At 68.4% G+C, this 53627-nt stretch carries 60 protein-coding genes and 2 pseudogenes (1 of these 62 running past the window's edge); 33 read left to right on the top strand and 29 right to left on the bottom strand.

The features are described 5' to 3' along the window. From dprE2 to ric, 6 genes are all read left to right on the top strand, one after another. Positions 1–211, top strand: the final stretch of a protein-coding gene (gene dprE2, locus KIH27_RS15695) for a decaprenylphospho-beta-D-erythro-pentofuranosid-2-ulose 2-reductase (protein WP_214093891.1). The gene continues 539 nt to the left of window position 1, outside the view; the window shows 211 of its 750 coding nt (coding positions 540–750); the start codon falls outside the window, past its left edge; the stop codon is at positions 209–211. A gap of 211 nt (positions 212–422) precedes the next feature. Next, complete coding sequence (locus tag KIH27_RS15690) at positions 423–2987, top strand: helix-turn-helix domain-containing protein (RefSeq protein ID WP_214093890.1); 2565 nt, start codon at positions 423–425, stop codon at positions 2985–2987. Positions 2988–3187: 200 nt separating this feature from the next. After that, positions 3188–3505: a hypothetical protein gene (locus KIH27_RS15685; RefSeq protein ID WP_214093889.1), complete on the top strand. Its 318-nt coding sequence runs from the start codon at positions 3188–3190 to the stop codon at positions 3503–3505. Between the two features lie 5 nt (positions 3506–3510). Beyond that, the gene (locus KIH27_RS15680; RefSeq protein WP_214093888.1) at positions 3511–4260 is read left to right on the top strand and encodes a hypothetical protein; all 750 of its coding nucleotides are present in this window, start codon (positions 3511–3513) and stop codon (positions 4258–4260) included. Between the two features lie 36 nt (positions 4261–4296). After that, positions 4297–4680, top strand: a complete 384-nt coding sequence (locus KIH27_RS15675) for a PPOX class F420-dependent oxidoreductase (RefSeq protein WP_214093887.1) — start codon at positions 4297–4299, stop codon at positions 4678–4680. A 112-nt stretch (positions 4681–4792) separates the two neighbouring features. Next, the gene (gene ric, locus KIH27_RS15670) at positions 4793–5491 is read left to right on the top strand and encodes an iron-sulfur cluster repair di-iron protein (protein ID WP_214093886.1); all 699 of its coding nucleotides are present in this window, start codon (positions 4793–4795) and stop codon (positions 5489–5491) included. 152 nt (positions 5492–5643) lie between these two features. On the opposite strand, the gene KIH27_RS15665 is transcribed toward ric, so the two are convergent. The 6 genes from KIH27_RS15665 to KIH27_RS15640 all read right to left on the bottom strand — a co-directional run bounded on the left by KIH27_RS15665 (position 5644) and on the right by KIH27_RS15640 (position 9931). Next, positions 5644–5940: a hypothetical protein gene (locus tag KIH27_RS15665; RefSeq protein WP_307856899.1), complete on the bottom strand. Its 297-nt coding sequence runs from the start codon at positions 5938–5940 to the stop codon at positions 5644–5646. 611 nt (positions 5941–6551) lie between these two features. Beyond that, positions 6552–7058, bottom strand: coding sequence for a hypothetical protein (locus KIH27_RS15660; protein ID WP_214093885.1), 507 nt, complete (start codon positions 7056–7058; stop codon positions 6552–6554). A gap of 51 nt (positions 7059–7109) precedes the next feature. Further along, positions 7110–8465, bottom strand: a complete 1356-nt coding sequence (locus KIH27_RS15655; protein ID WP_214093884.1) for a hypothetical protein — start codon at positions 8463–8465, stop codon at positions 7110–7112. Beyond that, positions 8462–8656 (bottom strand): hypothetical protein, encoded by a 195-nt coding sequence (locus tag KIH27_RS15650; RefSeq protein ID WP_214093883.1) that lies wholly within the window; start codon positions 8654–8656, stop codon positions 8462–8464. The genes KIH27_RS15655 and KIH27_RS15650 overlap by 4 nt, the downstream gene beginning before the upstream one ends. Positions 8657–8662: 6 nt before the next feature. Continuing rightward, positions 8663–9058 (bottom strand): hypothetical protein, encoded by a 396-nt coding sequence (locus KIH27_RS15645; protein ID WP_214093882.1) that lies wholly within the window; start codon positions 9056–9058, stop codon positions 8663–8665. 171 nt (positions 9059–9229) lie between these two features. After that, positions 9230–9931 carry a dienelactone hydrolase family protein gene (locus KIH27_RS15640; protein ID WP_214093881.1) on the bottom strand — a complete coding sequence of 234 codons (702 nt, stop codon included), beginning with the start codon at positions 9929–9931 and terminating at the stop codon, positions 9230–9232. Positions 9932–9996: 65 nt separating this feature from the next. On the opposite strand from KIH27_RS15640, the gene KIH27_RS15635 reads away from it, so the two are divergent. The 4 genes from KIH27_RS15635 to KIH27_RS15620 all read left to right on the top strand — a co-directional run bounded on the left by KIH27_RS15635 (position 9997) and on the right by KIH27_RS15620 (position 14556). Beyond that, the gene (locus tag KIH27_RS15635) at positions 9997–10512 is read left to right on the top strand and encodes an FxsA family protein (protein ID WP_214093880.1); all 516 of its coding nucleotides are present in this window, start codon (positions 9997–9999) and stop codon (positions 10510–10512) included. Positions 10513–10605: 93 nt separating this feature from the next. Further along, positions 10606–12135, top strand: coding sequence for an amidohydrolase (locus KIH27_RS15630; protein ID WP_250150225.1), 1530 nt, complete (start codon positions 10606–10608; stop codon positions 12133–12135). Beyond that, positions 12128–13807: an apolipoprotein N-acyltransferase gene (lnt, locus tag KIH27_RS15625; protein ID WP_214093879.1), complete on the top strand. Its 1680-nt coding sequence runs from the start codon at positions 12128–12130 to the stop codon at positions 13805–13807. The genes KIH27_RS15630 and lnt overlap by 8 nt, the downstream gene beginning before the upstream one ends. Further along, the gene (locus KIH27_RS15620) at positions 13804–14556 is read left to right on the top strand and encodes a polyprenol monophosphomannose synthase (protein WP_214093878.1); all 753 of its coding nucleotides are present in this window, start codon (positions 13804–13806) and stop codon (positions 14554–14556) included. Before lnt ends, KIH27_RS15620 begins: the two co-directional genes overlap by 4 nt. Before the next feature lie 54 nt (positions 14557–14610). Here KIH27_RS15620 and KIH27_RS15615 read toward each other — a convergent pair whose 3' ends face one another. Continuing rightward, the gene (locus tag KIH27_RS15615) at positions 14611–14946 is read right to left on the bottom strand and encodes an RNA polymerase-binding protein RbpA (protein ID WP_214093877.1); all 336 of its coding nucleotides are present in this window, start codon (positions 14944–14946) and stop codon (positions 14611–14613) included. Between the two features lie 111 nt (positions 14947–15057). Between KIH27_RS15615 and KIH27_RS15610 the strand changes: the two genes are divergently transcribed. After that, on the top strand, positions 15058–15432 hold the full coding sequence (locus KIH27_RS15610) for a hypothetical protein (protein WP_214093876.1): 375 nt from the start codon (positions 15058–15060) through the stop codon (positions 15430–15432). Between the two features lie 3 nt (positions 15433–15435). Here KIH27_RS15610 and KIH27_RS15605 read toward each other — a convergent pair whose 3' ends face one another. Continuing rightward, positions 15436–16146, bottom strand: a complete 711-nt coding sequence (locus tag KIH27_RS15605) for a hypothetical protein (protein WP_214093875.1) — start codon at positions 16144–16146, stop codon at positions 15436–15438. A gap of 316 nt (positions 16147–16462) precedes the next feature. On the opposite strand from KIH27_RS15605, the gene KIH27_RS15600 reads away from it, so the two are divergent. Next, complete coding sequence (locus KIH27_RS15600; protein WP_214093874.1) at positions 16463–17971, top strand: carboxylesterase/lipase family protein; 1509 nt, start codon at positions 16463–16465, stop codon at positions 17969–17971. Positions 17972–17979: 8 nt separating this feature from the next. On the opposite strand, the gene KIH27_RS15595 is transcribed toward KIH27_RS15600, so the two are convergent. Next, complete coding sequence (locus KIH27_RS15595) at positions 17980–18447, bottom strand: RDD family protein (RefSeq protein ID WP_214093873.1); 468 nt, start codon at positions 18445–18447, stop codon at positions 17980–17982. Between the two features lie 90 nt (positions 18448–18537). Between KIH27_RS15595 and KIH27_RS15590 the strand changes: the two genes are divergently transcribed. The 11 genes from KIH27_RS15590 to KIH27_RS15540 all read left to right on the top strand — a co-directional run bounded on the left by KIH27_RS15590 (position 18538) and on the right by KIH27_RS15540 (position 28428). After that, the gene (locus tag KIH27_RS15590; RefSeq protein ID WP_214093872.1) at positions 18538–18930 is read left to right on the top strand and encodes a DUF2784 domain-containing protein; all 393 of its coding nucleotides are present in this window, start codon (positions 18538–18540) and stop codon (positions 18928–18930) included. Beyond that, positions 18908–19471 (top strand): isochorismatase family protein, encoded by a 564-nt coding sequence (locus tag KIH27_RS15585; protein ID WP_214093871.1) that lies wholly within the window; start codon positions 18908–18910, stop codon positions 19469–19471. Before KIH27_RS15590 ends, KIH27_RS15585 begins: the two co-directional genes overlap by 23 nt. Continuing rightward, positions 19468–20268, top strand: a complete 801-nt coding sequence (locus tag KIH27_RS15580; protein ID WP_214093870.1) for a nuclear transport factor 2 family protein — start codon at positions 19468–19470, stop codon at positions 20266–20268. Before KIH27_RS15585 ends, KIH27_RS15580 begins: the two co-directional genes overlap by 4 nt. A gap of 41 nt (positions 20269–20309) precedes the next feature. Further along, positions 20310–20753 carry a TOBE domain-containing protein gene (locus KIH27_RS15575; RefSeq protein WP_214093869.1) on the top strand — a complete coding sequence of 148 codons (444 nt, stop codon included), beginning with the start codon at positions 20310–20312 and terminating at the stop codon, positions 20751–20753. 108 nt (positions 20754–20861) lie between these two features. Then, complete coding sequence (locus KIH27_RS15570; protein WP_307856898.1) at positions 20862–21584, top strand: ATP-binding cassette domain-containing protein; 723 nt, start codon at positions 20862–20864, stop codon at positions 21582–21584. A gap of 2 nt (positions 21585–21586) precedes the next feature. Further along, positions 21587–23500, top strand: a complete 1914-nt coding sequence (locus KIH27_RS15565; protein ID WP_214093868.1) for a YhgE/Pip domain-containing protein — start codon at positions 21587–21589, stop codon at positions 23498–23500. Then, positions 23500–24810, top strand: coding sequence for an ABC transporter substrate-binding protein (locus KIH27_RS15560; protein WP_214093867.1), 1311 nt, complete (start codon positions 23500–23502; stop codon positions 24808–24810). Before KIH27_RS15565 ends, KIH27_RS15560 begins: the two co-directional genes overlap by 1 nt. Next, a complete protein-coding gene (locus KIH27_RS15555; protein ID WP_214093866.1) occupies positions 24807–25691 on the top strand; it encodes a carbohydrate ABC transporter permease in 885 nt (294 codons plus the stop codon). The genes KIH27_RS15560 and KIH27_RS15555 overlap by 4 nt, the downstream gene beginning before the upstream one ends. Next, on the top strand, positions 25691–26530 hold the full coding sequence (locus KIH27_RS15550) for a carbohydrate ABC transporter permease (protein WP_214093865.1): 840 nt from the start codon (positions 25691–25693) through the stop codon (positions 26528–26530). The genes KIH27_RS15555 and KIH27_RS15550 overlap by 1 nt, the downstream gene beginning before the upstream one ends. 9 nt (positions 26531–26539) lie before the next feature. After that, positions 26540–27610, top strand: coding sequence for an ABC transporter ATP-binding protein (locus tag KIH27_RS15545; protein ID WP_214093864.1), 1071 nt, complete (start codon positions 26540–26542; stop codon positions 27608–27610). Positions 27611–27621: 11 nt separating this feature from the next. Further along, positions 27622–28428: a hypothetical protein gene (locus KIH27_RS15540; RefSeq protein WP_214093863.1), complete on the top strand. Its 807-nt coding sequence runs from the start codon at positions 27622–27624 to the stop codon at positions 28426–28428. Between the two features lie 4 nt (positions 28429–28432). Here KIH27_RS15540 and KIH27_RS15535 read toward each other — a convergent pair whose 3' ends face one another. The 7 genes from KIH27_RS15535 to KIH27_RS15505 all read right to left on the bottom strand — a co-directional run bounded on the left by KIH27_RS15535 (position 28433) and on the right by KIH27_RS15505 (position 35503). Further along, positions 28433–29494: a tellurite resistance/C4-dicarboxylate transporter family protein gene (locus KIH27_RS15535; protein ID WP_214093862.1), complete on the bottom strand. Its 1062-nt coding sequence runs from the start codon at positions 29492–29494 to the stop codon at positions 28433–28435. Between the two features lie 46 nt (positions 29495–29540). Continuing rightward, on the bottom strand, positions 29541–29999 hold the full coding sequence (locus tag KIH27_RS15530; RefSeq protein WP_214093861.1) for a carboxymuconolactone decarboxylase family protein: 459 nt from the start codon (positions 29997–29999) through the stop codon (positions 29541–29543). After that, positions 29996–30331, bottom strand: a complete 336-nt coding sequence (locus tag KIH27_RS15525) for a carboxymuconolactone decarboxylase family protein (protein WP_214093860.1) — start codon at positions 30329–30331, stop codon at positions 29996–29998. The genes KIH27_RS15530 and KIH27_RS15525 overlap by 4 nt, the downstream gene beginning before the upstream one ends. Positions 30332–30364: 33 nt before the next feature. Next, positions 30365–33175: an aconitate hydratase gene (locus KIH27_RS15520; RefSeq protein WP_214093859.1), complete on the bottom strand. Its 2811-nt coding sequence runs from the start codon at positions 33173–33175 to the stop codon at positions 30365–30367. Positions 33176–33260: 85 nt separating this feature from the next. Then, on the bottom strand, positions 33261–33923 hold the full coding sequence (locus KIH27_RS15515; protein WP_307856897.1) for a class I SAM-dependent methyltransferase: 663 nt from the start codon (positions 33921–33923) through the stop codon (positions 33261–33263). A 44-nt stretch (positions 33924–33967) separates the two neighbouring features. Beyond that, on the bottom strand, positions 33968–34948 hold the full coding sequence (locus KIH27_RS15510; RefSeq protein WP_214093857.1) for a pentapeptide repeat-containing protein: 981 nt from the start codon (positions 34946–34948) through the stop codon (positions 33968–33970). Between the two features lie 201 nt (positions 34949–35149). Continuing rightward, on the bottom strand, positions 35150–35503 hold the full coding sequence (locus KIH27_RS15505; RefSeq protein ID WP_214093856.1) for a DUF732 domain-containing protein: 354 nt from the start codon (positions 35501–35503) through the stop codon (positions 35150–35152). A 197-nt stretch (positions 35504–35700) separates the two neighbouring features. On the opposite strand from KIH27_RS15505, the gene KIH27_RS15500 reads away from it, so the two are divergent. Further along, positions 35701–36336, top strand: coding sequence for a VldE C-terminal domain-containing protein (locus KIH27_RS15500; protein ID WP_214093855.1), 636 nt, complete (start codon positions 35701–35703; stop codon positions 36334–36336). Here KIH27_RS15500 and KIH27_RS15495 read toward each other — a convergent pair. From KIH27_RS15495 to mvk, 6 genes are all read right to left on the bottom strand, one after another. Further along, positions 36333–36812, bottom strand: coding sequence for a peroxiredoxin family protein (locus tag KIH27_RS15495; protein WP_214093854.1), 480 nt, complete (start codon positions 36810–36812; stop codon positions 36333–36335). The two genes, KIH27_RS15500 and KIH27_RS15495, sit on opposite strands and share 4 nt — an antisense overlap. Positions 36813–36842: 30 nt before the next feature. Next, positions 36843–37853 carry a hydroxymethylglutaryl-coenzyme A reductase family protein gene (locus tag KIH27_RS15490; RefSeq protein ID WP_214093909.1) on the bottom strand — a complete coding sequence of 337 codons (1011 nt, stop codon included), beginning with the start codon at positions 37851–37853 and terminating at the stop codon, positions 36843–36845. Between the two features lie 63 nt (positions 37854–37916). Further along, positions 37917–38975: a type 2 isopentenyl-diphosphate Delta-isomerase gene (gene fni, locus KIH27_RS15485; protein ID WP_214093853.1), complete on the bottom strand. Its 1059-nt coding sequence runs from the start codon at positions 38973–38975 to the stop codon at positions 37917–37919. Beyond that, positions 38965–40068 carry a phosphomevalonate kinase gene (locus KIH27_RS15480; protein ID WP_214093852.1) on the bottom strand — a complete coding sequence of 368 codons (1104 nt, stop codon included), beginning with the start codon at positions 40066–40068 and terminating at the stop codon, positions 38965–38967. Before KIH27_RS15480 ends, fni begins: the two co-directional genes overlap by 11 nt. After that, the gene (gene mvaD, locus KIH27_RS15475; protein ID WP_214093851.1) at positions 40065–41054 is read right to left on the bottom strand and encodes a diphosphomevalonate decarboxylase; all 990 of its coding nucleotides are present in this window, start codon (positions 41052–41054) and stop codon (positions 40065–40067) included. Before mvaD ends, KIH27_RS15480 begins: the two co-directional genes overlap by 4 nt. Next, complete coding sequence (mvk, locus tag KIH27_RS15470) at positions 41047–41997, bottom strand: mevalonate kinase (protein WP_214093850.1); 951 nt, start codon at positions 41995–41997, stop codon at positions 41047–41049. The genes mvaD and mvk overlap by 8 nt, the downstream gene beginning before the upstream one ends. A gap of 165 nt (positions 41998–42162) precedes the next feature. On the opposite strand from mvk, the gene KIH27_RS15465 reads away from it, so the two are divergent. Beyond that, on the top strand, positions 42163–42471 hold the full coding sequence (locus tag KIH27_RS15465) for a hypothetical protein (protein WP_214093849.1): 309 nt from the start codon (positions 42163–42165) through the stop codon (positions 42469–42471). A 21-nt stretch (positions 42472–42492) separates the two neighbouring features. On the opposite strand, the gene KIH27_RS15460 is transcribed toward KIH27_RS15465, so the two are convergent. Further along, positions 42493–44094, bottom strand: coding sequence for a GMC family oxidoreductase (locus tag KIH27_RS15460; protein WP_214093848.1), 1602 nt, complete (start codon positions 44092–44094; stop codon positions 42493–42495). A 41-nt stretch (positions 44095–44135) separates the two neighbouring features. Beyond that, positions 44136–45155, bottom strand: coding sequence for a zinc-dependent alcohol dehydrogenase (locus tag KIH27_RS15455; RefSeq protein WP_214093847.1), 1020 nt, complete (start codon positions 45153–45155; stop codon positions 44136–44138). Between the two features lie 94 nt (positions 45156–45249). Between KIH27_RS15455 and KIH27_RS15450 the strand changes: the two genes are divergently transcribed. Then, positions 45250–45849 (top strand): TetR/AcrR family transcriptional regulator, encoded by a 600-nt coding sequence (locus KIH27_RS15450; protein WP_214093846.1) that lies wholly within the window; start codon positions 45250–45252, stop codon positions 45847–45849. Here the strand turns inward: KIH27_RS15450 and KIH27_RS15445 are convergent. Then, positions 45842–46132 (bottom strand): YiaA/YiaB family inner membrane protein, encoded by a 291-nt coding sequence (locus tag KIH27_RS15445; RefSeq protein WP_214093845.1) that lies wholly within the window; start codon positions 46130–46132, stop codon positions 45842–45844. The genes KIH27_RS15450 and KIH27_RS15445 overlap by 8 nt on opposite strands. A gap of 215 nt (positions 46133–46347) precedes the next feature. Here KIH27_RS15445 and KIH27_RS15440 point away from each other — a divergent pair, with 215 nt between their 5' ends. The 3 genes and pseudogenes from KIH27_RS15440 to KIH27_RS15430 all read left to right on the top strand — a co-directional run. Then, the gene (locus KIH27_RS15440; protein ID WP_214093844.1) at positions 46348–46872 is read left to right on the top strand and encodes a hypothetical protein; all 525 of its coding nucleotides are present in this window, start codon (positions 46348–46350) and stop codon (positions 46870–46872) included. A gap of 35 nt (positions 46873–46907) precedes the next feature. Continuing rightward, positions 46908–47246 (top strand): helix-turn-helix domain-containing protein, encoded by a 339-nt coding sequence (locus tag KIH27_RS23305; protein WP_214093843.1) that lies wholly within the window; start codon positions 46908–46910, stop codon positions 47244–47246. After that, positions 47218–47370 (top strand): annotated as a pseudogene (locus tag KIH27_RS15430) (type II toxin-antitoxin system VapB family antitoxin); the annotation flags it as partial. The gene KIH27_RS23305 and the pseudogene KIH27_RS15430, both read left to right, overlap by 29 nt. Positions 47371–47392: 22 nt before the next feature. Here the strand turns inward: KIH27_RS15430 and arsB are convergent. Beyond that, a pseudogene (arsB, locus tag KIH27_RS15420) lies at positions 47393–48880 on the bottom strand (ACR3 family arsenite efflux transporter). After that, positions 48877–49662 (bottom strand): arsenite methyltransferase, encoded by a 786-nt coding sequence (gene arsM, locus KIH27_RS15415; protein WP_214093840.1) that lies wholly within the window; start codon positions 49660–49662, stop codon positions 48877–48879. The pseudogene arsB and the gene arsM overlap by 4 nt, the downstream one beginning before the upstream one ends. 90 nt (positions 49663–49752) lie before the next feature. Here arsM and KIH27_RS15410 point away from each other — a divergent pair, with 90 nt between their 5' ends. Next, a complete protein-coding gene (locus KIH27_RS15410; RefSeq protein ID WP_250150215.1) occupies positions 49753–50112 on the top strand; it encodes an ArsR/SmtB family transcription factor in 360 nt (119 codons plus the stop codon). Positions 50113–50133: 21 nt separating this feature from the next. On the opposite strand, the gene KIH27_RS15405 is transcribed toward KIH27_RS15410, so the two are convergent. Then, positions 50134–50466 carry a YnfA family protein gene (locus KIH27_RS15405; protein ID WP_214093907.1) on the bottom strand — a complete coding sequence of 111 codons (333 nt, stop codon included), beginning with the start codon at positions 50464–50466 and terminating at the stop codon, positions 50134–50136. A gap of 740 nt (positions 50467–51206) precedes the next feature. On the opposite strand from KIH27_RS15405, the gene KIH27_RS15400 reads away from it, so the two are divergent. From KIH27_RS15400 to KIH27_RS15390, 3 genes are all read left to right on the top strand, one after another. Then, positions 51207–51674, top strand: a complete 468-nt coding sequence (locus KIH27_RS15400) for an SRPBCC family protein (protein ID WP_214093839.1) — start codon at positions 51207–51209, stop codon at positions 51672–51674. A gap of 80 nt (positions 51675–51754) precedes the next feature. Then, positions 51755–52804 carry a zinc-dependent alcohol dehydrogenase family protein gene (locus KIH27_RS15395; RefSeq protein ID WP_214093838.1) on the top strand — a complete coding sequence of 350 codons (1050 nt, stop codon included), beginning with the start codon at positions 51755–51757 and terminating at the stop codon, positions 52802–52804. A gap of 76 nt (positions 52805–52880) precedes the next feature. Continuing rightward, entirely contained in the window at positions 52881–53261 is a 381-nt protein-coding gene (locus tag KIH27_RS15390; protein WP_214093837.1) for a TfoX/Sxy family protein, read from the top strand. Between the two features lie 120 nt (positions 53262–53381). Here the strand turns inward: KIH27_RS15390 and KIH27_RS15385 are convergent, their stop codons facing one another. Further along, positions 53382–53585 carry a cold-shock protein gene (locus KIH27_RS15385; RefSeq protein ID WP_214093836.1) on the bottom strand — a complete coding sequence of 68 codons (204 nt, stop codon included), beginning with the start codon at positions 53583–53585 and terminating at the stop codon, positions 53382–53384. Positions 53586–53627: the final 42 nt, after the last annotated feature.

Here is a 53627-nt window from a genome sequence, read left to right as displayed (position 1 = left end):
GCTGATCGTGCGGCCGGGTTTCGTCGTCGGCCGGATGACGACCGGCATGACGCCTGCGCCGCTGGCGAGCACTCCGCAGCAGGTCGCCGACGCCACGGCGCGCGCCCTGGCCGCCGGGCGACGAGCGGTGTGGGTGCCGTGGTCGCTGCGGCCGTTGATCGTCGCATTCCGGTTGCTGCCGCAGGCCATCTGGCGTCGGATGCCGAGGTGATGCATGATCGGTGAATTGTTGACAGGGGAAATTGAACTTTCTGCCAGGAAGACTAGAATTTCATCTGCGTGAATGCAGCGCGGAGGTGTGCCTGCCGGTGTCCGGAAACCGTGGATCGTACTGGCCGTTCGTAGCTCGCGACAGTGAGCTCGGACGCGCGTCGGACGCGCTTGCGGCAGTTACCGACGCTTCCGCCCTGCGGGGCGTCGCGATGCTGGGCCAGAGCGGGGTGGGCAAGTCGACACTGGCCCGTGCGCTGGCGGCGGCCGCTGAAACCCGGGGCTGCGCGGTTCGTTTCGCGCTCGGCACCCAAACCGGTCGTGACGTGCCGCTCGGCGCGTTCTCCCGGGTCGTCGGCGTCGACGCCGGACATGCGCCGGCGGCGATGCTGGCCGCGGCCCACCAGAACCTGGAGCGGGAGCGCGACCTCGTCGTCGTCATCGACGACGCCCAGCTGCTGGACCCGCTCTCGGCGACCCTGGTCTACCAGATCGCGGCGGAGCGCACCGCCCGGCTGATCGTCGTCGTCCAATCCGGTGAGCCGGTGCCCGACTCGATCACCGCGCTGCTCAAGGAGCGCTGGCTGGAGAGTGTGCCGGTCGGCCCGTTCACCCCGGAGCAGACCGCTCAACTCGCCCGCGCGGTGCTGGCCGGCGCCGTCGAACCGAGCCTGGTCGACCAGCTGCAGCGCCGCACCGGCGGCAATCCGCTGCTACTGCGCGGACTGCTCAGTCCGGGCCGGGAGAACGGTGTGCTGGTGCAGACCGAATCCGGGTGGCGGCTGCAGGGTGCGCTGCACCCCGACCGTGAACTCCACGACCTGCTGGAGGTCCGGGTGCGGTCGCTGTCCGATGAGGAACGCGATGTGATCGAGATCGTGGCGGTCGCGGAACTGCTCGACTGGCGGATTCTCCGGGGGCTCTGCGCCGTCGACGCGGTCGAGCGGCTGGAACGGCTCGGCATGATCCATCTGGTCGCCGACGGCTCCGAGACGGTGGTGGGGCTGAATCATCCGGTCATCGGTGAGGTGGCAATCGAGCTGGCCGGGGTGGTGCGCACCCGGCGGATCAACGGCGATCTGGCTGAAGCCCATCGACGGGACGATCGGCGAGGTGACCGCGGCGGCGGCGCACCGGACGTGCGCACTCGGATCCGGACCGCCCGGTTCCTGATGCACAGCGACCTGCCGCTCGACCTCGACCTGATCATCGACGCCGCCGAGGGTGCGATGACGGCGGCGCACATCGCCGCCGGCGAGGACCTCGCCCGGTTCGCCCTGGACCACGGCGGCGGCCTGCGTGCGGCGATGATCCTGGCCGACGCGCTGCGCTGGGCGGGCCGCAGCGACGCAGCCGAAGCCGTCCTCAGCGAGTTCGACCCCGACGGCAGCGATCCGCTGCTGACCGTGCGCTGGGCCTGCCTGCGGGCGTCGATCCTGTTCGAGAGCTGCGGCCGGGTGGATGAGGCACGCCGGATACTGGCCGACGTCCGTGGCCGCATCGATGCCCCGTCGGCGCTGAGTCTGGTCACCGCGACCGAGGTATCGTTCGACTTCTTCGCGGGCGATGCGGGCACTGCGGCAGAGGCCGGCCTGGCCCTGTGCGCAGCCGACCCGCATCCGCTGGCGACGGTGTGGGCGGCGGCCCCGGCGGCCTGGGCAGCGGCGTTCGCCGGGTCCTTCGAGGACGTGGCGCGGGTGGCCCGGACGGGACTGGATGCGGCGGCCCGCGGCGGCAGCGGACCGCAGCTCCTGATCATCGGGCTGGCGGAGGCGATGGCACGGGCGTCCGCGGGGGATCTGGCCGACGCCGAGGACGTGGTGGAGCGGTACGCGGCCGTGAGCGCCGGCATCCCCGAAGCCGAAGGCATCGTCGCCGCGGTCCGCGGCTATGTGCTGTTGCTGCGGGGCACCCTGGGGGCGGCGTGCGCGGCGTTGCAGGAATCGATGGCGAAACTGTCGGTCGGATTCCAGCCGGCAGGACTGGTGCTGGCAGCGTCGTGGTGCGCGCAGGCGGAGGCCGGGCGGGGTGACACCGCAGCCGGCGCCGCTGCCGTGCGCTGCGCGGAGCGGGTGCACGGACCGCAGACGGCGGCCTTCGCCCCGGAACTCGAGATCGCCCGCGCCCGGGTGGCGGCGGCCGAGGGGCGGACGACGGCCGCCCTGCAACACGCTGAACGGGCGGCGCAACTCGCCCGGCGGGCCGGGATGTACGCGGTCGAGTCGCGTGCGGTGCACACCGCCGTCCGCTACGGCGACCGCTCACAGGCGGCCCGGGCCGGCGAACTGGCGCGGATGCTGTGGACGCCGCTGTCGGACGTCATGGCGTTGCACGCGCGCGGCGTGGCCAGCCGGGACGGTGGCCGTCTCGACGGAGCCGCCGACCGGTTCGCCGAAATCGGGGTGATGGCGATGGCCGCAGACGCCGCGGCGCAGGCGGCGGCCGAGTACGCCCGCAGCGGCGACCGTGAGCGGGAACTGGAGTCGGCGGGCCGGGCACGCCGCTGGGCGCAGCAGACCGGGTTGGCCTCACCTGCCACGGTCGCAACCGCCCGACCGCTGCCGATCACCGCCCGGGAGCGGGAGATCGCGGCGCTGGCCGCCGCCGGCCTGTCCAACCGGGAGATCGCCGACCGGATCAGCGTCTCGGTGCGGACCGTGGACGGTCACCTGTACCGCATCTTCGGGAAGCTCGACGTCCGCAGCCGCGACCAGCTCGCCCGACTGCTCTCCGGGCACCCCGACGCCCAGGTGTTCGGGATTTCGGTGCGAAATTAGGGTAGGGCGATACCCTAGTCCGGCCCGGTCTCGGTCGGTGATGCTGTCCAGACGCGCAACTCGAAGCGTTCAGACAGCCTGGGGGAGACGTGGTCGGACACACGGCACGATTGCGGTTTTTCGCATCGTCGTACCGAAAAGGCAAATTTCGGCATGGAACGCTGGATTATGGCCGCCTGTCAGGACTAGCGTCTATATACATGGACGATCGTGACAAAGACCCGTCGGTGGTACTGCCCTACTTGGTGGGGCGGCCGCTGCCCGCCACCGAGGTGTATGAGGCCTTCGGGTATCGGAAATCGGCCTACTACAAAGCCGCGCATGAGGGCCGGCTGATCACCGCCGACAACCTGATCAGGGTCGCCAAGCACTTCGGCCTGAACCCGATCGACCTGCAGGTCCGGTACGGGCTGATCACCCCCGAGGCGGTGACCGCCTACGTGGAGACGCTGGACTCGGCCCCCGAGCAGCCGAAGATCGCCGACCTGCATCCCGCCGCCGGCAGACCCCCTTTATAACCGCTATGCAGGTCCTCGTCGCCACCACACTGCTCGCCGTGCTGGGCAGCCTCTGGATCCGCCGCGACACCTGGCGGTCATGGTGGGAGGCCGGTCTCACCGGCAGCATCATGCTGCAGGGTTGCGCGGTGCTGTGCGTGTCCCCGTGGGTTTCGACGGTCGCGGGGCCCACCCTGCACGGTGTCCTGGGGCGCTGGAACGTCGAGCATCTGCTGGGCCACCTCTGCCTGATCGTCGCGGCCGCCGCGATCGTCTACCACTGCCTGACCCGTCTCGCCGACCCGGAGTTGCTGACGGCGATGTTCACCCGCAGTGTGGTCGCACCCCTGAACCTGGGCATCCCGCTGCTGGTGGCGGCATTCCTCCTCGCCGACGAGGAGCCGCACACCGATCTGTTCGCGGCTCCCGTCCGATCGATCTGGTTCGGGGTCTACTGGCTGGTGCTGGGCGTGCTGCTGACCTATCTGCTCGGCTACGCGCGTCGCGTGCTGCTGGCACTGCGGTCGGATCCGCGGTCCCGGGCGACCGCCAACATCTACCTGGCCGGCGCCGGACTCGGGATGGCCGCGTGTGCCGTCCAGGTGGCGACGGCGTGGGTGGGCGTGGACGTCAGCCTGCCGGTCTGGTGCTGCATGTGCCTGGGGGTGATGTGCTTCGCCTACGGCTCCGGACGCTCCTGGCAGGCGCGGGTGGACTGGTTCATCCGCGGCCCGCGCCCGCCCCGGCAGCCCACCCCGCCGCAACCCGCGGCGTGACCCGGTTCGCGCCGGCCTGCGAGTAGATTCACGGCCGTGCCCACGTTCGCCGAACTCGCCCGCTCTGATTACCTGCTGCTGACCACGTTCACCAAGGACGGCCGCCCCAAGCCGACGGCGGTGTGGGCCGCGGCCGACGGTGACCGCCTGCTGGTGATCACCCAGGAGAACTCCTGGAAGGTCAAGCGGATCCGCAACACGCCGCGGGTCACGCTGGCCGCGTGTGACGTGCGCGGACGCGCGAAGGGGGCGGCGATCGAGGCGACCGCGGCGGTGCTGGACAAGAGCCACAACGCCGACGTCTACGACGCGATCGCCCGCCGCTACGGGCTGATCGGCCGGGTGTTCAACTTCTTCAGCAAGCTGCGGGGCGGGATGACGACCAATGTCGGGCTGGAACTGACCGATGCCGCCCGCTGACCGGCCGCCGCCCCGAGGAACTCGTCACATATAGTGGACTTTGCTCATTGATATAAGCATCGTTGGACCCGACCCAGCGCTGACAGACCCTCAACAGAACTAAGGAGTTCGCGTGGCCAGCTTCACCTCCGACATGATCCTCGGCGACATCGTCACCGCCAACCCGTCGACCACCCGGGTCTTCAGCAAGTTCGGGATCGACTTCTGCTGCCACGGGCAGCGTCCGCTCAGCGCGGCCTGCGAGGCCGACGGCGTCGACACGGAGGCCGTGCTGACCGCGCTGAACACCACCGAGCCCACCCAGCGGGCCGACTGGGCCGAGCTCGACGACCCGTCACTGATCGCGCACATCATCAGCACCCACCACCAGTACCTGTGGGAGGAGTTCCCCCGGCTGGCGGAGCTGGTGGACAAGGTCGCCCGGGTGCACGGCCCCCGCCACAGCGAGCTGGCCCAGGTCCAGGAGCTCTTCCACAAGCTGCGTGCCGGCATGGAGCCGCACCTGCGCACCGAGGAGACCATGCTGTTCCCGGAGATCAGCCTGCACGCCGGGCGCCCGGAGCGGGGCCTGTCCGATGAGGTCGTCGCCGAGCTGTCGGAGAACCAGGAGGAGCACGACCGGTCCGGGCACCTGCTCGCCGAACTGCGCCAGCTGACCAACGGCTACGTGATCCCGCCGGACGCCTGCGCCAGCTACACCGCGATGCTCTCCGGGCTGGAAGAGCTGGAGAACGACATCCACATCCACGTGCACAAAGAGAACAACGTGCTGTTCCCGCGGGTGCTCGCCTCCGTCGGGGACTCCGCCTAGCCTTAGCTTCCGGAGTCTGATCCGGGGTTCGATCCGTCGCCTGGGCGCAGGTGCTCGCCGAAGAGTGCGAGCGCCTGCGCTTGGGCAGGCCTGCGAAGACCAATGTGAGATGAAGTGAAGCCCTGCTGTCTCGGGGGCCGACGACCCCGAACTCATTGCGAGGCCAGAAGAGCGTGCCCCTCTTCTTCGCACCCTGCGACGAAGTCCGATGCGGAGTCCACCTTGGCTACGATCCCGCTCTTGAGCACGTTACGCAGCAGTGATTGGCAGTACTGGTTCAGGTCGTCGCTGGGTGTCAGGTGTACGTGGCGGTGAAGAACCTGATCATCGATGGCCTGCTTACCCTGCTCGCAGGAGGCGCATCCAGGTTCAGCTCCCGCACTCGCCGCTAGGGCAATAGCGGCAGCGGCGCCAAACGCTACTAAGTAGCGGCCACTGTGCAAACCCACGGGTTCGAGGTTACGCACGCACCATCGCGACGCCCGCGATTCCAGTGGTGGCGCTCTCCTAGAAAGTCCATGACCCAGAGGGTTGCAGGACGAACCCTCGGTTGAGGATCGGGTCGATGCATGCGGTGAGATGGTCCGCGCCGACGAGGCACGTGGTGTTCCCGACTGTAATTTTCTGGCCGACGTTCAGCACAGGGGAGGTGATGACTGGGCACGTCTCCTTCTTGAAGCCATAGGGGCCGAGGTCCGAGGGTTCAGAACTGGGAGCACCGACGCCCATGCACCCATCATCTGTGGTGGGTGCACCGTTGGGACGAATGCCGGGCAGATGCCCGGTGCAGCCAGGGCTGACATGTGCGTCAGGGCCATCAGCCAGTGATGCCCAACCGCACTGCAAGCCATCTGGAGTGGCGAAGAAAACCCCTCCACCGCCGCGCCCGAAATGAGATGTATACGCAGTCGGGTCGGCCGCTTGGTATGCCCCCACGTCCGGGAACCGTGGCGGCTGCGCCGCCCCTGAAGGTGCACCCCAGGCAGACACAGCGAAGGCTGTGAATGCCGTGAACCATGCCCTGCATAGCGAGGCGCGCCCGTTCAATCTCATCGGCAGATCAGAACGCCCATGTCTTCTCCGGCGAGATGACGAAGCCGTGGTCACCGTTGATGCACGCGGTTCGGTCACCCTGGTCTTGCACGCAGGTCACAGGACCGTAGGTGACCTTCTGCCCAGGACGCAGTTCGTGACCTGGTATATCAATATTGCTGCCCTGATAGGGCATACACTGCTGCATCGCCTCACGAATTATGGAGCCGGAGAGTGCCTTCACCAGCGAACATCCCGCACCGCTCGCGCCTTCTGTGGGAGCATCGGAAGCCCCTGGGATATCTCCTTCGCAGGAGAGGAATCGATTCTGCTCGGTGACACCTACTCCACTGATCAGATAGGAACACGAATAATGCTTGCTCGCAGGGTAGAAAACGATCGAATTCCAGCTTTTGTCCATGTGCATCAGCGTGTTCGGATCGACCGGCGCGTAGCTATCGACGTTGGGAAATTCGGGAGGCGCAGCCTCGGCGGCGCAAGCGCTCGTGATCGCGAGCACCGAGGTTGTTACCACGACTGCGACTGAATTCACGCAGGGTCCAAGGCGTCTCACAATCCGTCCTTTCTAGGGCGTCGGGTGGTTGATCTGCACGTTGTATAGGAACGTCTGCGGAAAATAGTTCTCAAAACCTGCGGGTAGCTCAACACCTGGGGGCGGATCGACCTTGACATAGGAACTCACCCGAACGGTGACGGTTTCGGTGGAGCCGTTGACTACGTCATTGACCACCGTAGCCCCGTAGGCGGGTGAGTAGTTCCAGGTTGATCCAGGTGGCACACCGGCAGGTAGCGGGGGCGACGTGGGGGGTGCGATGTTGTTGGCGATTGGGGCTTCGTTGCGAACGCCTGGGAGGGTTAAACCGTTCGAGTCCGCTGCGGTGAACGCACGCACACCGCCGCCGTTGGTTGCGTCGACGAGCATCACCCCGCCGCCCTTGAGCGGGTAGTACTGATTTTCACGGTCGCCGCCCTGTGGGATCAGCGTGCCCTGGGAGGGAACGCGGTCGATCCAGTTACCGGGGTTGTTGGCGTCAACGGGAACCGTCCACATTTTTCGGGGCGCACCTTCTTGGGCACCGTCGTTGCCGACGATGACCATCTGGCGCTCCTTCTCGTTGTAATACACACTCGCCTGAGACATCGGAAGCGTCCCGATGTGACGTGGGTTCGCAGGATCGCTGTAATCAAGCACCTCAGTGGTGGGCGTCGTGTACTTCTGGTGTTTTCCTGGCAGGTCTTCTTGGGCGTAGCCCGGAGTTCCAAATGTGACTAACGGTTTGCCGTCCGGTCCCACGCCTGATCCGGTCGGCAGTCCGCGTCGCGGACCGTCCGGTCCCGGTGGCAGCGGATAGTTGTTCGGCTTGCCGTCCGTGAGCGGCGGGGAGCTGTGCCCGTCGCCCGTGACCGTGTGATCCCACCCAGGATGGGTGACATCGAGGTCGGTCAGCGTCGGCTTCTGTTCGGGTGCTGGCGTGCCGCCTGGAGTCACACCCACGATTTCAGGTGCGGGCATCGCTGGCTTCACGTCATCGACCAGCACCGCCGTGTTCGGCATCCCGGCCGCACCAGCCCCGCCGTCGCCTTCTTCGGCGGGGAACGCGAAGTTGTCCAGTCCTTGTGTTGCGGTGTCGAGCTGGCGGGACAGGTCATGTTCGCCGGAGACCAGCCGTGCGACCTGGTATTTGATGAACTCCTCGTGCTCAGCGGCGGTGTTCATCTGCGCCATGAGGGCCTCGCTGGACGAGTAATCCGGGGTGGTGGGGGTGACGTGGTAGTCCTCGGCGACGCTGAACCCGGCGTTGCGGACATCCTCCACCGTGCTGACCAATGTTCGCCTGCACGCTTCTTGCTGTTCCCGGCCGCGTTCGGCGATCCCAGCGGCGTCGCGCACCTGTTCGGCTGGGTTGCGTACCAGAATCATGTCGCCATCGGTGAGGGCTTGTGCCGCGTCGGCGGCGTCACCAGTCCACTCGGTGCCCCCGGGTGCATCGACTGATTGCGAACCTCGGTGAACGCCTGCTCCCACTTGTCCGCGAGGCTCCGCCAGTTCGCGGCGCAGGTGGTCAGGTACTCCCAGCTTGCGTTCTCCACCTCAGACAGACCCGGCAGCATCATCAGTTACCTGAACACCGGGATCGCGCCTGCGCCACCATCAGCACCGGCACCAGCGGTGACCGGGACAGACGGTGCAGGTGTGGCACCGCCAGCGCCACCGTCAGCGCCGGCCCTTGGGAACTCGGGTCGTGACAGCTTCTCTGCGCTGTGGTTATCCGCGGCCTCGTAGCCGTTCGCCGCCTGGGAGAACTTGGTGGCGTTGGCGATCAGCCGTCCGTTCATCGTCGCCGTCACCTTGCCGCCACGTGCGCTGAGGGTGTTCGCCGTTGTCCCGCTGGTCTGCCACGGTCCCGCTGCAACAGGCGCTGCCAGGGACGCTACGAGTTGTCCTGCCTGATCGGTGCAGGACTGCGACAACGCACGAAGGCCAGCCACGGTGACCTTCAGGGTGTCGCCCATGCGCGAAATCGTAACGGAGGTCGAGGACTGCAACTGCGCCTCACCTCATGCTGGACCAGGCTCAGCTCCAGCCGCCTCCGCCACGTCGAGGCAGGGCTGGTGGGGGTCGAATCCGCAGGTCGTCATCGTGCTGCCCTTCCAGGTGTCGGCCCCGCGCCGGGCGACTGCGATCTATGGAGTGTCTTTCAAGTGTTCGCCGAAGAAGGCGAACACCCGCGCCCAGGCGTCGACGGTTGCGGCGTCGTTGTAGCCGAATCCGGTGACCCGCAGCAGCGGCTGACCGGGCAGTTTGTTGGCGAAGCTGTGGCCGGCGTGCGGGTAGGCCTTGATGTCGTGCGGGATGTGCTTGTGCTCGACGACCCGGCGCAGCCGGTTCGCCGCGCCGGTGCCCAGCGGGTCGCGGGCTCCGAAGCTGGCCACGATCGGGCAGGCGCCGTCGAGAACCTCGTCGAGGTGGCGTGGCAGGGGAGTCCCGTAGAACGGCGCAGACGCGGCGAAACCCTGCGATGACAGGATTAGCGCGAACTGTCCGCCCATGCAGAAACCGGCGATGCCGACCGGGCCCGCGCACTCCGGCATGGCGCGCAGATGATCGCGGGCCGCCAGGATGTCGTCGAGGGCGCGGCCACGCTGGGTGAGCAGTTCGCGGAACACCCGGGTGATGCACCGCGCCCGGCCGCCCCGGGCGTACAGATTCGGGGTGAGCGCCAAATAGCCGGCCTCGGCGATGTTCTCGTTGACGGCCTCTTTGTCCGCGGCGTAGCCGATCGCGTCGTGGATCACCACCACCCCGGGCCAGGGGCCGGAACCGTCGGGGATGTCCAGCAGCGCGTCGATGTCCCCGGAGGGCGTTCTCATTGCGATGGTTCCCATCGCACCAACGTATTACCCGGCGGCGGCCGGGGGAACCGGAACGACGCCCGAAACGTTGGGCGGACATGGTGAGCGCGGCACTGCGGGTGTTCCTGGCGTACCTGCTGATCGAGGTGGCGGCGACGGCGGCACTGGTGTGGCTGATCGGATTCGGCTGGACGGTGCTGGCGTTGCTCGGCACGTTCGCCGTGGGTCTGGCGCTGGCCGGCTCGCAGGCCCGCCGCCAGGTGGGCCGGTTGCGCCGCGGCGGCCCCCGGCAGGGTGCCCTCGCCGACGGGGCGCTGGTGCTGCTGGGCACCGGTCTGGTGGTGGTTCCCGGCCTGGTCAGCACCGTCGCGGGTCTGCTGCTGCTGACGCCCGCCACGCGGTCCGCCGCCCGTCCCGCCCTGGTGGCCCTGGCCGTTGCGGGCCTGGGTCGGCACACACCGCTGGTGGCCGCGGTGACCGTCGGCCGGCAGTGGTACGAAGCCCGCCGGCCGGCGCAGCCCGGAGATTTCATCGACGCCGAGTTCGTCGACGTCACCGACACGCCGTCGGCCGCGCTGTCGGCCGGAGCCCTCCGCGGCCCCGCGACCCCGTAGTTTTAGCGGGTGAGTGCCGCCGCCGACGAATCCGCCGTGACGCTGCTGCTCGGCGGCCGGATCCACAGTCCCAGCCATCCCGACGCCACCGCCATGGCGGTGCGCGACGGTGTCATCGCCTGGCTCGGCAGCGACGCGGTCGGCCGCGAACGCTTTCCCGGTGCCGAGGTGTTCGACCTCGACGGCCACTTCGTGGCCCCCGGTTTCGTCGACAGCCATGTCCACGTCACCGAGACCGGCCTGACCCGCATCGGCCTGGATCTGCGGCCCGCGACATCGCGGCGGCACTGCCTGACCCTGATCGCGGACTACGTGGCCGCCCACCCCGACGGTCCGGTCTGGGGGCACGGCTGGGACGAATCCGGCTGGCCGGACGGCCCGGCACCGACCACCGCCGAACTCGACGCCGTCGTCGGGGAGCGACCCGTCTACCTGTCCCGCATCGACGTCCACTCGGCGTTGGCGTCGACCGCGTTGCGGCGGCAGGCCGACGCGGCGGAGACCGACCCCGCCCGGCCGTTGGCGGGCGATCCCCACCACCGGGTGCGGGCGGTGGCCCGCGGCCTGCTCACCGCCGGCCAGCGCGCCGCCGCGCGCACCTCCGCGCTGGATGCGGCGGCCGCGGCCGGGATCGTCGCCGTGCACGAGTGCGCCGGCCCGGACATCGGTGGCCTCGACGACTGGCTGGAACTGCGGGAACTGGCCCGGCAGCGGCCCGGTGTGGAGGTCGTCGGCTACTGGGGCCAGCCGGTCACCGCCGCGGCCGAAGCGACCGACCTGATGGCGCGGACCGGTGCCCGCGGCCTGGCCGGCGACCTGTTCGTCGACGGGGCGCTGGGATCGCACACCGCGTGGCTGCACGAACCGTACGCCGACGCACCCGGCTGCACCGGCGAGTGCCACCTCGACGGCGACGCCGTCCGCGCGCACCTGTGGGCCTGCACCGAGGCCGGGGTGACCGCCGGCTTCCACGTCATCGGCGATGCCGCGGTGTCGACGGTGGTCGCCGCACTGGAACAGGTGGTGGAGCACTTCGGGATCGCCGCGGTCGCCCGCTGCGGGCACCGGCTGGAGCACCTGGAGATGGTCAGCCCTGAGCAGGCCACCCGGCTCGGCTCCTTCGGCGTGATCGCCAGCATGCAGCCGTCGTTCGACGCGCTGTGGGGCGGCCCGGACGGTATGTACGCCGAGCGGCTCGGCGTCGAGCGCGCCGCCGGGCTGAATCCGCTGGCGCTGTTAGCGTCCGAAGGCGTGCCCCTCGCGTTCGGCTCCGACACCCCGGTGACCTCGCTGGATCCGTGGCTCACGGTGCGCGCCGCCGCCCGCCACCGCACCCCCGGCAGTGCGATCTCGATGCGGGCGGCGTTCGCCGCTTCGACCCGCGCCGGGTGGCGCGCCGCCGGGGTCGATGACGGGATCAGCGGCACCCTGGTTCCCGGGGCGCCGGCGTCCTACGCGGTATGGGAGGTCGGCCGGCTCGCCGTCGGCGCCCCGCGGGACGCGGTGCAGCGGTGGTCGACGGACCCGCGCTCGCGGGTGCCGGCCCTGCCGGTGCTGGAACCGGGCGATGCGCTGCCGCGGTGCGTTCGCACGGTGCACCGGGGTGCGGTTCTGTATGGCTGAGCGGGTGGAGGCCGTCGCGCCGCCGCGTTGGGAGCGGCTCGCGGCGGCCGCGGCCCAACGCTGGGCGGAACTGGCTGTCGCGATCGGCGCCGGCATGCTGCTGTGCGCCAGTTTCCCGCCGCTGAACTGGTGGTGGGCGGCCGTCCTCGCGTTCGGGCTGCTGGCCTGGGTGCTGACCCGCGCCGAGACCACCCTCGCCGGTGGGTTCGGGTACGGGCTGCTGTGCGGGCTGGCTTTCTATCTGCCGCTGCTGCCGTGGATCAGTGGGCTGGTCGGGGTGGTGCCGTGGCTGGCGCTGACCTTGATGTGCGCGCTGTTCCCGGCGGTGTTCGGGCTGGCCGCGGTGCTGGTGCGCCGGTTGCCGGGCTGGCCGATCTGGTTCGCGCTGCTGTGGACGGCCCAGGAGTGGGCCAAATCGATCTTCCCGTTCGGCGGATTCCCCTGGGGTGTGGTCGGGTTCGGTCAGACGCGCGGCCCGTTCCTACCGCTGGTCCGGCTTGGCGGGGTGCCGTTGCTGTCGCTGGTGATCGTGCTGATCGGTTGTGCCGGAACGGTGTTGACGACCGAGATCGTGCGCTGGGTGCGGCGCGAATACCGGACCGGCCGTCGGGCCGCCGCCGCCCGCCCGCCCGCGGTGCTGCTGCCCGGCGTCTGCATCTGTCTGGCACTGCTGCTGACGGTGCTGGTGTGGCCGGGGGTGCGGCACTCCGGGGTGGGCGCCGGCGACGATCCGGCCATCACAGTGGCCGCCGTGCAGGGCAACGTGCCCCGACTCGGGTTGGACTTCAACGCCCAGCGCCGCGAGGTGCTCGACTACCACGTCCGCGAAACACTGCGACTGGCCGAGGACGTGCAGGCCGGGCGGGCCCCGCAGCCGCGGTTCGTCATCTGGCCGGAGAACGCCTCGGACATCGACCCGCTGACGAATGCCGATGCCGCGCAGCAGATCACCCGTGCCGCGCAGGCGATCGGGGCGCCGATCCTGGTGGGCACCGTCCGCGCCGGTGCCGACTGGACCCGGGACAACCCGGTGGCGATGAACTCGGTGCTGGTCTGGGATCCGGTCACCGGGCCGGGGGACAGCCACGACAAGCGGATCATCCAGCCGTTCGGCGAGTACCTGCCGTGGCGCGGGTTCTTCCGGCATCTGTCGGCCTACGCCGACCGGGCCGGCTACTTCGTGCCGGGCCACGGCGACGGGGTGGTGCACGTGGCCGGTGTGCCGGTGGGCGTGGCCACCTGCTGGGAGGTCATCTTCGACCGCGCGCCGCGCCAGTCGGTGCTGGCGGGGGCACGGCTGCTGACGGTGCCGGCCAATAACGCCACCTTCACCGAGACGATGAGCCAGCAGCAACTGGCTTTCGCGAAGGTGCGGGCGGTCGAGCACGACCGCTACGTCGTCGTCGCCGGCACCACCGGGATCAGCGCGATCGTCGCGCCGGACGGGCGGGATCTGGCCCGCACCGGGTTCTTCGAGCCGGCCTACCTCGACGGGCACGTCCGTCTGAAGGCCGGGTTGACCCCGGCCACGCGGTGGGGGCCGGTGCTGGAGTGGACGCTGGTCGGGACGGCTGTTGCCGGGATTGTGGCCGCGATGCTGCACAATGGACTGCTTGTGCGTCGCCGCAACAGAGCCGGCGCGGAAAGTGATGTGGAGGAGCGGCACCGATGAGTGATCGTCCGAGCCGGCACACCCTGGTGGTCGTACCCACCTACAACGAGCTGGAGAACCTGCCGATCATCGTGGGTCGGCTGCGGCAGGCCTGCCCGGACGTGCACATCCTCGTCGTCGACGACGGCAGCCCCGACGGCACCGGACAGCTGGCTGACGAGCTCGCGGCGGCCGACGGTGAACACATCCACGTCATGCACCGCACCACCAAGGCCGGGCTCGGTGCGGCGTATCTGGCCGGCTTCGCGTGGGGCCTGGACCGGGAGTACGGGGTGCTGGTCGAGATGGACGCCGATGGCAGCCATGCACCGGAGCAGCTGGACCGGCTGCTGGCGGCTATCGATGCCGGCGCTGACCTGGCGATCGGTTCGCGCTACGTCGACGGCGGGTCGGTGCGCAACTGGCCGTGGCGACGCCTGGTGTTGTCCAAGACCGCGAACACCTATGCGCGCCTGATGCTCGGGGTGGGCATCCGCGACGTCACCGCCGGCTACCGGGCGTACCGCCGCACCGTGCTGGAGAAGATCGGCCTGGACGCGGTCGACTCGAAGGGCTACGGCTTCCAGGTCGATCTGACCTGGCGCACCATCACCAACGGGTTCACGATCGTGGAGGTGCCGATCACGTTCACCGAGCGTGAGCTCGGCGTGTCCAAGATGAGCGGCAACGACATGCGCGAGGCGCTGGTGAAGGTCGCGCGCTGGGGTATCGGCGGCCGGGTGAACCGGCTGCGCAGCGCCGGCAAGTAGCACAAACGACAGGACGCGACCGCCGGCAGCGGTCGCGTCCCGATCGTTCGGGGGTCAGCCGCGCCGGCGGGTCTTGATCAGCTCGAGGCGCTCCTTGAGCAGCTCGTCGAGTTCCTCGACCGAGCGGCGCTCCAGCAGCATGTCCCAGTGGGTGCGCGGCGGCTTCACCTTCTTCGGCTCCGGCAGGTCACCGTCGAGCAGGGTGCCCTCCTGGCCGTTCTTGCACATCCAGGTGCCGGGGATCTCCGCGTCGTCGGCGAACGGAACCTCGAATTCCTCGCCGCTCTCGGTGCGGTACCGCGCCACCCGACGCGGCGCCAGGTCGTGGTTGCGGTCGGTCTCGTAGCTAACGGCTCCCAGCCGACTGCCTCGCAGAACACGATCAGCCATCGACCCACTCTCCTTCACAAACGATTACGCAGAAAACATCTCGCAGTTGACAACGCGGATGGAAGCCGGGTGGTTCCCGGCAGACGCGGCGCAACCTCCAATGATACCGGGATGGTGACGAACAGCCGACTAAGGTGGTCAGGCGTGCCCCGCAGTCCCCGTCCGCAGCCGTGCCGCTGGTGCGGACGCGACGTCACCGCCGACGCCGGCATCGGACGGCGCCGGCAGTATTGCCGCCAGTCCTGCCGGCAGCGCGCCTACGAACAGCGCACCCTGATCAGCAGCGGCAAGACCGGGGCCCTGGCACCTGATTCCGTGGTGCTGTCCGCGGCCGAGGCCACCGCGCTGTCCGATCGGATCTACCAGGTGCGCTGTGCTGCCGAGGACGTCGCGACTGCGCTGGCAGAAGGCGCGGCACCGGCGGAACTGCAGCAGTTGTGCGACACCCTGCTCGAAACGGTGCAGACAGCCGACCGCTGGCGCTGAGCCTCAACTGGCGCAGCTGAACAGGTTGCCGGCACCGGCCGGTGTCGGCGCCGGGCGCAGGCAGCCGAACGCCTCGATCCCGGCCGGGCTGAACTTCACCGCGGAGCGGTGCGCGTAATTCACGCAGAACACGTCGGTGCCCTGTGTGCGGCAGCGATAGTCACCGAAGGCCAGCGTGGCGCCGTCGGGCAGCGTCGGCCCGTCACCGCGCAGGAACCGCCCCGGATCGCCGTGCGCTGACCCCACCTGCAGCGTGCTGCCGTTGAAGTCGACCCAGCCGCCCCGCCAGTTGCCGTAGACGTCCGCTGGGCGCGGCGGCGGCGCGATGAGGGCGACGTCGCAGGCCAGCCCGGTGTCGGCGGCACGCGCGTCGGTCATGCAGGTGGTGGCGCGCTGCGCGCCGGCGCCGGCGGTGAACGCGATATCGTCGCCGAGGTCGGTGACCGCCCCGGGCGCGGTGGCGCTGTGATAACCGGCGGGGTCCACCGGCTGTCCGGCCTGAATCCAGGTGATCACCTCGGCGATCGGCGCCCCGGCCGCCGGTGCCGTGGCCGCGGTGGTGCTGGGGCCGGCCGTCGAGGTCGGGGCGGTCGATGACGGGTGCGCCGCCGAGGAGGACGCGCTGCTGGTGACGGTCTGCTCCGGTTCGCGCACAGTCGCGTGGGAGCAACCGGCGAGCAGCAGGTATCCGGCGAGCAGCACGAGCAGACGCATGTCGTTAGGCTAACCGGCGGGTTGGATTCGGCGGTCCCGCGTTGCCTCTGCTCCGTCGAGCCTCGCGAACCGCCGGGTCTGATGCGGCGGTCCAGCTTCACCTCTCCTGCGTCGAGGTTCGCTAACCACCGGTTCAAACGGCGGTCCAGCTTCACCTCTCCTGCGTCGAGGTTCGCTAACCACCGGTTCAAACGGCGGTCCAGCTTCACCTCTCCTGCGTCGAGGTTCGCTAACCACCGGTTCAAACGGCGGTCCAGCTTCACCTCTCCTGCGTCGAGGTTCGCTAACCACCGGGCGATTCGCTACCGTTCGGCTCATGCATAACCAGCCCGTGCAGGCCAGCATCGCCACCGGCATCGTGGAGGGTTTCGCCGCCGACGGGGTGCGCAGGTGGCGGTCGATCCCGTATGCCCGCCCGCCGGTCGGGCCGTTGCGGTTCCGGGCGCCGCAGCCCGCTCAGCCGTGGTCGGGGGTGCGGCACTGCCACGGTTTCACCAATTGCGCCCCGCAAGACCGGCTGTACACCATGCTCAGCCCCGGCAAGTTCCAGCCGATGGGCGAGGACTGCCTGACGCTGAACGTCGTCACCCCGGAGGAGCCCGGGCCCGAACCGCTGCCGGTGATGGTGTTCATTCACGGCGGCGGCTACATCCTCGGCAGTTCGGCCACCCCGATCTATGACGGCGCGGCGCTGGCCCGGCGCGGTTGCGTGTACGTCTCGGTGAACTACCGGCTCGGCGCGCTGGGCTGTCTGGACCTGTCGTCGCTGTCGACGGCGCAGGTCGGCCTGGACAGCAACCTGTACCTGCGGGACCTGGTGCTGGCGCTGCGCTGGGTGAAGGAGAACGTCGCCTCGTTCGGCGGCGACCCGGCCAACGTGACGATCTTCGGGGAGAGCGCCGGCGCGCACATCGTCGCCACCCTGCTGGCGGTGCCGGCCGCCGAGGGCCTGTTCCACCGGGCGATCGCCGAGAGCCCGGCCGCGGGCATGGTGCGCTCGCCCGAGATCGCCGCCGAGTTCGCCGATCGGTTCGCCGCGCTGCTCGGGGTGCGTAAGCCCGACGCGGCCCACGCGCTGCTGCGGGTGTCACCGGATGAACTGGTGACCGCCCAGAATGAGCTGATCGCCGCCGGAACCCGGGAGATGCTGGGCGCCTTCCCGATCGGTCCGACCTTCGGTGACGACGTGCTGCCGCTGGACCCGGTCGAGGCGATGCAGCGCGGGAGCGCGCACCGGGTGCCGTTGATCGTCGGCAGCAACGGCGAGGAGGGCCGGCTGTTCACCCGGTTCCTGAAGATGCTGCCTACCACCGAGTCGATGGTCGAAGGCGTGCTTTCCGGGGCCGCCCCGGGGGTGCGCGATCGGATCGTCGCCGCCTACCCGGACTACCCGGACCGCGCCGCCTGTATCCGCCTCGGCGGTGACTTCGCGTTCACCTCCGCGGTGTGGCAGATCGCCGAGGCGCACGGCGCCCACGCGCCGACCTACGTGTACCGGTACGACTACGCGCCGCGGGTGCTGCGCTGGACCGGACTGGGGGCGACGCACGCGACCGAACTGTTCGCGGTGTTCGACGTCTACCGCAGCGGTGGACTTGGTGTGCTGCTCACCGCCGGTGCGGATCGCCGCACCGCGCTGCGGGTCAGCGGCAAGGTGCAGCGGGCCTGGCGCTCATTCAGCCGGACCGGGGCGCCAGGCGAGGACTGGCCGGCCTACACCCCCGACGAACGTGCGGTGATGGTCTTCGATCGCAGATCCCGGGTCGAACTCGACCCGCATCCGGAGCGCCGGCGTGCCTGGGAGGGCTTCACCCTGGCGCACTGAGCGACCGATCAGCCCCGGATGACTCGGGTTCCGCCGGCCAACTCGTCGTGCTTGCCCTGCTTGGTCGGGCTGGCGCTGATCGTCACCGCGATCACGACGTAGGCAACGAAACCGATCAGGCCGCCCAGATACGGGATCAGCGTGGTCAGCAGGGTGAATGCGTTGCGGATCGCCGACTCCCGCAGCGTCGGCTTCGACACCCCGTCGGGCCCACGGACCGTCAGGCCGAACATGCTCTTGCCCGGGGTGGCGCCGCGGGTCACTTCGAACAGGATGAAATAGCCGAACATCAGCACCCCGGAGAACAGACCGGTCACCAGGAACGGGTAGTCGTCGTCGAACACGAACAGCGACAGCACGAACGCCACGATCGTCACCAGCACGCCGTCGACCAGCCTGGCCCAGAAGCGCCGACCGAGCCCGCCCGGCCGTGCGGTGAACCCGGGGCCGTTCGGGGTGATACCGCCGGTTGTCATCAGCTGCGCTCCTGACCGTTGGATGCCCGCCAATGTACCGTGACGGGCGACGCCCGGAATCGATTCCGCGGACGGCGAAACGGTGGACCGATGGCTGCGATCGTGGTGCTTCTGATCGTCGCACTGCACCTTGCCTTCATCGGATACGTGGCGATCGGGGGCTTTGTCGCGCTGCGCTGGCGCCGCACGATCTGGCTGCACGCGGCGGCGGTGCTGTGGGGGGTCCTGATCGTCACCGCCCACCTGGACTGCCCACTGACCTGGGCCGAGCGCCGGGCGCGGACCGCCGCCGGGATGGCGCCGCTGCCGGATGCCGGGTTCATCGCGCACTACCTCACCGGGGTGCTCTACCCGGCCGGGTGGACGGGCGCCGTCGAAGTGGCGGTGCTGGTGTTGGTGGCGGTGTCGTGGTGGCGGTACGCCCGGCAGGGGCGGCAGCGCAGGCGATACGGTGATCGGCATGCGGACATTGGTCATCGTTGACGTGCAGAACGACTTCTGCGAGGGCGGTGCTCTGGCGGTGTCCGGCGGCGCCGCCGTCGCCGAGGACATCACCCGGTACCTGCACGGCACCGGCGCTTACGACCATGTGGTCGCCACTCAGGACTGGCACGTCGACCCGGGACCGCACTTCTCCGACCGGCCGGACTACGTGTCGTCCTGGCCGCCGCACTGCGTCGCCGGCACCGCCGGCGCGGACTTCCACCCCGAACTGGACACCGCGCTGATCGAGGACGTCTTCCGCAAGGGCGCCCACGGTGCCGGCTACAGCGGGTTCGACGGCGTCGACGAAGCCGGTGTCGCACTGGGGGATTGGCTGCAGCAGCACGACACGGACGCGGTCGACGTGGTCGGCATCGCCACCGACTACTGCGTCCGCCGAACCGCCGAGGACGCCGCGCACGCCGGTTTCACCACCGCGGTGCTGCTGGACCTGACGGCCGGGGTGACGTCGGATTCCACGGCGGCGGCGGTCTCTGCGATGCGCTCCGCCGGCATCATCGTTACCGAGGCCGCCGCATGACCGAGTCGGATCTGCTTGCCGCCGTGGAACTCTCGCCGCGGTTCGTCGGTGCACACGACCGGGCCAACTGGGTGGGGCTGTTCACCGAGGACGGTCAGGTCGAGGACCCGGTCGGCTCCCAGCCGCACCGCGGTCCGGCGCAGATCGCGCGGTTCTACGACACGTTCATCGAACCGCGTGACATCACGTTCCATCGCGACCTCGACATCGTGTGCGGATCGACGGTGATCCGCGACCTCGACCTCGAGGTGGGGATGGGGTCGGCGGTGACCATGCACATCCCGGCGTTCCTGCGCTACGACTTGCGTCAGGTCGGCGGAGAATGGCGACTCACCCGGATGCGGGCCTATTGGGAACTGCCGGCCATGGTGGGCCAATTCCTCCGCCACGGCGCACATGCCCTGCCGGCCAGCGGCCAACTCGTCGGGGCGCTGCTGCGCAACCAGCGGCTCGGCGGCAGCATCGGTTTCGCCGCCGGGTTCCGCCGGGCCGGCGCCCGCCACAAGCGGACGGTCGAAGCGTTCGTCGACGCCCTGGCCGCCGGTGATCTGCGTACGCAGGCCCAGTTCGTCGCCCCGGATGCGGTCCTGACCCGCGGCGCCCACGACGCCGTTGACGACCTCGACGCCGCGACGCTCAGCACCGAACTGACCGGCGTCCGCATCACCAAGATCATCGCCGCCGGCGACACGGTGGTCGCCTCGGTGGCGTCCGGGCCGAGGCGCGGGGTGCTGTTCGCCGACGTCTCCCGCCGCCGGAACGTCATCACCGCGGTCCGGTACTTCCCGGCTCGCTGAACCACCGCAGCCGTCGGCCGGTGGTCGCCTAAGCTCGGGCTGTGCCAAGTTTTCGCATCGCTGAAGTCGCAGAGCTGCTCGGGGTCAGCGATGACACCGTCCGCCGCTGGATCGACTCAGGCCGGCTGTCGGCTACCAGTGGCAGCGGCCCCCGGATGGTGGACGGTGCGGTGCTGGCCCGGTTCGCGCAGGAACGGGCCGCCATCGAACCCGTCTCACGTAACCCGGTGGTCGGCCAGTCTGCCCGCAACCGGCTGGTCGGGCTGGTCACCGGGGTCAAACGCGACACGGTGATGGCGCAGGTGGACATCCAGGCGGGCCCGTTCCGGCTGGTGTCGTTGATCAGCTGCGAGGCCGCCGATGACCTGCAGTTGCAGCCCGGCAGCCTGGTCGTCGCCTCGGTGAAGGCCACCAATGTGGTGGTGGAACTGCCCCGGCGCGCCGGGTCAGCCGGTCAGGCCGATCCGGCCTCCGAATTCGGTTAGCCATCACAGGCCGGATGACATTCCGGCGGTTTTCACACCCTGATCGCACGGCCCGAGCCGGTGCGGCATGTTTGGATTGCCTCGCGGACCGACTGTGAGGGGGCATCCGTGCCGGAAGAGACCACCGACCAGCCTGCGGTGACAGCGCAGGGCATTTCGCTGACCGGGCCGTGGGGCCCGGCCTTCGGGCCGCTCGACCTCGAGATCACCACGGGCGGTGTCACCGCACTGATCGGGCCGGCCGGCTCCGGCCGGGTCGGGCTGCTGATGTGCCTGGCCGGCCGGATGAAACCGTCGGCGGGAACCTTGAGCGTGTTCGGAAAGACCCGCGCCCGCGACATCTTCGTGCAGTCGGCGCTGGCCGGGATCGAGCAACTGGACTCGATCTTCGAATCGGTGACCGTGCGGGATCTGCTCACCGAGCAGAGTCGCTGGGACGCTCGCTGGTACCGGCTGGTCGGGCGCGCCGGCGAAGCTGAACGAGAGGCGGTCTGCCGGCCCGTGTTCGGGGATCTGCCGCTGCCCAGCCTGACCGAATACGTCGAGGAACTCGACGAACTCAACGGCATGCTGTTGCGCATCGCCCTGGCCAACACGGCCCGCCCGCCGCTGCTCGTCGTCGGCAGCATCGATCAGGTGACCAGTGACCGGCAGCGCGAGACGTTGATCCGGCGCTTGGTCGAGTTGGGGGAGCAGCAGACGGTGATCACCACCAGCGCCAACGAGATCGAGTCCGGACTCGGTGTGCGAAGCCAGATCTCGGTGGAGAACCTCGATCGGGCGGAGTTGATCGAGCAGAGCCACGGACGCCACGAGAAGGGGGACGACTGACCATGCTCGCAGGAATGTCGCTGGGCACCGACCTCAAACGCTACTCTCGCGGCACGATGCCGCGGGTGGCGCTGATCACGATCATCGTGCTGCCGCTGCTGTACGGCGCCATGTATCTGTGGGCGTTCTGGAATCCGTTCGCCGAGATCTCCAAGATCCCGGTCGCGCTGGTCAACGAGGACCGCGGCGCCTCGGCGCAGGGCGGACAGTTGCACGCCGGTGACGAGGTGGCCGCGGGGCTGCTGGAGTCCAAGCAGCTCGACCTGCGGCAGACGTCGGCCGCTGAAGCCGCCCAAGGGGTTTCCAGCGGCCGCTACTATTTCTCGATCACACTGCCGGCGGACTTCAGCGCGGCGGTGGCCTCACCGGCCGGGCCGCGGCCGGAGAAGGCGCAGATCGAGTTCCGGTTCAACGACGCCAACAACTACCTGGCGTCGATCATGGGGCAGAACGCCGCCCGCGAGGTGCTCAACCAGGTCAGTGCGAAAGTCGGCGAACAGGTCATCGGCACCGCCCTGACCGGCGCCGCCGACGGGCTCAGCAAGGCCGCGGACGGCGCCCACCAACTCGCAGACGGCACGGTAAGCGCCGACGACGGTGCCCACCAACTCGCCGACGGCTCCGCGAAACTCGCGGCCGGAGCGCATCAGCTCTCCGCGGGGATCACCCAGGCCACCGACCCGCTGCTGAAGATCACCGATGACGTCGCCGGGGCCGGCCTAAACCCGAACGAGGCCGGTGCCGCCGCGACCCGGATGAGTGCCGGGGTCAAGAACGTCAGCGACCGGATCGCGGCGCTCAACGTGAACTATCAGCAGATCTCCGGGATCGTCGACCAGGTGGTGAACGGTCTTCGCACCAACCCGGATCCGGCCGCCCGGAACCTCGGTGAGACCCTGGCCGGCGCCCAGCACCTGCTCAGCGCCAAGGGTATCGACCCCGCAACCGACGACGGTCTCACCCAGCTGCGCACCGATTCCCAGCGACTGCAGACCGACCTGGCCGACCCGAACAGCAACCTGCGCACGTTCATGACCCGACTGCTCGACGGCAGCCTGAAGTCCGACGTGGTGCAACTGCGTGACGGTGCCGCCGCACTCGACACCGGCGCCGGTCAGCTCAACACCGGGCTGGTGCAACTCGCCGACGGCACCGGCAAGCTCAAGGACGGTGCGCAGGAGCTGTCGAGCAAACTCGGTGAGGCCGCCGGCCGCGCATCGGATCTGACCGGCCCACAGCGGCTTCAGATCGCCGAAACGCTGGCCAGCCCGGTCGGTGTGGATCTGGACTTCACCAACCATGCGGCGACGTTCGGCACCGGGTTCGCGCCGTTCTTCCTGCCGCTGGCGCTGTTCATCGGCGCACTGATCGTGTGGATGCTGTTGACGCCGTTGCAGACCCGCGCGATCGTCGGCGGTCTGGGCGCCCTGCGGGTGGTGCTGGCCTCCTACTGGCCGGCCCTGCTGCTGGGCATCGCCCAGGTGGTGCTGATGTATGCGGTGGTGCACTTCGGGGTCGGCCTGCAGGCGCGGTACGCGCTCGGCACGGTCGGCTTCCTGGCGCTGATCGCGGCGTCGTTCCTGGCGCTGATCCAGGCGTTCAACGCGCTGCTCGGCGTGGCGGTGGGCCGCGTCGTGACGCTGGCGTTCCTGATGTTCCAGCTGGTGTCCTCCGGCGGGGTGTACCCGGTGGAGACCACGGCGAGGCCGTTCCAGATCCTGCACCCGTACGACCCGATGACCTACGCGGTCAACGGATTACGGCAGTTAACCGTCGGCGGCATCGACACCAGGATGTGGACGTCGGTGGCGGTGTTGGCCGGGATTCTGGTGGTGTCGCTGGCCGCCAGCGCATGGGCGGCCCGCCGGGACCGGCAGTACACCCTGGAACGGCTGTACCCGCCGATCGAAGTCTGATGCGGTTGCAGCGACGCACCCTGCTGCGCGGCGCCGGTGTCCTCGGCGCCGCGGCGCTGGCCGGCTGCGCTCGCGACGACGACGCCCTGACGTTCTTCTTCGCGGCGAACCCGGAGGAGGCCGACCCCCGGCAGCGGATCATCGACGCCTTCCAGCGGACCCACCCCGGCATCGCGGTGCGACCCATTCTGGCCGGAGGTGATCCCACCCAGCAGATGTCGACGTTCTGCGCCGGCGGCAAATGCCCGGACGTGTTGATGGCGTGGGAGTTCAACTACGCCGGCCTGGCCGACCGAGGGGTATTGCTGGACCTGAACACGCTGCTGGCCCGTGACCGCGCGTTCGCCGAGCAACTGCGAGCCGACAGCATCGACGCGCTCTACGACACGTTCGCATTCTCCGGTGGCCAGTACGCCTTCCCCGAGCAGTGGTCCGGTGCCTTCCTGTTCTACAACCGGGCGCTGTTCGCCGACGCCGGGATCGCACCCCCGCCGGGACGTTGGGATCGGCCCTGGATTTTCGCGGAATTCCTGGATACCGCAACCGCTTTGACCAAGCGCGGCCCCGACGGACGGGTGCGGCAGTGGGGTTTCGTCGACACCTGGTCACCGGCGTACACCGCCGGGCTGTTCGGTATGAACAACGGCACCCCGTGGTCGGTGCCGCGGATGAACCCCGCCCACCTCAATTTCGACGACGACGATTTCCTTGCCGGCGTGCAGTTCTACGCCGACCTGGCCAACGTGCACAAGGTGGCGCCGGCGGTCTCCGACACGCAGTCGATGTCGACGATGGACCTGTTCTCACTCGGCAAGGCGGCGATGGCGCTGGGCGGGCACTGGCGTTACCAGACGTTCGCGCGTGCCGACGGGTTGGACTTCGACATCGGCGTGCTGCCGACCGGACCGGCGGCCGCCGCTCGCGGGCTGGCCGCCCGCTCCGACATCGGCACCACCGGCCTGGCGATCGCCGCGCAGAGCCGGCGCCGGGAGCAGGCGTGGGAGTTCGTGAAATTCGTTGCCGGACCGATCGGGCAGGCGTTGATCGGGGAGTCCGGACTGTTCGTACCGGTGCTGAAATCGGCGATCGCGGCACCCGGTTTCACCGCCGCGCACCGCGGGATCGAGAACCTGGCGGTACTGACCGGTGGACCCGCCCACTCCGAGGGGCTGCCGATCACCCCGGAGTGGTCGAAGGTGCACGCACTGCTGGACCGGGCGTTCGGTCCGGTGCTACGGGGAAAACGCCCGGCCGCATCATTGAAGACCGACCTGGTGCCGCAGGTCGACGAAGTGCTGGCCGCCACATGACCGCCACCAGACGACGCGCACGGGCGGGACGGTGGTTCGTCGCCCCGAACCTGATTGCGGTCGCGGTGTTCATGCTGTTCCCGCTCGGCTTCTCGCTGTACATGAGTTTCCAGCGGTGGGATCTGTTCAGCCCGCCGAAGTTCGTCGGCGCAGCCAACTTTCGGGACCTGTTCACCGCCGACCCACTGTTTGCGATCGCGGCCCGCAACACCACCGTCTTCACCCTGGGCACGTTGGTGCCGACCGTGCTGATCAGCCTGGTGGCTGCAGGGGTATTGAACCGGAAGATCAAGGGGATCGGGATTTTCCGCACGATCGCCTTCCTGCCGCTGGCGGTGTCGGCAGTGGTGATCGCGGTGGTGTGGCGGTTCGTGTTCAACACCGACGCCGGCCTGCTCAACATCGTGCTGGGCTGGATCGGCGTCGGGCCGGTGCCGTGGCTGACCGAGCCGCACTGGGCGATGGTGGCGCTGTGCGTGGTCAGCGTCTGGAAGAGCGTGCCGTTCGCGACGGTGATCCTGCTGGCCGCCATGCAGGGCGTGCCGGAGAGTCTGCACGAGGCCGCCCGGATCGACGGTGCCGGAGAGGTGCGGCGCTTCGTCTCGATCACCGTGCCGATGATCCGCGGCGCGCTGTCGTTCGTGGTGGTGATCTCGATCATCAACGCGTTCCAGGCATTCGACCTGGTGTACGTGCTCACCGGCAGCAACGGCGGGCCGGAGACCGGCACCTACGTGCTGGCGATCATGCTGTTCCAGCACGCCTTCGCGTTCCTGGACTTCGGCTACGCATCTGCGCTGGCCTGGGTGATGTTCGCGGTGCTGCTGGTGCTGACCGTGCTGCAGATGCGGCTGTCCCGCCGAGATGCAGAGGCGGACTGATGACCCGAGTCCACCGGCGGCACCGGATCGCACGGCAGCTCGGCGTGTACGCCGCGCTGGCCGGCATCGTCGCGTCCGCACTATTCCCGATCCTGTGGGCGCTGTCCGGGTCATTGAAGAAGCAGGCGGAGGTGAGCCTGCCGGTCCTGTTGCCGGCCCACCCGCAGTGGACGAACTACGCCGACGTGTTCGCACGAATGCCGTTCTGGCGCATGCTGTTCAACACCGTGCTCTACGCCGGATGCGTGACAGCCGGGCAGGTGTTCTTCTGCTCGCTCGCCGGCTATGCGTTCGCCCGGTTGAAGTTCACCGGCCGCGACACGCTGTTCCTGCTGTATCTGGCGACGCTGATGGTGCCGCTGACGGTGACGGTGATCCCGCAGTTCATCCTGATGCGGGTGTTCGGGTGGACGGACACCATGTGGGCGATGATCATCCCGGGGCTGTTCGGCAGCGCATTCGGCACCTACCTGATGCGACAGTTCTTCGCCACACTGCCAGTCGATCTGGAGGAGGCCGCGGTGCTCGACGGCTGCTCGCCGTGGCAGGTGTACTGGCGAATCCTGCTGCCGCACGCGAAACCGGCGGCGATGGTGCTGGCGGTGCTGACCTGGGTGAACGTGTGGAACGATTTCCTTTGGCCGCTGTTGATGATTCAGCGTAAGGGCATCGCCACCCTTACCCTCGGACTGGTGTGGATGCAGGGCGAATACGTCGCGGACTGGCCGGTGCTGATGGCGGCGTCGGTGCTGATGCTGGTGCCGCTGGTCGTGATCTACGCGCTCGCGCAGCGTGCGTTCGTCAGCGGCATCGCCATCACCGGCTTCGGTGGAAGGTAAGGCGGCACAGTGGCATCGGTGACGTTCGAGCAGACCACCCGGCGCTATCCCGGCAGTGTGCGCCCGGCGCTGGACCGCCTCGATCTGGAAATCGCCGACGGCGAGTTCATGGTGCTGGTCGGGCCGTCCGGCTGCGGCAAGACGACGACGCTGCGGATGCTGGCCGGACTCGAAACCGTCGACGCCGGGCGGATTCTCATCGGGCAGACCGATGTCACGACGCTGGACCCCGGTGCCCGCGACATCGCGATGGTGTTCCAGAACTACGCGCTGTATCCGCACATGACCGTCGCGCAGAACATGGGTTTCGCACTCAAGATCGCCAAGACCCCGAAGGCCGAGATCGCCCGTCGGGTCAGCGAAGCCGCGCAACTCCTCGGTCTGCAGGATCACCTGAACCGCAAACCCAAGAACCTGTCCGGGGGTGAACGGCAACGGGTGGCGATGGGCCGAGCGATCGTGCGCCGCCCGCAGGTGTTCCTGATGGACGAGCCGCTGTCGAACCTGGACGCCAAACTGCGGGTGCAGACCCGCAACCAGATCGCGGAGTTGCAGCGCAGCCTGGGCACCACCACCGTCTACGTCACCCACGACCAGGTGGAGGCGATGACGATGGGCGACCGGGTCGCCGTGCTGTGCGACGGGGTGCTGCAGCAGTGCGCCACACCGCGCGAGTTGTATCGCCGGCCGGCGAACATCTTCGTCGCCGGGTTCATCGGCTCACCGGCGATGAACCTGCTGACGCTGCCGGTTGTCGACGGTGCGGTGATGCTGGGGGACTGGCGGGTGCCGGTGAGCCGGGAGATCGCCGCCGAGCACCCCGAGGTGACGGTCGGGGTGCGTCCCGAGCACCTGCTGCCCGGTGCCGACGGCGTCGACGTCGACGTGGACCTGGTGGAGGAACTCGGCGCCGACACTTATGTCTACGGGCGCATCACCGGTGCGGACGGCTCCGTCGGGCAGGCACTCACCGCCCGGGTCGGCGCCGACGACAGGGTCCGGCGCGGCAGCCGACTGCGGTTGCACCCCGATTCGGAACGCCTCCTTTTTTTCGACATGAATGGCTGTCGGATCATGTAGGGTCGATACCCATGCGACACGCCATGAGGCTCGGCGCGCTGGTGGCTGCACTCGGCGCCGGTGTAGCGATCGCCGCGGCATCCGCCGGCGCAGCCCCGTACAGCTGGCTGCAGCCGGCCGACCTTTCTGTGGGGGCCCCGGACTTGGCTTACCCGGCATCCGACGACTCGCCAGAGCTGAACCTCGCCATCGCGCTGTTCGGCGTCCCGGTGTTCCAGGAGGGCAGCGCCAACGTCTATTCGACGTTCGGGTCGGGCCTGCTCGCGATCGCCTCCGGCGCCGGCAGCGTGGCCACCACCGGGGGCTTCTTGAACACCGCGCTGGCGTTCGGCGACGGCAGCACGGCCAGTGCCAGCGGTGCCGGCATCATGGTGATGGCGGTGGGCGACCATGCCACAGCGGGGTCCGGTGGGCTCCTGCCGCCGATCCCGATCGGCCTGCCCACCGGGGACAGCGCCTTCGCGTTCGGCGATCACAGCATGGCCGGCGTCTTCGGTGGCAGCTACAACAGCGCGGTGGTCGTCGGCAACGACAGCACCGCCACCGCCGGCGGATTGAACAGCTTTTTCAACTCTGCCAGCGTGTTCGGTGACCACAGCACCGCCGCGGCGGGTGGTGACCCCGCCATCGACAACTCGGGATCCTTCGACCTGGCCGCCGTCAATGGCGACAACCTGGACGCGGACGCGACCGGTGGCATCTTCAAGATCGACCTGCAGCCGCTGTTCAGCTCACTGGGCCTGACCTCCGGGACCGCCGACGCGGACGGCTCGTGGCTGGCCGATCTGTTCGACGGCTCCTGGTTGCACTCGCTCTAGGTCGTCAGCGTCGCGCGGTGGCGCGCGGTCCGAGGGTGCGTACCAGGTGGTGCAGCATCGCCACGAACGTCACCGCCCACGCGGCCAGCGCGATCCAGCTCTCCACCGAGCCGATGTAGTAGACGATCGGCAGGTGGTCGACGGTGCCCAGGTACTTGCCGCCGACGCCGTACATGCCGAGCGGGAAGATCACACTCCACAGCGGTGCCTCGTAGCGCAGCGGAATCCGGTGCACCACATGCCGCCACACCCCGGCGGCCAGCAGCGGTGGGATCAGCCAGGTGCCGAACGCCCAGAACACCACCGACGTGCCGGCGATCAGGCTGCGGGTGGCGTCGGCCATCGGCGCGTGCGCCATCTCCGCAATGCGGGCCCCGGCCACAACCGTGATCGCGGTGCCGCCCATCGCCACCCAGTACTGCGGGATCAGATCCTCCGGGCGCAGCGGGTACAGCATCATCCGGGCGGACACGAAGATCCCCGCGGCCGCGTACAGGAATACCCCGACCGCCCAGGACGCCACCGCGAGCAGCGCCAGGATCTGCCGCCACAGGTCGGTCATGTCCGGTTGCAGTACCGCGGCGAGCACCGCCACCGATTCGCTGGCCACCACCCAGACGAACCAGGTGCCGTTGGCCCGCTGCACCACCGGTCGCTCCGTGGTGCTGAGCACCGCCGTCCACGGCACCACGTAACCGAACACCAGCCACAGCAGGGAACTGCCGATCAGCAGCCCGAACGCCACCGTGGTGTGGCCGTCGAGCACCAGTCGGGTGCCCATCACGTTGGTCGCCGAGACGAACGTGAACAGGCCGAATGCCCGGCCCGAGTCGAACAGGTCCGCCCGAAATGCGCTCGGGTACACCGTGATCCGGACCGCGGAGACCACCAGCAGCACCAGGTAGGTCAGCACCGTCAGCCACAGCAGCAGCATCGACAGGCGATAGGCGCCCTGCTGGTGCATGGCGATCGACATGATCCCGGTGGCCATCACCAGCGCGAAGTAGCCCGGGTTGAGCGTCTGAATCGCTTCCCGAACGTGAGCCCATCCCGTGCCGCGCAGCATCGTCGGCGATCTTACGGCCGACACCGCCGTCGCGCGGGCGAAGCGCTCAGTGCGCGACGGGCAGATCCGGCAGCCGCTGATGGGTGGCGACGGCCAGCCGGTTCCACACGTTGATCGTGGCGATCGCCATCAGCAGGTGCACGGTCGCGGTCTCGTCGAAGTGCGCCCGGACCTCGGTCCACACCGCGTCGGGAACCCCGGCCTCGCCGATCCGGGTGACCGCCTCGGTGAGGGCCAGCGCCGCACGCTCGGCCGGGGTGAACAGGTCCGGGGCCTCATGCCAGGCCGACAGCACGTCGAGCCGCCGCTGATCCTCACCCTGGGCGCGGGCGTCCCGGTGATGCATGTCCAGGCAGAACGCGCACGAATTGAGTTGGGAGGCACGGATCTTGACCAACTCGTACAGCGCGGGGTCCAGCCCGGAACTTCGCACGTAGTTCTCCATCGCCAGCACGGCCCGGGTGGCCTTCGGATCGACGGCGTAGACGTTGAGCCGTTCGCTCATCGTTTCTCTTTGCTCAGCACGTCCAGGGCGATGGTGGAGTGCGCGAAGGCGCCGCCGGCGCGCATCTCGGCAGCCACCCAGACCGCTTCGATGATCTCGGCGTCAGTGGCTCCCTTGCGGTGGGCCAGTTTGGTGTGGCCTTCGATGCAGTACGGGCACTGCGTCACGTGCGCGACCGCGACCGCGATCAGCTGCTTGGTCTTCTCCGGCAGCGCACCGTCGGCGAACACCGCCTTGGAGAACGCCTGGAACGCATCATTGACCTGTGGGTTGAGTTCCCGGCGGCGGTCGTAAATCTCCTGCGTCGCTTTCGGGTACAGACCATCGGACATGAGTTGCTCCCTTTCTGGTCGGGGCCGGGCGGGTCAGACGGTGCTGCCGCCCAGCAGTTGACGCAGCACGTACTGCATGATGCCGCCGTGCCGGTAGTAGTCGGCCTCACCGGGGGTGTCGATGCGGACCTTGGCATCGAATTCCACCCCACCCGCCTTGACGTGCACGGTGGCCGGGATCCCGCCGTTCAGCGCGGTCACCCCGGTGATGTCGAACGTCTCCTCGCCGGTCAGTCCCAGTGAGTCGGCGTTCTGGCCGGCCGGGAACTCCAGTGGCAGCACGCCCATCCCGATCAGGTTGGACCGGTGAATCCGCTCGTAGGACACCGCCAGGACGGCCTTCACCCCGAGCAGCACCGTGCCCTTGGCCGCCCAGTCCCGCGACGAACCGGAGCCGTACTCCTTGCCCGCCAGGATCACCAGCGGCGTCCCGGCGGCGATGTAGTTCACCGAGGCGTCGTAGATGGTGGTCACCGATGCGTCCGGCTGGGTGAAGTCGCGGGTGAAGCCGCCCTCGGTGCCGGGTGCCAGTTCGTTCCGCAGTCGCACGTTGGCGAACGTGCCGCGGATCATCACCTCGTGGTTGCCGCGCCGTGATCCGTAGGAGTTGAAGTCCTTGCGGTCGATTCCGTGCTGCTGCAGGTATTTTCCGGCCGGTGAGTCGAACTTGATCGACCCGGCCGGGCTGATGTGGTCGGTGGTGACCGAGTCGCCGAGCTTCGCCAGCGCCCGTGCCCCGGTGATGTCGGTGACCTGCTGCGGTTCGCGGGTCATGCCGTCGAAGTACGGCGGCTGACGCACGTACGTCGAATCCGCGCTCCACTGGAAGGTGTCGCCGGCGGGGATCTTCATCGACCGCCAGTGCTCGTCGCCCTTGTACACGTCGGCGTAGCTCTTGGTGAACATCTCGGCCTGCAGGCTGTCGTCGACCACCGCGGTGATCTCCTCCATGGTCGGCCAGATGTCGGCCAGGTACACCGGCTGCCCGTCGCTGCCGGTGCCCAGCGGCTCACTCACCAGGTTGATCCGCATGGTGCCGGCCAGCGCGTAGGCGACGACCAGCGGCGGCGAGCACAGGAAGTTCATCCGGGTCTCCGGGTGGATGCGGCCCTCGAAGTTGCGGTTGCCGCTCAGCACCGAGCAGATCGTCAGGTCGGCGTCCAGCGCCGCCTTGCTGACCTGCGGGATCAGCGGACCGGAGTTGCCGATGCAGGTGGTGCAGCCATAACCGACCAGGTTGAAGCCCAGCTTGTCCAGGTACGGGGTGAGCCCGGCGCGGTCGTAGTAGTCGGTGACCACCCGGGAGCCCGGCGCCAGCGTCGTCTTCACCCACGGCTTGGTGGACAGCCCCTTCTCGACGGCCTTCTTGGCCAGCAGCGCCGCGCCGATCATCACCGACGGGTTGGAGGTGTTGGTGCAGGAGGTGATCGCCGCGATCACCACCGCGCCGTTGTCGATCTCGAACTCCGGGCCGGTCGGCATCTTGACCTCGGCCGGATGCGACGGCCAGTTGTGCTCGTGACCGTCGCAGCACGGGGTGCGTGGCTTGTCCTCGACCCGATCCCGGCTGAATGCGACCGGGTCACTGGCCGGGAAGGACTCCGCCGAGGCCTCGTCGAGGCCGGCCAGCGCCTCGGCGGTGGTCTTCGCCCCGCCGAGCAGTTCGGCGACCGCGTGCGGGGCCGCGCGCAGCGGGATGCGGTCCTGCGGCCGTTTCGGCCCGGCGATCGACGGCTCGATGGAAGCCAGATCCAACTCGACGACCTGCGAGTAGTCCGGTTCGTGGGCGGCGTCGTGCCACATGCCCTGTTCCTTGGCGTAGGCCTCGACCACCTTGATCTGGTGGTCGGATCGGCCGGTGAGCCGCAGGTAGTCCAGCGTGACCTGGTCGATCGGGAAGATCGCGCAGGTTGCCCCGTACTCGGGGCTCATGTTGCCGATCGTGGCCCGGTTGGCCAACGGGACGTTGGCGACGCCGGGGCCGAACAGTTCGACGAACTTGCCGACGACCCCGGTGCGGCGCAGCAGTTCGGCGACGGTGAGCACCAAGTCGGTGGCGGTGGTGCCGGGCGGCATCTCGCCGCTGAGTTTGAGCCCGACGACGGGGGGGATCAGCATGCTCATCGGCTGGCCGAGCATGGCCGCCTCGGCTTCGATGCCGCCGACGCCCCAGCCGAGCACCCCGAGTCCGTTGACCATCGGGGTGTGCGAGTCGGTGCCGACCAGGGTGTCGGGGTAGGCGAGCGGTCCCTCGGCGCTGTCGCGGGTGAAGACCACCCGGGCCAGGTACTCCAGGTTGACCTGGTGGCAGATGCCGGTGTCCGGCGGCACCACGGCGAAGTCGTCGAATGCCTGCTGAGCCCAGCGCAGCAGCTGGTAGCGCTCGGCGTTGCGCTCGAACTCCAGCTCCGCGTTGATCTTGAACGCCTCACCGCTGCCGAACACGTCGGCGATCACCGAGTGGTCGATCACCAGTTCGGTGGGGCACAGCGGGTTGATCTTCTTGGTGTCCCCGCCCAGGGCGGCGATCGCGTCGCGCATCGCCACCAGGTCCACCACGCACGGCACGCCGGTGAAGTCCTGCATCAGCACCCGCGCCGGGGTGTAGGCGATCTCCCGGCCGTGCGCGGCCGCCGGATCCCAGCCGGCCATCGCGGTGATCTGCTCGGCGGTGACCAGCCGCCCGTCCTCGTTGCGCAGCAGGTTCTCCAGTAGCACCTTGAGGCTGTAAGGCAGGCGTGCCGATCCGTCGATGCGGTCCAGTCGCCGGATCTGGTAGCTCGTGCCGTCGACGACGAGCTGATCCTTGGTTCCGAAACTGTCGAGGTTGGCTGCGGCAGGCATGGTTGACCCTCTCACCGGTCGGATTCAGTTGGATAGCACCAACCCTAGCCCGAATAACAGGCTTGGCGAGGGGGGATTTAGACCCTTACTTGTGCGCGACGAAATGTGTGATCGCACCGGAGGTTTCGAAGGCGTCGACGGTCAGGCCGGCGTCGGCGAGCCAGCGCCGGGCGTCCGCGGCCGTGCCGCTGGGGCCGAAAGTGCCCGACGCCCGCATCAGCACCATGTAGGCATCGGAGCGCCGCACCTCGCCGCGGGTGACGAAATCTCCGATCAGCCGCCCACCGGGTTTGAGCACCCGGGCGATCTCCCGGATCGCCGCCGCCGGGTCGGGCAGGCAGTGCAACCCGTTGAAGCACACGCACAGGTCGAACTCGCCGTCGCCGAACGGGATCGCCTCGATGCTTGCCTCGGCGAACTCGACGATGCGCTGTTGATCGGGGGTGAGGCGCCGGCGGGCGTGGTCGAGCATCCCCGCCGAGATGTCCATCGCCACGTAGCGCACCCGCTGGCCCGGCCGCAGCAGCGCGGCGGTGATGCCACCGCCGCAGGGCACGTCGAGCACCGTCGAGCCGTCGGGCAGCTCGGTGACGACGTCCATCGCGGCATAGATGCGGCCGACGTCGGTGCCGAAGATCAGCCGGCCGAGGACCCGAGTCGCGCCGCGCTGTTCGATCGCCCGCGCGTAGAAGGCCCCGACCGTGCGGGCGAAGAGCCTGTTCTGCCAGACCCGGCTGACGTTACTCACGGGCCCGTAATCTACCGGCCACGACGAGCCTCGGGGCATACGTCTTACAGACCGTCTGCGATAGACGCCTCGATGAGACCTCGGGAGTGCGCATCGAGTGAGTCGAGGTCGAGCCACCCTTCGGCGTCATCGGGAAGTTGGGTAACGTGGCATTTCCAACACATTTCCAAATAGCGGGCCTCGTTGGGTGGCAATTCAGCGGTAGTGATCCAATCGAATGCACGGCGTGCTACCGCTACAAATCGAGGAATTCTCTGGCCATGATCCGGCAAGCGTAGACTTCGTGTATCGATCCCAATGAACTCTACGTCATCAAGTGCGGCATTTCTTAGATCACATTCGCTGAACGCATCCGGACGTACCCGCCAGGGAAAGGTTGATTTGTGATCGCGGCCATCGAACATGATTTCGGTTAGACTACCCGAAAAGATGCACCGCACGAACGATGCGTTGATCACCTGTTCGTTGGCGAGCGTAACCGCCTCGAACTGGCAGTCGCGGTATTTTCCATCCGATAAGCTCGCGGACTTCATGTTTCCCGAACGCCAGTGGCAGTTTATATATTCAACATCCCTGCCCTTGTACGGCGCGCCGCCGATGTTCGAGTTCTGCAGGTCGGACTCGGAGAAGTCGCAGTTCATGAACCGAACTCCCCAGCTTCGCCAGTAGCGAAAGGTTCCGCCCGTGAATGCGCAGTCGCGAAGTTCAGAGAGGAACAGCCGAAGATGGTCGATCTCGGAGTAACTGAAGTCGATGGATTGCCATTTGACTTTATGGAATTCCGGCGGTTTGTCGAGGGTGACGAACGTGTAGTCACGCTCTATGCCGGCCACCTGAACGTGCTTCTCGGTCACACCTTGGACGTTGGTGTGGATTGTCAGGCCACGAAGGTCCCAGCGCCCTTCATGCTGCCCGAAGGCGACCTTCTCGATCGCCTTCCACCTTCTCGGGTGCTCCAGTGCTTTCTTTGCGTGGGCCGCGCGTTCGGGTGTCCAGCGCTCACGGAGTTCTCGAGGACTCACCATCGCCTAGCCCTCACCGAAATCCCGACGCAGGCCCGACGCCGATTCCTCCATCGACAACACTGCACCGGTCACAACTTCGACGGATACTCATAACTCGCTCACGCCCGCCGCTCTTCACGCCGACAACGCCAGCAGCCTAACGAACGGATCGGTGAAGTCCCAGCACAAAAGTGACGTATGCCGCTGCAGACAAGCTTATCGTCAGTGCTGCGCCGCGGCCCGCTCGTACACCGGCCGCTCGCCGGGGCAGTAGGTGTTGATCGAGGCGCCGAGGAACTTCCAGGCCTGCGCCTGGGTGGTGCCCTTCTGCAGGTTCTGGGAGATGAAGTGCACCGACTTGTCCGCGTCGCCGTCCACACCGTTGCGCAGTCGTTCACAGGTGATCTTGCCCAGCCAGGCGTTGTAGTCCCGCGCGCCGTAGATGCCGTAGGTCTTGAGCTCGTAGGCGAAGTCGGTGTCCGGGTCGGCGTGCGCGAGGGCGGCCAGTGCCACCGCGGCACCCATGATCGCCGCGGCGAAGGTAGCGGGAACGACGGACAGGCGAGGCGACTTCATGGGTTGCAGTGTAGCGGCATCTGCTTAGCTCGTCTTCCTTTGCGACGGGGTGGCGACGACGCGCACCGCTCCGACCTGCTCAGATGCTCGACAGAGACCCCATCGGTCGGTGCCGGATGTGATGAGCGAGACACAATCGCAGCCTGAGCTTTATAAAATTGTGACTATTTGCCGGATTTCTCGTATCGTGTCTTCCCGTGGGCCGACACGAGTTAGCCGGCAAGCGGCATAGATCCCCTGCATGGATGGCGGTGGTCGTCGCGCCGATCGCGGTGTTCTTTGCTGTGAGCGGCAGCGCGTACCCGGCCGCCGCCAAGGACGTCGCACCGGTGGTTGCTGACGACGATGGGCCGTGTGACTGCCTGCAGTTGGTCGCGGCACCGTCACCGGCCCGGGAGCCGGGCACCGCGGAGGCGGTCGCGGCGGCGTCCCGGACGCGGATCGTGCCCCGATTCCTGCCCGCCGGGGTCGCCCCGGAAAGCGGCCTGCAGGTCCGGACGATCCTGGCCGCCCGCAGCGTCAGCGCGGAGTTCCCGGAGATCCACCAGATCGGCGGGGTGCGCCCCGATGCGCTGCGCTGGCACCCCAACGGCCTGGCCGTCGACGTGATGATCCCCAACCCGGGCAGCGCCGAGGGCATCGCGCTCGGTGACCGCATCGTCGCCTACGCGATGGAGAACGCGAGCCGGTTCGGTCTGCAGGACGCCATCTGGCGCGGCTCCTACTACACGCCCGGCGGCCGGCAGAGCGGCGCCTACGGCCACTACGACCATGTCCACCTCACCACCACCGGCGGTGGCTACCCGCACGGCGACGAGCTCTACCTGCGCTAGCTCTCGGCGTGCAACTGCCCGAGCAGGATTCCCAGCGCCAGATCGTCGATGGCGCCCAGGTGTCCGAAGCGCAACCGCCCCGTTTTGTCGATGACCAGTGTCGACGGTGTGCCCTGTAATCCGTAGCGCCGCATCGTCACGGGCATCGGGTCGTCGCCGTCGTGCCGGTCGATGGCGACGGGGAAGCGAATGTCGAACTCGGACACGAACACCCGCAGCGCGTCCGGGCCGGTCACCTCATGGTGCTCGAACACCGTGTGCAACCCGATCACCGCGGTCTGCGGGAACAGTCGGTGCAGCTTCTGCGCCTGCGGTAGTCCGTAGCGCACACAGCCGGGGCAGAGCATCTGGAACGTCTCGATCAGCACCACCCGCCCGCGCAGCGACGCCAGCGGGGTGGGTTCGCCGATCCACTCGGCGACCTCGAGTTCCGGTGCGAGTTCGACTGATTCGGTGGGGGCAACGGGGTCGGCCATGCCCTCCACAGTAGGAGCGGCTGGCGGGCGCTAGGCCTTTTTGCGTTCGAACTGCACGTGCGCCCGCATCAGCTCACCGGGGTTGGTCTGCGCGGCCAGCAGCGACAACTCCCCGCAGAGCACCGTCGCCGCCGCCAGTACCGCCAGCCGGTGGGCGTTCTCGGCGGGGCCGCGATCGGCGGTACAGCCCAGCCGATCCAGGTTGTCCCGGACGAATTCCAGATCCTTGCCGCTGCCCACGGTCCCGACGATCAGGTTCGGGATCGTGCAGGAGAAGTACAGGTCGCCGTCGCGGTCCTCGGCGACCGTCACCCCCTGCGAACCCTCGATGATGTTGGCGGCGTCCTGGCCGGTGGCCAGATAGAAGCCCAGCAGCATGTTGGCGAAGTGGGCGTTGGCCGACCGGATGCCGCCGGCCAGCAGGGTGCCGATCAGGTTCTTGCGGACGTTGAGCTCGGCGACCTTGGCGGCGGTGGTGTGCAGCCGCTCATGCACGATCTCCCGCGGCACCACCAGTTCGGTGATGACGTTCTTGCCGCGGCCCAGGATGCCGTTGATCGCGGTGGCCTTCTTGTCCGTGCAGTAGTTGCCGGAGATCGACACGTAGGACAGCCCCGGGATGGTCTGCAGGATGTGCGCCAGGATGTGGTCGGCGGCCAGCGTGGCCATGTTGTGCCCGGAGGCGTCACCGGTGGTGAACTCCAGCCGGATGAATAGCAGGTTCGCCACCATCTCGTGGTGGATGCGCACCAGGTTGGCGTGCTTGGAGCAGCCGCGGACGATCTCCCGCAGCTCCTCGAACCTTGTGTCGAGTTGCCGGGTCGCACTGAACGCGGTGGCGGCGTCGGTGGCCTCGACCAGCACCGAACGGGTCATCCGGTCGTCGACCAGGGTGGCGACGATCCCGCGTTCGGTGAGCATGGAGATCTTCGCACCGCGCCCCACCGACGGCCACAGCGGCGTCTCGTAGGTGGCCAGCGGCACCTTCGTCTCGACAGACGCGACGTTGCCGGTGACCTTCACCGGCCCTACCCAGCGCATCGGGACGCCGGCTACCGCGTGTTCGGGGGTGTTTTCTGAGTCCACAGGGAGATCCCTTCGGGTCTAGGAGGTGCGGGCCCGAGTCGCCAGGCGACCGGTGTCGATCCCGCGATCGAGGCAGAACGTGCGCAGGTCGCCGCCGACGAGGACGTCGCAGCGGGTGAGCTCCGCGGGGGTGCGCGCCCCCAGCACGGTGAGCAGCGCGGTCACCTGATCGAGCCAGGTGCCGATCTGGTCGACGAGGGCCTGCACTCCGTTGTTGAGCAGGGTACCGAGGAACGCGCCGGAGGCACCGGCGGCGGCCCCGCCCAGCGCCAGCACCCGCACCACATCCAGCGGATTGCGCACCCCGCCGGAACCCAGCACCGGGATGCCGGCACCGTCGGCGTCGAGCAGGCACGCGGCGGTCGACTGCCCCCAGCCGAGCAGGAACCCGTAGTCGCCGGTGGTGCGGCGACTGTTCTCGATCCGCGCGAAATCGGTGCCGCCGCGGCCGGCGACGTCGGCGGCGTGCACACCCAGGCCGGTCAGCCGCCGCAGCGTCTCCCGGCTCAGGCCGAAACCGACTTCCTTGACGATCACCGGGACGCCGACACCGGCGACGATCTCTTCGATGCGGCCCGCCCACGCCGCGAACGACCGGTCGCCCTCGGGCATCACGATCTCCTGGATCGTGTTGAGGTGGATCTGCAGTGCGTTCGCCTCGATCAATTCGACTGCGCGACAAGCATTTTCGACGGACGCGGTGGCGTTGACGTTGGCGATCAGGAAGCCGTCCGGGTTCTCCCGGCGCATCACCGCGAACGTGTCGGCGACACCGGCGTCGGCGAAGTAAGGGCTCATCGAGCCGGTGGCGACGGGAATCCCGGTCTCCCGGGCGGCGATCGCGAGGTCCCGGTTGATGACGCCGGTCTTGGCACTGCCGCCGGTCATCGCGTTGATGTACAGCGGCGCCGGCCATTCGATCGCGCCTAATCGGGCGGCCAGCGAGACGTCGGCACGGTTGATGCCTGCCAGGGCGTGGTGGACGAACGTCACGTCGTCGAAGTCGTTGTGCTCGCCGCCGGCCCGCTGCTGGTCGGCCGCGAGCCGCACGTGGTCGTCCTTGCGGTCAGCAGTCATGGCCGTCCGTTCCATCCCCGATCACCTCAAGGGGCAGCAGTCGCACGCCCACGGTCTCCCACTGCCCGCGCAACCGCTCGACGTCGGCCGCGTCCGCGCCGTCCGACAGGGCGATCCCGCAGTCGCCGCCGCCGGCGCCCGACGGCTTGGCAACCCAGCCGGCGGCGTCGGCGGCATCGCACAGCGCGATCAGCTTATCGGTAAAGATGCCCACGTCGGCGCTGTTGTCCAGCTCGGCCAGCAGCTGCCGGGCGATGGCCAGCTGGGCCAGGGCCGCAGCCGTGTCACCGCGCTCGAGTGCGTCAACGGTCGCCTGCGCGCTGGCCGCCATGGCGGCGACGAACTGGCGGTGTGCGGCTGTGCCGTGCCACCGGCTCCCGCCGAGCAGCTCCGCGGTGACCGCGGGCGAACCGGTCCAGCCGACCGCCAGCTGCAGCCCGGCCGGCGGGTTCAACCGCCGGATGCCCAAGCCCGGCCAACTCGCCCGCAGTGCCGACTCCAGCCCGTCGCGGCGCACCAGGTCCAACACCGCGGTGCGATCCGGCGCCCGGTAGACGATCCAGCCCCGGAGAACGGCCGCGGCCAGGTCGGCGCCGGAGGCCTGCGGGTCCAGCCGAGCCGAGGCGATCAGCGCCAACCGGTAGCGCTCGTCGGCGCTGAGTGGCAGGCCGCAGTGTGCGCTGACCGTGTCGATCGTCGCGACGGTCACCGCCCCGCTGGACCCCAGCCCGAATTTCGTACCGGCCTCGTGCAGGTCGCTGACGATCGTCAGGTGCAGCGCGGGGGCGGGCAGACCGCGTCCGGTGAGCAGTTCACCGAGGACCTCCAGCGCGGCGACGGCGTGGGACAGCCGGCCGCGGGCGGCGTCGTCGTCGGGGGAGTTCCCGGCCAGTTGCAGCCCCTGCCAGTGCAGCCGCACCGGTTCTGGGTGCAGGTCGGTGGTGAGCTCGATGCCGGCTTCGATGCTTGTCGCGGTGACACTGACCATCCGGTCGACGGCCACCAGCAGCGCCGGGCTGCCCGGTTCCATCACGGCGTACTCGCCGGTGATGAACAGCTTTCCGGGTGCGCGCCTAGTGGTCGGCAGGGTCACGAGGCGTCTTCGTTCACGAGCCGGGCGCCCGGCCCGCAGTGTGCGATGGCGACCCGAATCCCGGGCGCAGCGGCCCGCAGAACGCCGGCGACGCCCTCCGCGTCAGCCGGGTCGCACAGTACCTTCACGTTCGGACCGGCGTCCATGGTGGCGTACGCCGGGGTGCCGTCCTGCCGCAGTTGCGCGACGCGGTCCAGCAGTGCCAGGCTGCCGGCGCTGATGTAGCGGACCGCTGGGCGGGCGGCCAGCATCGTCGCGTGCATGCCCAGCGCGTTGCGTTCGGCGATCTCGCCGACCGCCGCCAGGTCGCCGCGGGCCAGCGCCACCTGCATCTCGGCCAGGTCAGCGGCACTGGACTGCACCCATGCGTCGTACAGCGGTGAGGTGGCGACCGTGCGCCGCATCGCCTCCCGGCTGGAGACCGCCTTCACCCCGGTGTCGACCATCGCCACGACCAGCGCCGGGTCCAGGGTCACGCCGGGCACCGGCTCGGCGTAGGACCCGGCGTCGCTGCCGTCGCCGGCATGCCACACCGCGAACCGGCCGAAGATCGACCGGGACGCCGACCCGGATCCGCGCCGTGCCAGCCGGGACAGGGCGCGTTCGTCCAGATCGAGGCCGTAGGCGCGGGCGGCGGCGACGGCCAGGGCCGCCATCCCGCTGGCCGAGGAGGCCAGACCCGCCCCGGTGGGCACGGTGTTGCGGGTGTCGACATAAGCGTGCCCGCCGCCGCCCGCCAGGCCCCGGACCAGATCCAGGAAGCGACTGACCCGCCGCGCCATGTCATCGGGTGCGGCGGCGCCGTTGAGGACGACGGTGTCGGCCCGCGCGGCGGGGTCGCGGGTGACGGTCGTGACGGTGGGGAAGATGTCCAGCGTCATCGAGAGGCTGTCAGTGCGCGGGATGATCAGCTCGTCGTCGCGCTTGCCCCAGTATTTGACCAGCGCGATGTTCGGGTGCGCGACGGCAGTGGCCCGGTCAGACATCGGCGAACCTTCCCACCGGGATGAACCAGGTGTCCACCGCGCCTGCGGCCCGCAGCGCGGCGGCCACCGTCGCCGCCGCATCCGGGTCGCCGGCCAGCGCGACCAGGCAGCCGCCGAGGCCGCCGCCGCTGATCTTCGCGCCCAGTGCACCCGCCCGGCACGCGGCTGCGACCAGGGCTTCGATGTGGTCGGTGCTCAGCCCGATGCCTCGCAACACGTCGTGGTTGGCAGACAGCTGCGCGCCGAACACGGAAGGGTGGCCCTCGGTGAGGCTGGCGACCCCGGCGTCGGTGAGGTCGCGGACCCGCTGCATGAACTCGGTCTCCACGGCCGGGTCGGCCCGGAACATCCGCTGGACGTGTTCGATCGCGTCCTTGGTGCGGCCCGACGCCCCGCTGTCGGCAACCACGAACACGCCGTCGAACCCGCAGATCAGTTCGTGGGCGACCCCGGAGACGTAGCCGATCAGGCCGTCAGATCCGGTGGCGAATGCGTCGACGCCACTGGACTTTCCGTGCGCGGCGGTCTCGGCGTACTGCACCAGGTCGAAGACCGTCTCGGCGTCCAGGTCGACGTCGAAAAGATCGGCCAGCGCCAGCACCACCGAACGCGCACACGCCGCACTGGAGCCCAGGCCGCGGCCGGGCGGGATCATCGAGTCCATCCGCAGGGCCAGCGCCGCGCGGTCGTCGACGCCGGTCACCTTCTTGAACTGCACGACCAGGTTGCGCAGGCTGGTCACGGTCTCCTCGGCCACCGGCGGCATGGTGGCGGCCGGGGTGAAGGTGATCTCGCCGGGTTCGCCGGCCGGCAGGCGGGTGACGCAGGTGGTGACGGTCAGTTGCGACAGTGCGGTCGCGATGGCCGGGACGCCGTAGACCACGGCGTGCTCGCCGAGCAGGATGACCTTCGCGTGGGCGCGGCCGGTGCCCTCACCGCGCACTCGACCACCTTCTTCTGCGATGCCTGCGCGGTGCGTGGCCGCGTGTTAACCGGCCTTGAGTCTAAAGGGTGCGGGTGTGGCTGGTCGGGCGTGGTGGCCGCATTCGACGGACCCGCATAGCATCGAACGTGAATTGCGGCCGCGGGACTGCGACGGGAGCACGCGATGGAATCCGATCAGGCGACGAGGATGCGGGCCGCGATCGATCAGGCGGTGGCGGTCGGACCGAGCTTCCTGCGCGGGGAGATCGACGCCGACTCGATGGCCGGCAGCATGATCCGCGCCGTGCAGGGCTACGTCGAACAGGAGCAGGCCGCCGGCGGCGACGGCCGCCCGCACGACGCGCAGGCCATGGGGCTGCAGAACATCCTCGCCGAGCTGATGGGCTGCGGCTCCGGCTATCTCGCCGGGCGCTGCGACGCCGCCTGCGTGGCGCGCACCATGACCGAGATGGTGCGCGAGTTCGGCGGCTGATCCCCGGTCAGCGGTGTTTGATCAGCCCTGTTTGATCAGGTCGGCGCATTTCTCGGCGATCATCAGCACGGGTGCGTGAATGTTGTTGCTGGGCACGGTCGGCATGATCGAGGCGTCGGCGATGCGCAGCCCCTCGATGCCGCGCACCTTGAGGTCTTTGTCGACGACGGCCATCGGGTCGGAGTCCGGGCCCATCTTCGCGGTGCCGCACGGGTGGTATTCGGTGTCGGCGTGCGCCCGCAGCGTCTCCTCGATCTGCGCGGGGTCGTTGCGGTCGTAGTGGATCAGCATGTCGCCGCAGTAGGCGTCGAAGGCGGGATCGTTCATCACGTCGAGGGCGACCTGGGTGCCCTTCACCAGCGTCGGCATGTCGTAGGGGTCGCTGAAGTATTTCGGGTCGATCAGCGGGTCGACGTGTGTGTCAGGGCTTTTCAGCCGCACCTCGCCCTGGCTTCTGGGTCGGGCCAGCAGCAGGTGCGCCGAATAGCCGTGCCCGATGGGCGGTTTGCGGCCGTGGTCGTCGCCGATCCCGACGATCAGCTCCATCTCCATGTCGGCGACCTCGACGTCGGGACCGGTGCGGTAGTAGGCGCCGGATTCGGCGACGCAGCTGGTGATCAGCCCGGTGCGGTGCCGCTTCCACTGCCACATCGCCTTGGCCATCCGGGCGACACCGACCGGCGAGATGCCGATGGTGTCCTTGTTGGTGCGGGCCTGGTAGATCAGCAGCGCCGAGATGTGGTCCTGCAGGTTCTGCCCGACGCCGGGGGAGTCGAGCACCGGGGCGATCCCGAGCTGCTGCAGATGTGCGCCGGGGCCGACGCCCGACGCCATCAGGATCTGCGGGGTGCCGAATGCGCCGGCGGCCATGATCACCTCGCGACGGGCCCGCACGGTTCGGGTCTGCCGGCCCTGGGTGTAGCTGACCCCGGTCGCCCGGCGGCCGTCGAACGTCAGCCCGGTGATGTGCGCCTTGGTGCGCACCTCCAGGTTCGGCCGGTCCAGGATGGGGTGGATGAATGCGGCTGCGACACTGTGCCGTTCGCCGTCACGCTGGGTGACCTGCACGTGGTAGCAACCGAAGTGCTGCGCGCCGTTGTAGTCGGTGTTGAACGGGATGCCCTGGGACTGGCAGGCTTTCAGGAACACCTCGTTGAGCGGGCTGGGGCTGCGCAGATTCGTCACCTGCAGCGGGCCGGACGTTCCGTGATACTTCGAGTCACGGTGAATCGCGTTGTTCTCCGATTTGGTGAAGTACGGCAGCACGTCGTCGAAACCCCAGCCCGGGTTGCCCAGGTCGCGCCAGTGGTCGAAATCCGATGGATGCCCGTGCGCGTAGATCATCGCGTTGATCGTCGATGAGCCGCCGAGTGCCTTGCCACGCGGCTGAAACCCGCGGCGGCCGTTGGCGAAGCCGGCCTGCGGGACGGTCTGGTAGTTCCAGCTGTTGATGCCGTGCGGCATGCCCGCGACGAACCCGATCGGCGCCCGGATCAGCAGGTTGCGGCCCTCCCCGCCGGCTTCGAGCAGGCAGACCGACACCGCCGGGTCTTCGCTGAGCCGGCTGGCGATCACGCATCCCGCCGAGCCGCCGCCAGCCACCACATAGTCGAACTCGTCCACGAAGGGAACTGTATCCAAGCAGCGGGCAATGAGCACCGGCCCTAGCGGTCGAGTACGAAGATCGGCTTGTGCCCGGCACATGTCGAGGTCAGGACGTCCGGCATCTCGTCCCATCCGTAGATCCCGCTGGTGACGACTTCGGGGTGCAGCACACCGGCGGCGACGGCATCCAGCGTCGGTGTCATGTTGGGGCGGGCATGACCCTTGCCGTTGTGGAAGTGCACGCCGCGGATGTAGAGCTGCAGCATCGGCAGTGCCACGTCGGCGAAGTAGATCCCGACGCTGTTCACATGTCCCTCGGGCATGACCGAAACCAGCGCCTTGCGCAGTCGGTCGGGATCGCAGGATGCGTCGACCGCCAGGTGGAAGTTCTTCTCCCGCTTGCCGTTGATGTCGGCGACTTCCGCGCCGAGTCGTTCCGCGACGGCCATCCGCGTGGGGTCGTCGTCGTAGTACACGGTGCGGGCGCCGGCGCAGTGCACGGCCACGTCGACGCAGTACAGGCCGATCGAGCCGGTTCCGCCGAAGACCGCCACCTGCGGGTCGTCGATGCCGGAGATGGTCGGCATCACCGTCTCCCAACCCAGGGCGAGGTTGTCGCCGATCGACGCGAGATGCACGGGGTCGACGCCGGTCGGCAGGGGAGCGAGGTTGTAATCGGCGAAGGGCACGCGGATCAGTTCGGAGAACGTCCCGCCCCACAACCCGTTGATGGGCAGCCCGTACTGGGCGTCGCCGTAGCTCAGACAGCGCGCCGGATGCCCGAGCGAGCACTGGACACAGGTGCCGCACGCGATGTGCCAGGCGACTCCGACGACATCGCCGACGGTCACGGCGGTGCATTCCGGGCCGACTTCCACGACGGTGCCGACGCATTCGTGTCCGAGTGGGAACGGGCCGGCGAGCGAGAACGGTGTTTTGTCGGCGATCACATGATGATCCAGGTCGCAGGTGGTCGCGGCCAGCGGGCGCACCAGGGCGTCCCGGGGGTCCACGATGGTCGCCGCGTCGACCTCGTCGAAGCGCAGCCGCCCCGGCTCGACGAACATCAAACTTCTCATCGGATCTCCTCTGTCCCCGCGTTCGCTATAACGATCGTAATAATTGCGTGTCACGGTAGACTATGTCGGTCGTTATAACAAGGGATGGCCCGTCATGACAGATGACAGTCGAGGACGTCAGCGCATGGTCGCCGGCGCCGCGGACATGATCAGCCGGCGTGGGCTCAATGCGACCAGCGTGCGTGAGCTCGCCAAGCACGCCGATGCGCCGCTGGGCTCCACCTACCACTACTTCCCGGGCGGCAAATATGACCTGGCGACCGCGGCGGTGCGCTGGGCCGATGACCTCACCGTGAATGTGCTCGCCAGGGAACTGGCCGCGGGGCCCGAGGCGGGCCTACGGGCATTCCTGGCGCTATGGCGAAAGATCCTCGTCGACAGCGACTTTCACGCGGGCTGCCCGGTGCTGGCGGTGTCGATCGAAGAGGTGTCCAGTGATGATCGCGCTGCGCCGCGCGACGCCGCGGCGGCCGCGTTTCAGCGGTGGACGGGCCTGCTTGCGGACTCGATGTGCGACGCCGGTGTCGAGGCGGTCGATGCCGAACAGATCGCGACGCTGATCGTCGCCGCCGTCGAAGGTACGGTCGCCATCTGCCGCGCCCAGCGCAGCAGCACCCCGCTCGACCAGGTGGCGATGCAACTCGGCGGAGTTATCCGCGCCGCGTTGATGGGCGCCGCCGGGGCGGTCAGCTGACGCCCTGCAGCGGGTTGTGACTGACGTACATCTGCTCGATGCGCGCCTCGTCGACGCGGTTGCGGATCTGCCGGGTCTCGTGCTGGTCGCGGATCACCTTGGCCAGGTTGAAGCAGCTGGTGACCAGGAACAGGCCGCAGATGGCCAGGAAGGATCGTTGCCACACCGAGATCGGCAGGCAGGCGATGCCGACCGCCAGCGAACCGAATGAGACGCCGAAGGCGATCGCGGTCTGGGTGAAGTAGGCGCCGGTTGATTCCAGAAGGGGTTTCGGGGTTTCCATGGGGGAAATCCTCGCCGGGAATCGTGGGCGGCGGATGAGTAGAGCTACTCGACTTCGCGGTGGGGATCGCCCCGGATAGGGTCCGTCGCATGGCCGCGCCCCGTCGGCCTCTCGTGGAGCGGATCGGCCATGTCGGACCCTGCTGTCCCGCTGCTTGCATGTTCGCCCGCCGTCGGCGGCGGGCGGGGTTGAGCAAGGCTGGAGGGGTGTTGCCGATGGGCATCCCGGATTCTGCGACCGTAGGTCGCGTCAACGGAGGCGGCTGCCGCTGGGACACCGCCCTTGTGTGGGCGGACCTGAACGCCCTGCGCGTTGCAGATCGCGGCGCGTGGGCGAAATTGGTTGCACTGATTGAGGACTCTGAGCAGTACGGGCTGCCTTTTGATGCGCAAGGCTATGACTACAGCGCGCCGGTCGGCAGGCGGATCAAGGCGGTTGAATTCTGTGGTCGGCCGGTGCCCTGGCTCGGCGAATTGCGAGTGGATGAGCGTAGCCCTAAGCGAACCAGCCGGCTTGGCGATGCGGCGCAGTATCGCCTGTACTTCGGTGAGCCCAATGATCCCTCGGGTCTGGTGTTGGGATTGTCGATCGGGCAGAAGCGGGGCCGAGACCGCGACGCCAGCCGTAAGCAGACTCGGCAGATGATCGATGCAATGTGGAAGCTGATCCGTTGGCGTGAATCCCGTTCGCCGACGACAGGCTGGCGTGAGCTGACCGGGCGGGATATCGTTGACTTATAACGCAACGAATTAACGGATCGAGAGAGGCTGGGCTGATGGGTGTCGCCGACAGCGTATCCGCTGATGACAGGCTCAGCGTCGACGTCGCGCGATCGGAGAACCATCTGATCCGGCAACTGGTCGGAGTACGGCAACGGCGCGGGATCAAGCCGGCCGACGTCGCTCGGAAGATGGGGGTCGATCGAAGTGCGGTGACGCGCTTTGAGTCAGGAGGCACCAACCCGACGATCGCCACGATCAATCGCTACGCCGAGGCCGTCGGTGCAATGATCCGATACACGGTCGAATCGGATGCTGTTGCCGTATCGCCGGCGATAGGAAGATCGCCAACATCAGGAGGTTGCGATGGCCGTGACGCAGATCGACCTCGATGACCAGACACTGGCCGACGTCATGCGGATCGCTGGTGTGCACACCAAGAAGGAAGCGGTGAACCTCGCGTTGCGGGATTACGTCGACCGCTTCAGCCGGCTCGAAGCCCTGGCGCGGTCCCGGGAACACGCGAAGAACTGGGGGTCGGCTACAGAAGTTCGCCGATCAGCGCCTTGACCCGCTCGGCGATCTCGTCGCGGATGTCACGGACCGTGTCGAGGGGCTGGCCGGCCGGATCGCGCAATGACCAATCTCGGTAGGTGACTCCCGGGAAGTGGGGGCAGGTGTCGCCGCAACCCATCGTGATCACGACGTCACTGCGCTCCACCGCGTCGGCGGTGAGCACAGTTGGGGGCTCCGGTCGTGATGTCGATGCCCAACTCGGCCATCGCGGTCACCGCCACCGGGTTGATCCGGTCAGCGGGTGCGGTACCGGCCGAGCGGACCTCGATGCGGTCCCCGGCGAGTTGGGTGAGCAGCGCCGCCGCCATTTGGGACCGTCCGGCGTTGTGAACGCAGACGAACAGGACGGTCGGCTTGTCAGCCATCAGCGGGTTGCGCTCGGCTGCGCTTCGGATCCGAAGATGCGGCTGCGCAACGCCAGGGAGACATAGACCAGCCCGACCAACACCGGGACCTCGATGAGCGGGCCGACCACCCCGGCCAGTGCCTGGCCCGACGTGGCGCCATAGGTGGCGATTGCCACCGCGATGGCCAGTTCGAAGTTGTTGCCGGCGGCGGTGAACGCCAACGTGGTGGTGCGCTGGTAACCCAACTTCAGGGCAGCGCCGAGCAGGTATCCGCCCGCCCACATGATCGCGAAGTAGGCCAGTAGAGGGACTGCGATACGGGCGACATCCCATGGCCGCGAGGTGATTTGGCGGCCCTGCAGGGCGAACAGGATCACGATGGTGAACAGCAACCCGTACAGTGCCCATGGGCCGATTCGGGGTAGGAACTGCGATTCGTACCAGTCCCGGCCTCTAGCCGGTTCCCCCAATCGGCGGGACAGATATCCGGCCAGCAGCGGGACGCCGAGGAAGATCAGCACGGACTTGGCGATCTGCGACGCCGACACGTCGATCCCGTCCTGAGGTAGGCCCAGCCAGCCGGGCAGCACCGAAAGATAGAACCAGCCGAGCACCCCGAACATCAGGACTTGGAAGATCGAGTTCAACGCGACCAACACCGTGACGGCTTCGCGGTCCCCACACGCCAGGTCGTTCCAGATGATCACCATGGCGATACAGCGGGCCAGCCCGACGATGATCAGCCCGGTGCGGTACTCGGGCTGATCGGGCAGCAGCAACCATGCCAGCGCGAACATGAGTGCCGGGCCGACGAGCCAGTTCAGCAGGAGCGACGACACCAGCAGTTTGCGGTCGGCGGTGACCGTCCCGAGTCGGTCGTAGCGAACCTTCGCCAGCGGCGGATACATCATCACCAGGAGCCCGAGCGCGATCGGCAGCGATATGCCGTCGACCGCAACGGCACTGAGCGCAGACCCTAGACCGGGCACCAGCTTCCCCAGCAGCAGCCCGGTGACCATCGCCAGGCCGATCCAGACCGGCAGGAACCGGTCGAGGGTGGAGAGCTTCGCGGCGGTCGGTGGGGCCAGCACCGTAGTGTCACTCATGCGGCGGAGCCGGGTTTGCTCGCACGGATGATCGCGCCGTGCATCCCCTCGGCGACCGGGTGGGTGAATGTGACTGCGGCATCGGTGAATCCGGCCGCGGCCAGCCCGTCGAGGTATTCCTGCTTCGACAGTGCGCCGGCGATGCAACCGACATAGGAGCCCCGCTCGGCCCGTTCGGCCGGGCTGAGGTGGTCCTCGGCGACGACGTCGGAGATCCCGATCCGTCCGCCGGGCACCAGAACCCGGAACATCTCGGCGATCACCGCCGGCTTGTCGGCGGACAGGTTGATGACGCAGTTGGAGATCACCACGTCGACCTCGCCGTCCGGGAGTGGGATGTCTTCGATGGTGCCCTTGCGGAATTCGACGTTGCGCACCCCGGCCAGCAACCGGTTCTCCTCAGCCAACGCCAGCATCTCGTCGGTCATGTCGACGCCGTACACATACCCGTCCGGGCCGACCCGCTTGGCCGACAACAGCACATCGATGCCGCCGCCGGACCCCAGGTCGAGTACCCGCTCGCCGGGGAGCAGGTCGGCGACCGCGGTCGGATTGCCGCAGCCCAGGCTCGCCTCGACGGCGGTGATGGGCAACTGTGAGTGCTCGCCGGTGCCGTACAGGCCCGCGCCGAAGATGACTCCGGTGGTCCCCGAATCGCTTGAGCCGCAACAACTCGCAGCACTCAAGACGTCACCGTTGGTGTCGCCGCAGCGCACCGCCTCGGCGGCTGCGCTGTAGCTGGCGCGGACCTTGTCGCGCAATTCATCGCCCTCGGTGGCCATCCGGCTTCACTCCTCGCATCGACGCATATCAATATGATGCAGTCTTCACAACGCATCGATGATTGTCAATGTGTGTGTGATACTGGCGCTATGCCCGTCGTCTGCACGTCTCCGGTGGAGGCCGACCTCTCGGTGTGCTGCAACCCGATCACCGCGGGTGTGTTGGACGGGCCGACCGCCGACCGGCTCGCCGGCGTGTTGAAGGCGCTGGCCGAGCCCACCAGGCTGCGCCTCGTCTCGCTGATAGCGGCTCACGACGGCGCCGAAGCGTGCGTCTGCGACCTCACCGCGCCGGTCGGACTGACTCAGCCGACGGTGTCGCACCATCTGAAGACGTTGGTGGAGGCGGGCCTGCTGGAGCGGACCCAGCGCGGCAAGTGGGCGTACTACCGGCTGGTGCCCGGCACCCTGGACGCGTTGGCTGCCGCGTTTGGCCGTGTCGCACATTGACGACATAACCGGCCGTCGACGTCAACGCCCACGGGGCGCGTACATGATCACGGCAACACCGCCGAGGCACACCGCGGCGCCCAGTACATCCCAGCGGTCGGGCCGGAATCCGTCGAGGGCCATCGCCCAGGCCAGTGAACCGACTACGAAGACACCACCGTAGGCAGCCAGGATGCGACCGAAATGCGCATCGGGCTGCAGGGTGGCGACGAAGCCGTAGAGGCCGAGCGCCACGACGCCGAGACCGGCCCACAGCCAGCCGCGGTGCTCGCGGACACCCTGCCAAACCAGCCAGGCGCCGCCGATCTCCGCCACCGCCGCCACGATGAACAGCAGGATCGATCGCAGCATCATGGCGACCCACTCTAGAGCGGCGACGATCTCGCCGCCGACCGAGTGGGTGTAGTCCAGCCAGCGCTGCGCCTGCTCGGGAGTCCAGCGACCGCCGGCGTCGCGGGTGCCCGGGCTGATCGCGACCGAGGAGACGATCGCCGCGTCGACCGCGTTGGCGAACTCGACCACGCCACGCCACTGGGCGCGAGTCAGCACGCCGTTGAAACCGGCGGGCGGTGTCGCCGGCGGTGTGTCGGTGTCGGCGAAATAGGTGGAGTTGGCCCAGGTTCCGCTGACCCGGACATAGGCGGGGCCGAGTGCGGCTGCCAGTGTCCGCAATCGCCGATTCGTCAGATCCCGAGGCGGGCGGTACTCGAACATGTAGGCGCTCGGCGCCCTGGCGGGCTGAGTGGGGGACTGGTGGATTGTCGCGCCGTAGGGCTTCCAGAACTGCGCGCCGGTGACCGCGGCCATCTCGATGTTGTACGACGCGAACCGCTCATCGACGGTCCCGACCTTGGGCATGGTTCCTGGATGTATGCCGCTCCGCCGATTCGGTGCCGTGCAACCCGCACTGCAGACCGCGAGCACCGATGTCAGTACGCCCAGCGCGCGGAGAAATCCCATCAGGACACCATCTGATTTTGCTTAGCTTATGTAATCGCTTCAACGATAGCCGAGTCTCGCTGCGACCGGGTGGTCTCGGCGGAGCGCATCCCTAGACTGGGCTCAATGCTGCACGGACATCGGAAGGAAAAGCCATGACTGTGGTCGTTGTCGACGCCGGGCCCGGGAAGATCAGCAGATCGGTGGAGGTGGCCGCACCCGCGGCCGAATTGTTCGCGATCGCCGCCGACCCGCGCCGGCACCATGAGTTGGACGGTTCGGGCACGGTACGCGACAACGTCAAGGCGCCCGCGGAACTGGCTGTCGGGTCGAAGTTTTCGACGAACATGAAGATGTACGGCGTGCCGTACCGGATCACCAGCCGCGTCACCGCTCTCGAACCGGATCGCGTGGTGGAGTGGCGGCACCCGGAGGGGCACCGCTGGCGCTGGGAGTTCGAGTCGCTCGGGCCGGGCCTGACCCGGGTGACCGAGACGTTCGACTACCACGACGCCGGTCTGCTGCGACGCACGTTCTATGAGCTGACCGGATCGATCAAGGCCAACGTGAAGGGCATCCAGGCGAGCCTGACCAAGCTGCAGGACCGGTACGCGGCCCGGTAGCCGGCTCACCTGATCTGAAGATGTGGCAGGGTGGAAAAGGTCACCATGCTGCTGCTGACTCGGCGATCGGAAGGTGAACCATGCGGGCAACGGTCATTCACGGGGCCGGCGACATCCGCTTCGAGGAGCGCCCGGATCCGCGGATCCAGTCGCCTGCCGACGCGGTCGTCCGGGTGTTGCGCAGTTGCGTATGCGGTTCGGACCTGTGGGCGTACCGCGGGGTTCAGCCGACCCCCGCACCGCACCCGATCGGGCATGAGTTCATCGGGATCGTCGAAGATATCGGCGCTGAGGTCAGCACCCTCCGCGCCGGGGACTTCGTCATCTCCCCGTTCACCGACAGCGACGGCACCTGCGCGCACTGCCGCAACGGGATCACCACCTCCTGCGTGAACTTCGGGTTCTGGGGTCACACCACTGCCAGCGGAGAACTGCTCGACGGCGGTCAGGGCGAATACGTGCGGGTGCCGTTCGCCGACGGAACCCTGGTGAAGGTGCCCGAGATGCCGGACGCCGCCCTGTATCCGCACCTGCTCACCCTCGCCGATGTGCTGGGCACCGGCCATCACGCCGCACGTTCCGGTGACGTGACCGAGGGCTCGACGGTCGTAGTCGTCGGCGACGGCGCGGTCGGTCTGTGCGCGATACTGGCAGCCAAACGGCTTGGCGCGGAACGGATCATCGCGATGTCCCGGCACGACGACCGGCAGCGGCTGGCTCGGGCGTTCGGCGCCACCGACGTCGTGGCCGAACGAGGGGAGCAGGGGATCGCGGTGGTGCAGGAGCTGCTGGGTGGAATCGGCGCCGACTCGGTACTGGAGTGCGTCGGCACCAAGGAGTCCATGGCCCAGGCGCTCGGTTCGGTTCGCCCCGGCGGTCAACTCGGTTTCGTCGGGGTGCCCGCCGGCGCGCCCGAACTGCCGATGCCGGTGCTGTTCAAAAACAATGTCCGAGTGGCCGGCGGCATGGCGCCGGTGCGTCCCTACATCGACGAACTGCTCCCCGACGTGTTGTCCGGCGCCATCGAACCCGGTTTGGTCTTCGACCTGGCCATGCCACTGGATCAGGTTTCCGACGCCTACGCGGCGATGGATGAACGGCGAGCGATCAAGGTTCTGCTAGAGCCCTGATGAACCACTACCGGCAGGCATTGTCCGTGCGCACACAGCAACCGACCGCATTGCCCGACAACCGGACGGAGGCCTAGTGGCCTACGACTCGTACCTGGCCGACCGTATTCGCGAGCAGCTGGCCAACACTTCCGCAGTCGACGAGCAGGCGATGTTCGGCGGATTGGCCTTCCTGGTCGCCGGCCGGATAGCCGTGGCGGCCAGTCGTGAAGGTGGACTCATGGTTCGCGTCGACCCGGCACGCGCCGAGCGTCTGCTTGCGGACGGTGCCGCTGAGCCCATGCAGATGGGCGGGCGCACTATGCGGGGATGGTTGCACGTCGGCGGCGAGCAGTTACGCACCACGCGTCAGCTCGCGAAGTGGATCACCATCGGCACCGCGGCCGCCGAAGTGGCCCCGGCACGGCGCCAACGCACGACCCGGAGCATCGCGTCACGGAGTCGTCGGGTGTCGTAGGTGCGCCACACGGCCACCCTGATGGCGCAGGAAGTCCTGCACCGTAACGTGATTAGTGAAGTTCCCGCGGGTTGGTGCGAAGTAACCGCACCAGCCCGCGGGCAACCAACTCAGGCCGTCTTAGACGGCGCTGACTCCTACAGCCTGGGGGCCCTTGGCTCCCTGCTCAACCTCGAACTGAACACGCTGGTTCTCCTCGAGAGAGCGGAAGCCGCTTCCCTGGATTTCCGAGTAGTGCACGAAGAGGTCCTTCGTGCCGTCGTCGGGGGTGATGAAGCCGAAGCCCTTTTCACCGTTGAACCATTTCACAGTGCCCTGTGCCATCCACTTGGCGGTGTCAAGCGGTGGAAGCAACGGAGTCGGTCA

The organism is Mycolicibacter acidiphilus (assembly GCF_018455725.1).
Taxonomy (GTDB): Bacteria; Actinomycetota; Actinomycetes; order Mycobacteriales; family Mycobacteriaceae; genus Mycobacterium; species Mycobacterium acidiphilum.
Note: the sequence above shows the minus strand (reverse complement) of the source record. Positions and strands in the feature narration are given on the sequence as shown.

What these genes read in the sequence shown, in the direction of transcription:
- KIH27_RS15645 (WP_214093882.1), bottom strand. Translation starts at nt 9,058, where the DNA reads ATGGGCGACACCCTGAAGGTCACCGTGGCTGGCCTTCGTGCGTTGTCG.
- KIH27_RS15690 (WP_214093890.1), top strand. Translation starts at nt 423, where the DNA reads ATGCTGGGCCAGAGCGGGGTGGGCAAGTCGACACTGGCCCGTGCGCTG.
- KIH27_RS15605 (WP_214093875.1), bottom strand. Translation starts at nt 16,146, where the DNA reads ATGCGTCTGCTCGTGCTGCTCGCCGGATACCTGCTGCTCGCCGGTTGC.
- fni (WP_214093853.1), bottom strand. Translation starts at nt 38,975, where the DNA reads ATGACTGCTGACCGCAAGGACGACCACGTGCGGCTCGCGGCCGACCAG.
- KIH27_RS15555 (WP_214093866.1), top strand. Translation starts at nt 24,807, where the DNA reads ATGACCGCCACCAGACGACGCGCACGGGCGGGACGGTGGTTCGTCGCC.
- KIH27_RS15520 (WP_214093859.1), bottom strand. Translation starts at nt 33,175, where the DNA reads ATGCCTGCCGCAGCCAACCTCGACAGTTTCGGAACCAAGGATCAGCTC.
- KIH27_RS15565 (WP_214093868.1), top strand. Translation starts at nt 21,587, where the DNA reads ATGCTCGCAGGAATGTCGCTGGGCACCGACCTCAAACGCTACTCTCGC.
- KIH27_RS15635 (WP_214093880.1), top strand. Translation starts at nt 9,997, where the DNA reads ATGGTGAGCGCGGCACTGCGGGTGTTCCTGGCGTACCTGCTGATCGAG.
- KIH27_RS15580 (WP_214093870.1), top strand. Translation starts at nt 19,468, where the DNA reads ATGACCGAGTCGGATCTGCTTGCCGCCGTGGAACTCTCGCCGCGGTTC.
- KIH27_RS15560 (WP_214093867.1), top strand. Translation starts at nt 23,500, where the DNA reads ATGCGGTTGCAGCGACGCACCCTGCTGCGCGGCGCCGGTGTCCTCGGC.
- KIH27_RS15445 (WP_214093845.1), bottom strand. Translation starts at nt 46,132, where the DNA reads ATGGAAACCCCGAAACCCCTTCTGGAATCAACCGGCGCCTACTTCACC.
- KIH27_RS15600 (WP_214093874.1), top strand. Translation starts at nt 16,463, where the DNA reads ATGCATAACCAGCCCGTGCAGGCCAGCATCGCCACCGGCATCGTGGAG.
- arsM (WP_214093840.1), bottom strand. Translation starts at nt 49,662, where the DNA reads ATGGCCACCGAGGGCGATGAATTGCGCGACAAGGTCCGCGCCAGCTAC.
- KIH27_RS15680 (WP_214093888.1), top strand. Translation starts at nt 3,511, where the DNA reads ATGCAGGTCCTCGTCGCCACCACACTGCTCGCCGTGCTGGGCAGCCTC.
- KIH27_RS15685 (WP_214093889.1), top strand. Translation starts at nt 3,188, where the DNA reads ATGGACGATCGTGACAAAGACCCGTCGGTGGTACTGCCCTACTTGGTG.
- KIH27_RS15530 (WP_214093861.1), bottom strand. Translation starts at nt 29,999, where the DNA reads ATGAGCGAACGGCTCAACGTCTACGCCGTCGATCCGAAGGCCACCCGG.
- KIH27_RS15590 (WP_214093872.1), top strand. Translation starts at nt 18,538, where the DNA reads ATGGCTGCGATCGTGGTGCTTCTGATCGTCGCACTGCACCTTGCCTTC.
- KIH27_RS15495 (WP_214093854.1), bottom strand. Translation starts at nt 36,812, where the DNA reads ATGGCCGACCCCGTTGCCCCCACCGAATCAGTCGAACTCGCACCGGAA.
- KIH27_RS15550 (WP_214093865.1), top strand. Translation starts at nt 25,691, where the DNA reads ATGACCCGAGTCCACCGGCGGCACCGGATCGCACGGCAGCTCGGCGTG.
- KIH27_RS15535 (WP_214093862.1), bottom strand. Translation starts at nt 29,494, where the DNA reads ATGCTGCGCGGCACGGGATGGGCTCACGTTCGGGAAGCGATTCAGACG.
- KIH27_RS15490 (WP_214093909.1), bottom strand. Translation starts at nt 37,853, where the DNA reads ATGCGCTGGGTAGGGCCGGTGAAGGTCACCGGCAACGTCGCGTCTGTC.
- KIH27_RS15650 (WP_214093883.1), bottom strand. Translation starts at nt 8,656, where the DNA reads ATGCTGCCGGGTCTGTCTGAGGTGGAGAACGCAAGCTGGGAGTACCTG.
- KIH27_RS15440 (WP_214093844.1), top strand. Translation starts at nt 46,348, where the DNA reads ATGGGCATCCCGGATTCTGCGACCGTAGGTCGCGTCAACGGAGGCGGC.
- lnt (WP_214093879.1), top strand. Translation starts at nt 12,128, where the DNA reads ATGGCTGAGCGGGTGGAGGCCGTCGCGCCGCCGCGTTGGGAGCGGCTC.
- KIH27_RS15405 (WP_214093907.1), bottom strand. Translation starts at nt 50,466, where the DNA reads ATGATGCTGCGATCGATCCTGCTGTTCATCGTGGCGGCGGTGGCGGAG.
- KIH27_RS15540 (WP_214093863.1), top strand. Translation starts at nt 27,622, where the DNA reads ATGCGACACGCCATGAGGCTCGGCGCGCTGGTGGCTGCACTCGGCGCC.
- KIH27_RS15630 (WP_250150225.1), top strand. Translation starts at nt 10,606, where the DNA reads ATGGCGGTGCGCGACGGTGTCATCGCCTGGCTCGGCAGCGACGCGGTC.
- mvaD (WP_214093851.1), bottom strand. Translation starts at nt 41,054, where the DNA reads ATGTCTGACCGGGCCACTGCCGTCGCGCACCCGAACATCGCGCTGGTC.
- KIH27_RS15585 (WP_214093871.1), top strand. Translation starts at nt 18,908, where the DNA reads ATGCGGACATTGGTCATCGTTGACGTGCAGAACGACTTCTGCGAGGGC.
- KIH27_RS15395 (WP_214093838.1), top strand. Translation starts at nt 51,755, where the DNA reads ATGCGGGCAACGGTCATTCACGGGGCCGGCGACATCCGCTTCGAGGAG.
- KIH27_RS15510 (WP_214093857.1), bottom strand. Translation starts at nt 34,948, where the DNA reads ATGGTGAGTCCTCGAGAACTCCGTGAGCGCTGGACACCCGAACGCGCG.
- KIH27_RS15595 (WP_214093873.1), bottom strand. Translation starts at nt 18,447, where the DNA reads ATGACAACCGGCGGTATCACCCCGAACGGCCCCGGGTTCACCGCACGG.
- KIH27_RS23305 (WP_214093843.1), top strand. Translation starts at nt 46,908, where the DNA reads ATGGGTGTCGCCGACAGCGTATCCGCTGATGACAGGCTCAGCGTCGAC.
- KIH27_RS15615 (WP_214093877.1), bottom strand. Translation starts at nt 14,946, where the DNA reads ATGGCTGATCGTGTTCTGCGAGGCAGTCGGCTGGGAGCCGTTAGCTAC.
- KIH27_RS15505 (WP_214093856.1), bottom strand. Translation starts at nt 35,503, where the DNA reads ATGAAGTCGCCTCGCCTGTCCGTCGTTCCCGCTACCTTCGCCGCGGCG.
- KIH27_RS15640 (WP_214093881.1), bottom strand. Translation starts at nt 9,931, where the DNA reads ATGGGAACCATCGCAATGAGAACGCCCTCCGGGGACATCGACGCGCTG.
- KIH27_RS15610 (WP_214093876.1), top strand. Translation starts at nt 15,058, where the DNA reads ATGGTGACGAACAGCCGACTAAGGTGGTCAGGCGTGCCCCGCAGTCCC.
- KIH27_RS15620 (WP_214093878.1), top strand. Translation starts at nt 13,804, where the DNA reads ATGAGTGATCGTCCGAGCCGGCACACCCTGGTGGTCGTACCCACCTAC.
- KIH27_RS15455 (WP_214093847.1), bottom strand. Translation starts at nt 45,155, where the DNA reads ATGAGAAGTTTGATGTTCGTCGAGCCGGGGCGGCTGCGCTTCGACGAG.
- KIH27_RS15465 (WP_214093849.1), top strand. Translation starts at nt 42,163, where the DNA reads ATGGAATCCGATCAGGCGACGAGGATGCGGGCCGCGATCGATCAGGCG.
- KIH27_RS15400 (WP_214093839.1), top strand. Translation starts at nt 51,207, where the DNA reads ATGACTGTGGTCGTTGTCGACGCCGGGCCCGGGAAGATCAGCAGATCG.
- KIH27_RS15655 (WP_214093884.1), bottom strand. Translation starts at nt 8,465, where the DNA reads ATGATTCTGGTACGCAACCCAGCCGAACAGGTGCGCGACGCCGCTGGG.
- KIH27_RS15525 (WP_214093860.1), bottom strand. Translation starts at nt 30,331, where the DNA reads ATGTCCGATGGTCTGTACCCGAAAGCGACGCAGGAGATTTACGACCGC.
- KIH27_RS15450 (WP_214093846.1), top strand. Translation starts at nt 45,250, where the DNA reads ATGACAGATGACAGTCGAGGACGTCAGCGCATGGTCGCCGGCGCCGCG.
- KIH27_RS15385 (WP_214093836.1), bottom strand. Translation starts at nt 53,585, where the DNA reads ATGGCACAGGGCACTGTGAAATGGTTCAACGGTGAAAAGGGCTTCGGC.
- KIH27_RS15410 (WP_250150215.1), top strand. Translation starts at nt 49,753, where the DNA reads ATGCCCGTCGTCTGCACGTCTCCGGTGGAGGCCGACCTCTCGGTGTGC.